Origin of the sequence: Collinsella ihumii (assembly GCF_900046475.1) — a bacterium.
GTDB lineage: Bacteria > Actinomycetota > Coriobacteriia > Coriobacteriales > Coriobacteriaceae > Collinsella > Collinsella ihumii.
Window position 1 is genome coordinate 1 of the sequence record NZ_FCOU01000010.1, and the last position, 57,354, is coordinate 57,354.

Genomic DNA, 57,354 nt, shown 5'->3' on the forward strand with positions numbered 1-57,354 from the left:
CCCGCGCGGGCCCCGTCCGGGCGCTCCGAGCTGGGGGGATGCCGACCCGCGGGGGTCGGGGGCGTTGCGATGACCTCGGGATATGCGGACCGTGAGGAGGGTGTTGCATTGGGGTTGGGAATCAACCCGTGTGGGTTGGCCTCCGCCGAACACGGCGGGACGGGACCCGCGCAGTGCGGGCCCCGTCCTTCGTGGCGAGGCGAGGGTCGCGCAGACGCCTCCGTCATGCGGCCGGTCAGTCGAGCCAGGTCTGCCCCTCGGCAAGCTCCGTGGCGAAGATGCGCCCCTGGTCCTCGTCCTTGCGCGCCTCGTGGTACTTGAACACGGCGCGTCCGTCCTCGAGGAAGCCGAGCATCTCGACCTTGCCCCAGCGGTGCGCCAAGATGAAGCGGAAGCTCTTGGACATGCCGCTCATGCGCTCCTTGGCGCTCTCGACGATTCGGATGCCGTCGGCGATCGGGACCTGCAGGTTGTCCTGCACGTAGAACGGGCGGCGGCACTGGTACAGGTAATACGGGTCGACGCCCGCCGCCACCAGGCCGTTCATCAGCTCGAGGATCGTGTCGGGGTCGTCGTTGACGCCCTTCATCAAGACGGCCTCGTTGCGGATCGTGCAGCCCGCCTCGCGCAGCATGCGCAGGGCGATGACCGCCTTGTCCGTGAGCTCGCGCGGATGGTCGAACTGGGTGACGATGACGATCGCCTTGGCCTTGGCATAGCGGGAAAGCAGGCCGAGCAGCTCACCGTCGTCTTCCGTTATGCGCTCGGGCAGCGTGGCGGGCGTACTCGTGGTGAAGCGGATATAGTCGATATTGGGCAGGAACGAGAACGCCTTGAGGTACTCGCCGATGCGCTGGTTCGAGTTCAGGAACGCGTCGCCGCCCGAGATGGATATGTTGTCGATCTCGGGATGATCGCCGATGTACTCGGCGAGCTTGGGGATGCGCGTGGTGACTTCATCGGGCGAGAGCGCCACGAAGTCCTTGCGGTAGCAGCGACGCGCGTAGGTCAGGCAGTCGAAGTTGGTCATGATGAGGACCGACTGATCGTACTTGTGCTGGCCGCCGTCGATGACCGTATCGGTGATGTGCTTCACATCGTCGGAGGGCTTGGTGGCCAGCGGGATGCACATGCGCTTGATGGGGTCGGCCGCATCCCATGGGCTTATGAGCCGCAGATAGCCCTCGGGGATCACGATCGGATAATGCTCCTCGACGAGCTGAAAGGCGGCGGCCTCCTCTTCGGTAAGGTTCAGGCGGTCCTTCAGATCCTCCAAGGTCCGCTTGCCGTCCTCAAGTAACTGTTCCCAGCGTTTCATGATGACCTCACTTCTGAACATCCGGACGTATCCCTTTTCCGGTATGTCCATATTGATACCAGCTTTCCGATTATTTGAGTCCCATGTGCCGATGTATGGTCGGATTTGCCTGCTTTTCGGTATGATAGCCGCTGCTATACCTGTGTTTTTCCGCTCGCAGCGACCGGCTGCCGCAAAAAACTGAAAGAAAGGTCTTGCGCGCGCGAGGGATTTGCCTATACTTAAATCCGTTGCTTGCGAGCGAGCACATATTCCTCGATAGCTCAATGGTAGAGCCCGCGGCTGTTAACCGCGTTGTTGTAGGTTCGAGTCCTACTCGAGGAGCCAGAATCCAACGCCCCGTCAGCCCAGCTGGCAGGACGTACCTGTTGGGAGTGCAAATTGGGGACGTACCTGTTGGGAGTGCAAATTGGGGACGTACCTGTTGGGAGTGCAAATTGGGGACGTACCTGTTGGGAGTGCAAATTGGGGACGTACCTGTTGCATGCATTTGTGCATGCAACAGGTACGTCCCCAATTTGCAAAAGTGCAAGCGGAAGGTACGTCCCCCTGTTTGCACTAAAGAAGCCCCCGGGTTGCGGGGGCTTTTTCAGTTAGCTTTCGATGTAGTCCTTGAGCTTGCTCGAACGGCTCGGGTGGCGAAGCTTGGCCAGCGTCTTGGACTCGATCTGGCGAATGCGCTCGCGCGTGACGCCGAACTCGCGACCGACCTCCTCGAGCGTGCGCGGATGGCCGTCGACGAGACCAAAGCGCAGCTCGATGACCTTGCGCTCGCGATCGGCAAGCGAGTCGAGCACCTGGGTGAGCTGCTCCTGAAGCATGGAGAAGCTCGCAGCATCGGGCGGAACCTCGGCGTTGGAGTCCTCGATGAAGTCGCCCAGCTGGGAATCCTCTTCCTCACCGATAGGCGTCTCGAGCGAGACGGGCTCCTGGGAGATCTTCTGGATCTCGCGCACGCGATCGGCGCTCATGTCCATCTCGGCGCCGATCTCCTCCGGCGTCGGGTCGCGGCCCAGATCCTGCAGCAGCTGGCGCTGCACGCGGACGAGCTTGTTGATGGTCTCGACCATATGGACCGGGATGCGGATCGTGCGGGCCTGGTCCGCGATGGCACGCGTGATCGCCTGACGGATCCACCACGTCGCGTAGGTAGAGAACTTGAAGCCCTTCTCGTAGTCGAACTTCTCTACCGCGCGGATCAGACCGAGGTTGCCCTCCTGGATGAGGTCGAGGAAGAGCATGCCGCGGCCCACGTAGCGCTTGGCGATGGAGACGACCAGGCGCAGGTTCGCCGAGATCAGCGCCTGCTTTGCCTCCAGGCCCACCTGCTCGACGCGGGTCAGGCGGCGCATCTCGGCGCGCGTCAGCTCGATCTCGCCCGCCTCGGCGGCCTCGAGCTTGTTGGTGGCGTCCAGGCCGGCCTCGATCTTCATGGCCAGGTCGACCTCGTCTGCGGCGGTCAGCAGGTCGACCTTGCCGATCTCCTTCAGGTACATGCGGACCGGGTCGCCGGTGAGCATGACGGTGGACGCGTCGATGCCGCGCGCGCGGGAGCGGGAACGCGAGGTGCGGACGCGCGACTTGCGCTTGGTCCGCGCCGAGGCCATCTCGGCGTCGGCGTTCTTGGCTACCTTGATCTCATGGTCCTCAATGCTCTCGTCGCCCAGCTCGTCGTCATCCAACACATCGGAGTCGCCGATATCGAGGGACGTATCGTCATCGTCCCCGCTGGCGGAAATGACTTCGATGCCATGGTCGCGCAGGCTACGGTAGACGGAGTTCAGCTGTGCATCGGACACATCGACATCTTTGAGCGCGATCTGGATATCGTCTTCGGTGACTGAGCCGGACCTTGAGCCTTGGTCCAGAAGCTTATCGAGGTACGAATTGAGATCGGCACTCGTGCTTTCGGTCTTCTTTGGCACAGATTCTCCCTTCATGACACAGGACTCTCAACTTTAGCACAACGTTCTATACCCGCCTAGCCGAATATCGTGCATCCGTCAAGTATTTTACGGATATACGGCATACGGCACGCAGGCTGAAGGCGGACGGGTTCATGCGATCACGACCCGAGGGTCCGGAACGGGTCGGCAACGCCCTCGACGGCGCGTTCGAGCTCGCGCACGCGCGCCGCGTCCTGCGTGGCCTTGATGGTCATGTCGCGACGCTCCTCCGCGCTCAAGGCGCGGTCGGTTCGCAGGCGGGCCTGGGCGGCGCGCATGCGGCGGCGAATCGTGTAGAGCTCGAGTGTGTCGAGCAGAAACTCGATGTTCGTCTCGGTGGGGTGAGCGCTCGTCGCGTCGATCGTGCCCGCGCTCACCAGCTTTGACGCCTCGGGACAGACGCTGCGCACCGAGTTCATCACCTCGGGAACCGGCGTCCCCTCGGGGGTCGCGAGCACCGCCCACGCGATCGTCTCGTTGCGCGGGTCGATCCACGAAATCTCGGTGATGCGGTCGGCAAACGCGCGAAAGCTGTCGGGGTAGCTCGCGAGCAGGCAGACGAGTTCGCGCTCGCCCGCAAGCGAGCGGCGCTCGAGCTCGGTCAGGGCCTGTCTCTTATCCCCAGCTGCCCCTGTTGGGAGCGCACATTGGGGACGTATCTGTTGACGGCGCCGCGGGCGCGAAGGACGCGGGCGCCGCCTGGGCCTCGACGGGCACGTAGTCGTAGGGCTCCTCCTCCACGGGAGCGCCCTCCCATGCGTCCATGGCCTCAGGCGCCGGCGCGACCGGACGCGCGTCTCCCCCGCGACGGTCCGATACCGCCCGCTGGGCGCGCTCGCGGTTGCGCTCGCGCGTCTTGGCGGTCTGCTCCTCCTGGGCGACCTGGCGGAACACCTTGGTCGCCGACTGGCGCACCATGTCCACGTCCGCCCCCAGGCGGTCTGCGATCTGCATGTAGTACGTGTCGATCATGTAGCTGTCGCGCAGCGGGTAGATGAGCCGGCACGCGTCCTCGAGCGCACGTGCCCGCCCGCCGGGCGTCGACACGTCGCTGCGGTCCTCGAGCTTGCGGAACACGAAGTCCATGAGCGGCTCGGCGGCGTCGAGAAGCGCGCGCAGTTCCTCCCCTCCCCGGTCGCGCAGGAAGTCAGCCGGATCCAGGTCGTCGGGCAAGATGACGCAGCGCAGGTCCACCGAACCGGTCTCGACGAACTGGATGGCGCGCTCGGCCGCTTTCTGGCCGGCCGCGTCGCCGTCGAACAGGTAGACGATGCGTTTGGCAAAGCGGGTCAGCGTCTTGACGTGGTGCTCGGTGAGCGCCGTGCCGAGCGTCGCGACGACGTTTTTGATCCCCGCCTCCCAGCACGCGATCGCATCGGTGTAGCCCTCAACCACGATCGCCTCGTTGGCCGCGACGATATGCTCCTTGGCCCAGTTGAAGCCGTAGAGGTTGCGCTTCTTATGGAAGACCGGGGTCTCCGCGGTGTTGAGGTATTTCGGCTCGCCTTTGCCCATGATGCGGCCGCCGAACGCGATGCAGCGCCCCTGCTCGTCGAAGATGGGGAACATCACGCGCTCGTAGAAGCGGTCCGCGAGATTGCCCCGGTCGCGCTTGATCGCCACGTTCGCGTCGACCATTTCGCGCGGGGTGAAGCCCTTGGACGAGAGGTGGGCGACGAGCGCCCCGCGCCCCGGGGCGAAGCCCAGCCGGTAGCGCTGGCAGATATCGGAGCCCAGGCCGCGCGAGGCGAAGTAGGTGCGGCCGCGCCCGTCTTTGCCGCGCATGAGCATGGTGTGGTAGAACGCGCACGTCTCCTCGCACACGTCGACGATGCGGGTGCGCTTGGTGCCGCGGCGCGCCGTGGGCGCGTCGTCGGCGATCTCGATGCCGGCTCGATCGGCAAGGTAGCGGATGGCATCGGGAAACGTGAGGTTCTCGCGCTTCATGACGTAGCTGAAGACGTCGCCGCCCTCGCCGCACCCGAAGCAGTGCCACACCTGCGTCGCGGGGATAATGTGGAACGACGGGGTCTTCTCGCCATGAAAGGGGCAGCAGCCCCAGAACTCCTGGCCGCGCGGGCGGAGCTCGACGGTCTCCTGGACCAGCTGCACCAGATCGGTCGCCGCGCGCACGCGCTCGCGGTCCTCATCGGAGATCATGCGATTCGCACCCCGCTTTCACCGTATTCGTCCCGGATATCTTGGATGTTACCCATCACGGTGTCGATCAGCTCGCGCTCGGAGCCAAAAACCCGCGAGTCGCGCAGGCGACGGCAGAAGGCGAGCGAGACGGCCGAGCCGCGCACGTCGCCCGAGAAGCCGATCAGGTTCGCCTCCAACTTCGAGGCGCCAGGGAGCCCGGCGAAGGTCGGCGGGATGCCGACGTTCACCGCGGCGGGCCACACGACGCCGTCGAGCTCGGCCAAACAGGCGTACACGCCGTCCTTGGGCCACACGAGCCCAGCGGGAACGGCGATGTTTGCCGTCGGGAACCCCATGCCGGTGCCCTGGCCGCGCCCCGAGCCGACCGTGCCGCGCATCATGAAGCGGCGCCCCAGCTCGGCGCGCGCGTCCTCGACGAGCCCCTCGGCCAGCAGCGCGCGGATGCGCGTCGCCGTGACCGCGGAGCCGTCGGCGAGCACCAGGCTGTGGCCGGTGACCTCGATGCCGCGCGCGGCGCCCCACGCCCGCATGACCTCCACCGTCGAGGCGCCCCCGCGCCCCAGGCGAAAGTCGCAGCCCACGTGCACAGCACGCACGTCCATGACGGGCGACAGCACGTCGGAGAAGAAAGCGGCGTGGTCGAGCGCCGCGAGCTCGCGCGTGAACGGCACCACGACGACGGCATCGACCCCGCTGGCGCGAAGTGCAGAGAGCCGGTCGTCTCGGAGCATGAGCTTCGGGGCCGGGCCCGGCCCCACGACGCAATCGGGATCGGGGTCGAAGGTGACCGCGCAGGCGCGCATCCCGCGCGCGCGGGCGTCGGCGACCGTGCGGGCGATGAGCTTCTGATGCCCGATGTGGAACCCGTCGAACGCCCCGATGGCGATGACGGCCTCGCCGAGCGGCTCCGCGGCGCCGTCATCGAGCCTGATGAGGGCCGCAGGCCCGTCCTCGCGCAGGAAGTCACGGCGCAGCTCGCGCACCTCCGGCATCATGGGCGCACCCCGCAGATGGGCTGCGGAAAGACGTCGGACATCGCGATGCGCCCCGCCTCGACGCGGCCGAGCGCCCGCAGGGCGCCCCCGTTCACGAGCGCGACCGTATCGCCCTCGCCCACCGCCCTGTCGGCCGTCGCCATCAGGGCGCCGGGCAGCTTCCTGCCGCAGGCGATGTCGTCGAGATGGCGCCCCTCCACCGCGATGGTGGGCACGCCGAGAACCTCCACGGGGTCGAGCATCTTCGCGCGCGCCGTCTCGGGCGACAGGTCGTCGAGCGACACGCACGAGGCGAGCGTGACTGAACCCGACGCCGTGCGGCGCAGCGACGAGACGTGGGCGGCGGCACCGAGCATGCGGCCCAGGTCGCGCGCCAGGGCGCGGATGTAGGTCCCCTTGCTGACGGTGTAGGCGACGGTCCACACGGGCGCGCCGTCGACCTCGCTCACCGAGATCAAGGTGGCGGCGCGCACCTCGATGGGCCGCGCCGGGAGCTCGACGGCGTCGCCCGCGCGCGCCCGCTTGTAGGAGCGCACCCCTCCCACCGAGATGGCGGAGAAGGCGGGGGGCACCTGCATCTGCGGACCGACGGTGGAGGCGAGCGCGCGTGCGGCCGCGGCGGCATCGAACAGCTCCGCGGCGGGCTCGACGGTCCGCGTCGGCTCCCCCTCGGCGTCGTCGGTATTGGTCTCGAAGCCGAACGTCACGTCGGCGATATAGCTTTTGGTGTCCTGCGTGATGCGGCCGAGCAGGCGCGTGCCCTGACCGAGCCCCAGCACCATCACGCCCGAGGCGAGCGGGTCGAGGGTGCCGGCATGCCCGATACGGCGCTCAGAAACGGCGCGCCTCGCACGCGCAACGACGTCGTGCGAGGTGCAGCCCTGAGGCTTGTCGACGGCAAGCAGCAGGTTCAAATCGGAAATTGTGCGTTTTGCCATAAACGTCCTGTCACAGCTCGACGTGAAGACCCGCGGCGCTCTCCCCCACCAGCTCGCAGAGCATGGGGAGCGCATCGTTCAGGGTCTCGACGATACTGCCCTCGTAGGTGAAGCCCGCCGCCGCCACGTGACCGCCGCCGCCGAAGCGGGCGGCGATGCCCGAGACGTCCAGATCGCATTTGGAGCGCAGGTTGCCGCGCACCTTGTGGCAGCACTCGGTCTCCTTCACGAACAGGCAGACCTCCACGCCGCGCACCGAGCGGACCACGTCAACCAGGCCGTCGCACTCGTCGGCCGTGACCCCGTAGGAGGTCAGGTCGGAGGCGTAGGCGTAGCTGTAGGCGACGCGTCCGTGCGCGACGGTGTGGATGCGGCTCATGACGAGCGATTCGAGCTTGAGGTACTCAAGCCGCTGGCTCTGGTAGACCTCGAGCGCGATCAGCGAGGGGTCGGCGCCCGCGTCGACCAGGCGCGCCGCGCAGGCGAATGCGGCGGGGTCGGCGTTCTGGTACTGGAACCGGCCCGTGTCGGTCATGAGGCCGCACAGCAGGCTGGTCGCGGTGGACTTGTTGCAGGGGATGCCCGCCCACGCGAGGAACTCCTCGATGAGCACGGCCGTCGCCGCGGCAGCCGGACGGCGCACGCAGACGTCGGCGAACTCCTCGCGCGCCGGATGGTGGTCAAAGCACACGACGTTGCGGGACCGCTCCACCACCTGGACGGAATCGGCCAGGCGCTCGAGCGTGGGGCTGTCGACGGAGATGAACAGGTCAGGCGCGCACGCCGTGTCGGCGGCGCACACGAACCGTTCCGATCCTGCCATGAACTGGTAGATGCGCGGCACGCAGCCGCGATCGGCCAGCAGGAAGACGACGTCCTTTTTGGGATAGCGCTCGACCAGGGCCATGCCTAAGCCGAGCACCGACCCCAGGGCATCGCCATCGGGCGAGGTGTGGCCCGAGATGGCGATGCACGACGCGTCCTCGATGAACTTGAGGATGCGCTGGTAGTCGTTCACAAGATCAGGCGAAAGCGCCTCCTTGCACATGCCCATCGAGACTCAGGCCTCCTCATCGCTCGCGGGCTGGATGGGATAGCCCTCCTCGTCCTTCTCGACCGCCATGGTGGCCGGGACGTTCTCGAGCGCGCGGGCGATGGCCTCCGCCTCGTCGGTGGACTGGTCGATGCGGAAATCGAGCTCGGGCACCGTGCGCCAGTCCAGCGAGCGGGCGAGCAGACTGCGGATGCGGCCGCGTGCGCTCTCCAGCGCCTCCATGACCTCGCCGTAGCGTTCCCGGTCGCACGACACGTAGACGCGCGCGTAGGTGCGGTCCACGCTGACCTCGGCGCCCGTGAGGGTCACGAGGTCCAGGCGCGGATCGGAGATCTCGAACAGCAGGATGTAGCCGAGCTTCTCGCGAAGCTGCTCTCCGGTGCGTCGGGTAGCGGCTGTCTGCTTCAACGTGCGCCTCCCTTACTCCGTACGGGCGACCTCGACGACCTTGTACGCCTCGAGGATGTCGCCCACCTTGATGTCCTGGAACTTCTCGATGCCCAGACCGCACTCGTAGCCGGCCTTGACGCTCTTGACGTCATCCTTGAAGCGGCGCATGGAGGCAAACGAGCCGTCGAACACCACGACGCCGTCGCGGACGACGCGCACGGAGTCGGTGCGCTCGATCTCGCCCTCGGTGACCATGCAGCCGGCGATGAGGCCGACCTTGGGCACGCGGAAGGTCTCGCGGACCTCAGCCTCGCCGGTGCGGACCTCTTCCTCGGTGGGCTTGAGCAGGCCGACGCGGGCGGCGTCGATGTCCTCGATCGCCTTGTAGATGATCGAGTAGGTCTTGATCTGCACGTTCTCCTTCTCGGCCAGGTCGCGCGCCTTGCCCTGCGGGCGGACGCCGAAGCCGATGATAATGGCGTTCGAGGCGGCCGCGAGCACGACGTCGGTCTCGGAGATGGCGCCGACGGCGGAGTGGATGATGTTGATGCGGACCTCGGACTGGTCCATCTTGCCCAGTGCGTCGGCGAGCGCCTCGATGGAGCCCTGAACGTCGGCCTTGACGACGAGGTTGAGCTCGGCGAGCTCGTTCTCGCTCATCTCGGAGAACAGGGTCTCGAGCGTGACGTGCTTGACCTTGTTCTGCTCCTCGATGCGCGCCTTGAGCGAGCGCTGCTCGGCGAGGTCGCGCGCGTCGCGCTCGTCCTCGAAGACGCGGAACTCGTCGCCGGCGGCGGGCACGGAGTTCAGGCCCAGGATCTCGACGGCGTCGGAGGGCTTGGCCTCCTTGACGTTGTTGCCGTGCTGGTCGAGCATGGCGCGCACGCGGCCGTAGCTCATGCCCGCGACGAGGGTGTCGCCCACGTGCAGGGTACCGCGGTTGACGAGCACCGTCGCGACGGGGCCGCGGCCGCGGTCGAGTTTGGCCTCGATGATGTAGCCGGAGGCGAAGGTGTCGGGGTTGGCCTTGAGCTCGAGGACGTCCGCCTGGAGCAGGATGGTCTCGAGCAGGTCGTCGATGCCGGTCTTCTGGCGCGCCGACACGTTCACGAACATGTTCTGGCCGCCCCACTCCTCGGGGATGACGCCGTACTCGACGAGCTCCTGGCGCACGCGGTCGGGGTTCGCATCGGGCTTATCGCACTTGTTGACGGCGACGACGATGGGGACGCCGGCGGCCTTGGAGTGGTTGATGGCCTCGACGGTCTGCGGCATAACGCCGTCGTCCGCGGCGACGACCAGCACGACGACGTCGGTGATCTTGGCGCCGCGGGCGCGCATGGCGGTGAACGCCTCGTGGCCCGGGGTGTCGACGAACGTGATCTGGCGACCGTTGATCATGACCTGGGACGCGCCGATGTGCTGTGTGATGCCGCCAGCCTCGTGGGTCGCGACGCCGGTGTGGCGGATGGCGTCGAGCAGGCTCGTCTTGCCGTGGTCGACGTGGCCCATGACGGTGACCACCGGCGGGCGGGGCTTCAGGTCCTTCGGGTCATCGTAGAAGCTGAAGGAGTTCTCCTCCTCCGGCGTGACGATCTTGATCTGGCGGCCCAGGTCGTCGGCGACGAGCTCGACGAGGTCGTCGGACATGGACTGCGTCATGGTGAGCGGCGTGCCCAGCAGGAACAGGCGCTTGATGATGTCGTTCGGGGAGACGTCCAGGGCCTCGGCGAGCTCCTGGACGGTGACGCCCTGGGAGACGCGCACGGCGTCGAGGTCCTCGGGGTTCACGCCCTGGGCGAGCGCCTCCTCGATCTTTTTCTCCTCGCGCATCTGGGCGGCCTCACGCTCGCGCTTCTCCTTGCGCTTCTTGCGGCGGCCGGTCGACTCGCGGCTGGCCTCCTCGACGGCGGCGCGGGCCTCCTCGAGGACGCGCTCGCGGCTGTACTCCTCGGCCTCGCGAGCCATGCGGGAGTAATGGTCGTTATGCTGATCGGCCTGCTGGCCGCCGCGGCGCTTCTTGCCGCCGCGACCGGCCTTCTCGGGAGCGGGGACGTCCATACCGGCGGGCACGACGGGCGCGCTGTTCGAGCGGCGGTTGCGCGGGGCGCTCGCGAGAGGTGTATAAGAGACACCCCTTACCTCGTACGGGCGACCTCGCTGCCCTTGTACCCCTCCAGGCTCTCCCCCCCCTTGATGTCCTGGAACTTCTCGCTGCCCCGTCGCCGCACTCTACATCCTCTTGCCCTTATACACCGCGGTTTGTGGACCCGGGCCAGGCGCCCGGCCTCGAGGCGTCCGCCCTCGGCTGCGGCGGCCTTCTCGGCCTCCTCGCGCTCAGCGGCCTCCTTCTCGGCCTGCTTCTGCGCCTCGATCTCGGCGGCGCGGGCCTCAAGCACCGGCGCGAGCTTCTTTTTCACCATGGAGACATACGCGTCCTCAAGGGCGCTCGACGCGGACTTCGCGGGAATCTTCATCTCCGCGAGATGGTCGAGCAGCTCCTTGGACGTCATTCCAAATTCCTTGGCAAGGCTAGATACGCGAACTTTTGCCATATGCCAAATCACCTACCTCTCGGGCGCCTGGCGCCCTCACAGCAATCCAACGGGTCGATCTCGGGTGCGCCCCGCGACGCGGGCGGGACGCGCTACCCGTTAGATGAGGTCCTCGGCATCCTCGATGGCGTCCTCTCCGAATCCTTCCGGATCATGGACGCCGCAGAAGCGAGAACCGGGACGCGCCTGGTTGCGGCAGCGCACGCCGTCGGAGCTCACGTACGCGCAGCGCTCGGGCTCCTCGTCGGAGAGCAGGTCCTCCGCCGGCTCGGGAGCGACCGGGACGTTGCGCAGGATGTCGGCGGCGAGCGACTCGCTCTTGATGTCGATGTGCCAGCCCGTGAGGCGGGCGGCGAGACGGGCGTTTTGGCCCTCCTTGCCGATCGCGAGCGAGAGCTGGTCGTCGGGCACGATGACGCCGGCGTAGTTCTTCTCCTCGTCGATGAGCACGCGCGTCACCTTCGCGGGCGACAGGGCGTTGCCGACGTAGACGGCGGGATCCTCGTCCCACAGGATGACGTCGACGCGCTCGCCGCGCAGCTCGGACACGACGGTGCGCACGCGGCTGCCCTTGGGGCCGACGCAGGCGCCCACCGGGTCCAGGCGGTCGTCGAGCGAGCGGACCGCGACCTTGGAGCGCTGGCCCGGCTCACGCGCGATGGACATGACCTCGACGGTGCCCTCGTAGATCTCGGGGACCTCGAGCTCGAACAGGCGACGGATGAGCGCCGGGTGCGTGCGGGAGATGACGATCGGCGGACGGGAGTGCTCGCCACGCACGGGCTGCACGGTCGAGTTCGGGTCGCGCACGTCGATGATGACGGCCTTGATGCGCTGGTTGTGCATGTAGCGCTCGCCCATGGGACGCTCGTTGCGCTCGTTCTCGTAGCGGCGCTGGTCGAAGTGCGGCAGCTCGGCCTCGACGCCCTCGCGGATCTTCACGATGGTGAAGTCGGGGGTGGACTGCAGCACGGTGCCGGTGATGATATCGCCGATGCGCGACGAGAACTCCTCGTAGATCTGCTCGCGGGCGGAGTTGCGCACGATGGCGTTGATCTCGGCCTTGGCGTGCTGCGCCGCAATGCGCGAGGTGTCCTTGGGCGTGACGTCGATCTCCTCGAACTCGGTGTAGTTGCCCTCTTCGTCCATGGAGTCGTCGATGGGGATGAGCTTGTAGACGTAGATCTTGCCCGTGGAGCGGTCGATGGTGACCTTGGCGCCCCAGTCGAGGTGGAGGATCTCGGCGTAGCTCTTGGCCAGCGACTGCTCCAAGCGGTCGATGAGGTAGAGCTGATCGATATGCTTCTCCTGGCACAGCGCCATGAGCGCTTCCATCATCTCCGATGCCATTACTTATCACCCTTTCCGCCCTTGAAGTCATACACCGGCTTCAAGGCACACTTCTTCACGTCTCCATGGGGAATCGAAACCTGTTCGCCATCCTCGAGCTCGAGCGTCACCGCCTGCTCGTCGGTCGCCGCGATGGTCCCCTTGAACTTGCGGCGGCCCTCCGTGGCCGTGGTCACGAGCTCGACCGCGCTTCCGATGTAGCGCTCGAAATCGGACGGTCGACGCAGCGGGCGCGCCATACCGGGGCTCGAGACCTCCAGGGTGTAGGAACCCGAGATGGGATCGAGCTTCTCCACGGCATCGCTCACCCATGCGTTCTGCGCAGTGACCTCATCGAGCGAAATGCCCTCGCCGTCCAGGCGGTCGATGCGAACGCGCACGCACGGCGCCTTGGTGGCCCCGACGATCTCGACGTCGACGATGTCGATGCCGTGCTCGGGCGCGACCGCCTCGAGCGCGTCGATGATGTCCTGCTCCAGCTTGCTCTTGACCATGCAACACCTCCCCATACAGAAAAAAGAAGCGCGGGCGAACCCGCACTCCTTTTCATTACAGCTTCAATTGCCGCCCAAGCATATCATAAGCTGGCCAAATGTGCGCAAATGCCCGCTGAGCGGCAGTTTTTGCGGCGATTTCCTCCGCAAATTGCACACATAACGACTCGGCGAACGGCGGTTTTCCAGCGTGCAGGTGACGAAAAAAGCCCCGCTCTGATGAGCGGGGCTCGAGGGGAGTCATCTGCACGATGACGGTCTTCTACTCCTCCAGGTAGGCGGACGGGGCCGCGGGCACGCCGCGCTTCCACTCGATGGCGTTCACGACGAAGAACACCACGACGGAGACGAAGCAGCCGAACACGACGGGCAGGATGCCGAACAGGAAGTCGCCGCCGGACAGGAACTGCCAGAACAGGAAGCCGATGGTGCCGCCGACCAGCGAGATGATGCCGGAGTTCTTCGTGGCGTTCTTGACCACGAGGCCCAGGCCGTAGGCCGCAAACGGGCCGGCGCAGCGGATGCCGAAGGCGAACGTGTTCATCGTCACGATCGGGACGCCGAACATCGAGATGCCGATAGCGATGAGGGCGAACACGACATTGCACGCGCGGGTGTAGAACACCTTCTGCTTATCGGTGAGCTCGCGGCCGCCGAACTTGAGGTACAGGTCGTTCATGATGATGGTCGACATGCACAGCAGGTTGGAGTCAGCAGACGACATCGTGGCGCAGATGATGGCGGCACAGACGATGCCCGCCACGAACTCGGGCGCATGCGAGGTCGTGACCTCGAGCATGGCGTTGGCGCCATCGTTCGGAAGACCGGGCATGGTGGCCGCGGCGCACAGGCCGAGCAGCGTCGGGAAGAAGGCCATGGCGGCCATCAGGACGGCGGACAGCCAAGCGGCGTGCGTGGCGGTCTTCTCGTCCTTGGCGGACTCGAAGCGGGAGACCATCTCGGGACCGGCGAGGAACGTGCAGAAGTAGTTGAATATGTATCCGATGATCGTCACGACGCCGATGGTCGTGAAGTCGAGCTGTGCCGGAGGCAGCGCTGAGGAGACGGCCTCCCAGCCGCCGCAGCCCTCGATGACGAACGGCGTCGCGATGGCGAGGCCGACGAGGATGACGCAGAACTGGATGAGGTCCGCCACCTGGTCGGCGACCATGCCGCCGAACGTGGTGTAGAAGATCACGACGAAACCGGCGGCGACAAGCGCCACGTTCGTGGGGATGCCGAGCAGCGTGGACACGACGCTGCCGGCGGCGGCGATCTGCGAGGAGGTCAGGCAGAACAGCGAGAGCACGGACAGCACGGCGGTGATGGAGCTCGACACGTTGCCGAAGCGACGACCGACGACCTCGGGGATGGTGACGGCCATGGTCTTGCGGATCTTCGGCGCGAAGTACGCGAGCGGGATCATCGCGATCGACGCAGCGAGCACGTACCAGACGGCGCTGATGCCCCACTCACCGTACGCGCGCTGCGCGAGACCGGTCGTCGAGCCACCGCCGATGTTGTTCGCGGACAGCGAGAACGCGACGAAGAACAGGCCCATTCGACGGCCTGCGACCATGTAGTCCTCGCTGTTCTTGATGTTGAGCTTGCCGACGATGAAGCCGATGCCCAACATGACAACCAGGTACACCACCACAATTACCAGTGCTTGTGTTTGCAGGTGCATGTTTGTCCCTTCTCTCCCCTTTTCCAAATCGGACAACTTCTGGAGCAATAAAAGTTTATTGGTCCAGATGAGAAAAGAATATCACGCACGCTTTGCAGCCCTTGAGCTGGACCGAGAATTTAACCGTTAACTTATGCGAACGGTAGGAAATGGCAGGCGAACAGTCTGGAAGGCTAACGGAATTTCCGTTTTGGTCGTATGAGACAAAACCGGCCCGCCCCATGCAAACTGGGGACGTACCTTCCGCGTGCACTTTTGCAAATTGGGGGACGTACCTTCCGCATGCACTTTTGCAAATTGGGGACGTACCTTCGGCGTGCACAAGTGCATGCGGAAGGTACGTCCCCAATTTGCATGGGGCGGGCCGAGCCGGCATAAAAAAGCGCCCCGCCGATGGCAGGGCGCTCAGCTGGAGGTGCTATTTCACCACGAGGTTCACGAGCTTGCCGGGCACGCAGATCGCCTTGACGATCTGTTTGCCTTCGAGCCACTTGCCGGCGACGGCGACGGCGGCCTCCTGCATCTGCTCGGTCGTGGCGTTCGTCGGGACCATGGCGTGGGCGCGCATCTTGCCGAGCACCTGGACCGCGATTTCGACCTCGTCCTCGACCGACTCGGCGAGGTCGAACTCCGGCCAGCTCGCCGTGTACGCGTAGCTGTCGTGGCCGAGCGCCGCGTGCCACAGCTCGTCTGCCCAGAACGGGCAGATCGGCGCCATGACCGACACGATGTCGGTCGCGACCAGCTGGCTCAACGCCCCGTCGAGCTCCTCGCCCGCGTTGATGTAGGCGCTGGCGGCGTTCACGAGCTCCATGATCGCGGAGATGGCGGTGTTGAACTGCTGGCGGTCGAAGTCCTCCGTGCACTTGGCGATCGTGCGGTGGCGCTCACGGTAGAGCTTCATAGCAACGGGGCTGAGCGCGCCCTTGTCCAACTTCGCCGAGGCGTCCGCGGCGTTGGCGAGGGTCCACACGATGCGCCACGCGCGCTTGAGGAAGCGGTTCGCGCCGGCGACGGCATCGGGATCCCAGTCGAAATCCTTCTCGGGCGGGGCGATGAACAGGATGGCGAGGCGCATGGTGTCGGCGCCGTAGGGCTCGATGACGCTCGAGGGAGGCACCACGTTGCCCTTGGACTTGGACATGGTCTCGCCGTTCTCGTCTTTCACCATGCCCTGGCACAGCAGGTTGGTGAACGGCTCGTCCACGTCGAGCATGCCCATATCGCGCAGCGCCTTGGTGAAGAAGCGCGAGTAGAGCAGGTGCAGGATCGCATGCTCGATGCCGCCGATGTAGTTGTCGACCGGCATCCAGCGGTCCGCCGCATCCTTGGAGAACGGCAGCTCCTCGTTATGCGGGTCGCAATAGCGCAGGTAATACCAGCTGGAGCACGTGAAGGTGTCCATGGTGTCGGTCTCGCGGCGCGCGGGGCGTCCGCAAACCGGGCAGGTGGTCTCGTAGAACTCGGCGCACTCGGCAAGGGTCTCGCCCGCACCGAGGTCGAGGTTGTCCGGCAGCATGACGGGCAGTTGGTCCTCGGGAACCGGAACGATGCCGCAGTGCTCGCAGTGGATGGCCGGGATGGGGTTGCCCCAGTAGCGCTGGCGGGAGATCAGCCAGTCGCGCAGGCGGAACTCGACCTTGCGGCGGCCGGTGCCGGCGGCCTCGAGGTCGGCCACGATCGCGGCCTCGCCCTCGGAGTGCTTGCCGCCACGCATGCCGGTGTACTTTCCGGACTGGACGAGCGTGCCCTCGGCGGCGTGCGCGCAGTCCCAGTCGACGGTCTCGGCATGATAGGTGTCGATGGACTCGCCGGACTCCTCGAGCGCAGCGAGCTCGTCGTCCATGAGGATAATCGGCACGATGGGCAGGTCGTATTTGCGGGCGAACTCGAAGTCGCGCTGGTCGCCGCAGGGCACCGCCATGACGGCGCCGGTGCCGTAGTCGGCAACCACGTAGTCGGCCACCCACACGGGGACCTTGGCGCCCGACACGGGGTTCACCACGTAGCGGCCCGTGAAGGCGCCGTGCTTCTCGAGGGTACCCTGGGCGCGCTCGACCGCGGAGATCTTCTTCGCGCCCTCGACGATCGCCATGACGTCGTGCTCGTACTCGGTGCCCGCGACCAGGTCGTGCAGGCCCTCGTACTCGGGAGCGAGCAGGAAGAACGTGCAGCCGAACAGCGTGTCGGCACGCGTCGTGAAGACGGTGATCTTGCCCTCGTCGCCGCAGATGGGCTCGCCGTCGGCGTCGCACAGGGTGAAATCGACCTCGGCGCCCTCGGAGCGACCGATCCAGTTGGCCTGCATCTGCTTGACGCGCTCGGGCCAGCCGGGCAGCTTCTCGAGGTCGTCGAGCAGCTCCTGCGCGTAGTCGGTGATCTTGAAGTACCACTGCTCGAGGTCGCGCTTCTCGGGCTCGGAGCCGCAGCGCCAGCACTTGCCCTCGGTCACCTGCTCGTTGGCGAGAACCGTCTTGCAGGTGGGGCACCAGTTGACCGGGCTCTTCTTGCGGTAGACGAGGCCGCGCTCCCACATCTTCTCGAAGATCCACTGACCCCAGCGGTAGTAATCGGGACTGCACGTCTTAACCAGACGATCCATATCGTAGGAGAAGCCCATGCGCTTCATCGTGGCGAGCGCCTGGTCCATGTTCTTGTAGGTCCATGCGCCGGCCTGCGTGTTGTGCTTGATGGCGGCGTTCTCGGCGGGCAGGCCGAACGCGTCGAAGCCGATGGGATGCAGCACGTCGAAGCCGCGCATGCGGGCCTGGCGCGCCATGGCGTCGCCGATGGTGTAGTTGCGCGCGTGTCCCATGTGCAGGTCGCCCGACGGATACGGAAACATCTCCAGCACGTACTTTTTCGGCTTGTCGGGGTCGGTGTCCACCGCGAAGACGTTGTCGCGGTCCCACGCCTCGATCCATTTGGTCTCGATCGCCGCGGCGTCGTACGCGGGGATCTCCTTATGGTCGGTGCAGTCGCACATATACGGGCTCCTTTACGGCTTGGCGAATCTTCTAAAAAATAGAGGGGTCGGCACGATGCCGGCCGCCCATATGGCTAACTCGACAATTCTAGCAAATCGGCCGCATGATGGAGCGTGATCATCGAGGCCACTGATTCACAACGCCACGTGGCGCACCCGCAGCATCTCGCGCGATGCCTTGGAGGCCGCTCCCCTGCAGCATCTTGCGCACGTCACATGGTTCAGCGGGACTGGGTTTTATCAAGTTCGGAAGACGAAAGGGGTACACAGACGGCTTCCTATCTCTGAAAAACCGAAGTTTTGAGCGACCGCACACTCAAGTTGACTAAAACGGCACAAACGGACATGGCATTTTTGCAGGTAGACTGCATGCCGCTTCGGATGGTCGATGCGCTTTCAGGGCCTTTGAAACTGTAGCCACTCAAAACCTCGTTTTTTCAGCGACTCTTTCGATTCAAACTACCGGACGCAAGCGCACCCCGGTTGATACACCCCTGCGATTGCCAGAAAGGAATGCGCTGCCGCCGAAGCAATCGAGTCGGCCCATACAGCAAGCCGAGATGATTGGTGCCCGTATTTTGGAAGGCCTCGCTCAGTAACCTGGACCCTTGAACACAAACCGCTTCCATAAGTCATCCTGACGAGAGCGAAATCGAGCGAGCTGCATCCTTCCCTCCTCGCTCTCGCGAGATACGCGCAAGGTTGGACGTGCAGCGAGCTTCAGCACACGACGAGCCCGCTCCCCCATGAGTACCAGATAATCGAAATCTTCGAGATCCGATGTGGTAATCGAATAATGGACGATCGAATCGACCGTGGCAATCGCATTCGCTCGACGACGGTCATCAAGCAGCTTGGCGTCCCCTTCGTGAACCGAGACGCTATCGTAATCAAATGCAACGTCCCGCCGAGCACCGGACTTACTCACCGAGGTCAGCAGGATATCGGGATAGCGCTCTTCGCTCTGAGGTTTACCGAATAGATCGCGTCCCGTAAATACTTTGATACAGGGATTTAGTCTAACAGTTCCCAGCTTCAACCCACCGAGGGCTGGGGGAAGCCCGTAGAACATGGCAAGCCCTGATTCCTTGGGCGATCGGGAATGCTCAAGCACGTAGGGCAATGCGATTCGTGCTTTTCGCGCCCCGTATAACGAACCCGCGCGCTCGAGAAATCGTTCGATGCGGGAAACCGATGTCAGTGGTACGTCAGGACAAGATCTGGCAACGATGCCGCCGGCTCCCAACGGCTCGATTCGATAATCGGAGCACAATGCCATGCCCGCATAGATAGCACCAAGCTTGTCTGATGTGGCAGCCATGTGCACGAACGTAAGCTCAGGGTTTGTGATATAGAGGGAAAGGTCGTCTATGCCACTAGGTATCCCGATGAGCGAACCCTGAGGTAACGAATCGCGACATAGATGGGCGCATACCCTCTTGCCCCTCCTGCGCAGCAGCGGATCATCGGTCAAGAAATCCAAAGGGATATCCTCAAGATCGAGGAACCATTGCAGTTTGCGAATGACCTCATCGCTCGGAATGCTGGCATAGGCCAGGGATGCGCGCAGCGATCGAGAGCCGATTTCTCTCGGATTCTTATGGCGCATGTACCATATTGTAGCCGCAGTATGTCCAAGTACGCATTTCATGCTGCGAGCATATCATATTGGCACAGTACATACAATATATATCTCAGAATATTAGCTACGGCAGGAACTCATTCGGAAGAAAGGTGCTTGCAGCCATGAGAGTCACTGAAAAAACGGGGATTTGAGTGCCCGCGCATTCAAGTGGATCAAAACGGCACAAACGGACATGACCTTTTTGCAGGTAGACTGCATGTCGCCCCCGGTGGTCGATGTGCTTTCGGGTCCCTTGAATCTATAGGCACTCATACCCTCGTTTTTTCAGTGATCCTCTTGTCCGCAGCTACCCCTGAAGACAACGACGCGCCCTTGCGCGACTTTCCGCACAAGGGCGCGTCGTAAGAAACGACCTATCCGTGAAAACGAACCCCGAAGGAAAGGCCCACCGAGGCTTAGTTGTAGCTCACCGTCTGCTGGGAGTCCTTCACGACGACGTCGTGCGCGCCGCCCTCGACGATGGAGGTGGAGGAGACGAGTGTGAGGCGCGCCTTGTCCTGGAGCTCCTTGATGGTGAGCGCACCGCAGTTGCACATGGTGGACTTGATCTTGTACAGCGTGGCGTTCACTCCGTCCTTGAGGGAGCCGGCGTAGGGCACGTAGGAGTCGACGCCCTCGACGAACGCAAGCTTCTGCGCGCCGCCCAGATCGTAGCGCTGCCAGTTGCGGGCACGCGCGGAGCCCTCGCCCCAGTACTCCTTCATGTACTGGCCGTTGACGTTGACGCGCTCGGTCGGGCTCTCATCGAAGCGGGCAAAGTAGCGGCCGAGCATCATGAAGTCGGCACCCATGGCGAGCGCGAGCGTCATGTGGTAGTCGTAGACGATGCCGCCGTCGGAGCACACCGGGACGTAGATGCCCGTCTCCTCGAAGTACTCGTCGCGCGCGCGGCACACGTCGATGAGCGCGGTGGCCTGGCCGCGGCCGATGCCCTTGGTCTCGCGGGTGATGCAGATGGAGCCGCCGCCGATACCGACCTTCACGAAGTCTGCGCCGCAGTCGGCCAGGAAACGGAAGCCGTCGGCGTCGACGACGTTGCCGGCACCCACGCGCACGGACTCACCGTAGTTGGCGCGGATCCACTCGATGGTGCGCTTCTGCCACTCGGAGAAGCCCTCGGAGGAGTCGATGCACAGCACGTCGGCACCGGCCTCGACCAGCAGCGGCACGCGGGTGGCGTAGTCGCGCGTGTTGATGCCCGCGCCGACCATGTAGCGCTTGTTGGCGTCGAGCATCTCGTTGGGGTTGGACTTGTGGCTGTCGTAGTCCTTGCGGAACACGATGCCGACCAGGTGGTCGTTGTCGTCGACGACGGGCAGGGCGTTCAGCTTGTTGTCCCAGATCACGTCGTTTGCCTTCTTGAGGGTGATGTCCTTGTCGCCCACGATGAGCTTCTCGCGCGGGGTCATGAACTCGGAGACCTTCTTGGAGTGGTCGTCGCGGCTGGGACGGTAGTCGCGGCTCGTGACGATGCCGAGCAGGCGGCCGCGGGAGCTGCCGTCATCGGTCACGGGCATGGTGGAGTGACCGGTGCGCTCCTTCAGCGCCATGACCTGCTCCATGGTCATGTCGGGCGTGAGGGTGGAGTCGGACTCGACGAAGCCGGCCTTGTGGTCCTTGACCGCCTTGACCATCGCGGCCTCCTGCTCGGGGGTCTGAGAACCGTAGATGAAGCTCAGACCGCCCTCGGTCGCCAGGGCGACGGCCATGTCGGGGCCGGAAACGGACTGCATGATGGCGGAGACCATCGGGATGTTCAGATTGATCGCAGACTCCTCGCCGCGCTTGAAGCGCACGAGCGGGGTCTTGAGCGAAACGTTTGCAGGGATGCACTCGGAAGACGAGTAACCCGGGACCAACAGATACTCGGAAAATGTATGGGACTCACCGGGGAAGAACATTGCCATAGATACTCCTTCTTTCGAGTAGGGTGCGATCGAGCCTCGCGCACAGCGGCGCGAAAGCCCATGCCGCACGGTTTCGCCGATGAACCGGATGGCGGCCGGTTCGCGGCTATTGTAGAGCAATCTACGCTGCTACAATGCAATTTGTAGCATCTTCACGCGGATTGTGCTCCGCGAAGAGCAAAATCGCAGCAGGGGCTTTACCCGAGGGGAGCGAGCGATATGGCGATCAAGGCACGGGCGCGTCTCACGTTCGTAAGCGACGACAATCTACCGGGCGCGTTCGGACAGGGCATCGCCCTTCTGATGGACGGCGTCGAGGAGGAGCACTCACTCAACCGCGCCGCCAAGCGCATGGGCATGGCGTATTCCAAGGCGTGGCGCATCATCAAGGAGGCTGAAGGCCAGCTCGGCTACGAACTGCTCGCCCGCGACGGCGCGCGCGGATCGACCCTGACGCCTGAGGGCAAGCGCGCGCTCGAGGTCTACTGGAGCATCAAGCAGGAAGTGACCGAGATCCTCGAGCGTCGCGTACACGAGCTCGAGCTCGGATAGCGCGACAGCTACACGACGCAAACGTCACCCCCGGCGAGGCACGCCTTGCCGGGGGTGACGTTTGCGTCGTGTAGCTGTCGCGCGGGACGGCTCTCCCCTATCCCAAGAACGCCTTGATGCCGATCAGGATGAGCACGACGCCGCCCGCAACCTGGGCACGCGCGCCAAAATGCTCACCCAGCTTGCGCCCGATGAACAGCACGGCGAGGCAGCACGCGAACGTCGTCAGCCCGATGGCACCGCCGTACAGCACGATATCCTTGCCTCTCGCGGCGAACGAGACGCCGACGATGAAGGCGTCGATGGAGGTCGCGATGGCCTCCATGCCGATGGTGGGCCACGTCAAGCGCGAAGAGCTGCAGCTCTCGGGCTCGCGCATCTCGTGCACGGCCTCCCAGACCATCTTGCCGCCGACGAAGCCCAGAATCACCAGCGAGACGATGCCCGCATAGGCTTCGATGAGCGGGGCGACGAGCGTGCCGCCGAAAAAGCCCGCGATGGGCATGCCCATCTGAAACAGCGCGAACGCGACGGGCATAGCGAATTTCTTCGAGCGCGGCATGTCCGGCTCGCACAGAGAGTTTGACAACGTGACGGCCATGGCGTCCATGGCAAGCGCGACGCCCAAAACGAGCGCCTCGACCAGATTGGCGGCAGAAAAGGAATCGACCATGACATCCTCCCCCGATGTTGTGGTCTTGTTGGTTCAGCTATGGAGTTGTGGAGCGGCTCGACCGCGCGCGCATCAGGCGTGGGGAGGATTGCAGTACAAGCGCATGGCCCGCTCGAGGCTGTCGACGATATCGATAGGATCGTCAAGGCCAGCGAACAGGCGGATATAGTGCGATTCGTCTCCGCACAGCGGGGACAGGCGCGTGGCGCTGCCGCCTGCGGGATGGTCGCGATGGGACGCCGCGCACCGCTTGATGAACGTGCCGGCGCACATCCGCTCGGCCAGCTCGAAATCGACCGCCGGGCCGAATCCGTGCATGAGCGTACGCGCCGCGACGTCGTGGTCGGGATGGGACTTGAGCCCCGGATAGCATGTCTGCGGCACCAAGGGATGGGCCGCGAGGTACTCGGCGATGACGCGCGCATGGTCCGTGTGACGCTGCATGCGCTCGCCGAGCGTCTGCAGGCCCTCGCTGATGATGGCGAGGTCGGCATCGTCCACATTGAACACGAGCTGGGAGAACTCCCCTCCCAGGCGCTGCGCGAGCAGGCAGTACGCGCGATGGGCGAGCTCGTCCGTGCGGCGCTTCCTCCCCTTGCCGGAAACGGAGCGCGCGACGGCGATGGCGACCGCCTTGGCATGCAGGGCGCCGCCGGCGACGCGGTCGAGCGCCTCGAGCACGATGTGGGCGCCGAGGGAAAGCGGCTGGCAACCCCATGCGGAGGCCACGGTGTTGTCGACGATGAGGATGGCGCCAGCCTCGCGCGCTGCCTCGGCGAGCACGCGGATGTCGGGGACGCGAAGGCCGCGGCAGCCGATGGAGTTCACGAGCCAGAACAACCGGTCATAGCGGGCGCCCGCGCCGTCGGCGTAGGACGCGTGCCCCTCCTTGGGGCCTCCGGCAGCGGGATGGGCGGACGAGCGGGTCGCGTCGAGGAACGCCTCGGGCGTCTGGTCCATCGCAAACGTCAGGACGCCGTTTCCGAAATGGTGAAGGTACGCATCCGTGAAATCGTTCGCACGGACCACGAGCCGGTCGGACGGGCCGATCAACCCGAGCTTCGCGATAGTCTCGGGGACATGGCGAGCGCGAACGAACCAAGCGGAGCGCGCCCCCTGCAGCGATGCATAGGCCTCGGCGAGCCCCTTGAATGCCTCGGACACGTTCGACCAACCCCCTCCTTACGACGTGTGTCAAGTATACCTGTGGCGATGCGGCCACCCGGTTCAAAACGGCAGATTAATCTTCCGCTACAAGCATTTTTCTTAGCACGAAGGAGGGGCGCCAAGTCCGCCGACCTGCCCGCGGAAAAGATAAAGCCGCCGCGAGGCTTCCCCGCGACGGCTGTCTTTGCGCACTTAGCTGCGGCGCTCGGCGATCTCGGCGCTCACCTGCGCGATGAAGTCCTCGACCGTGGAGGCGTGCGTCTCGTTCGTGCGGTCGCGCACGGAGATGTTGCCCGCCTCGGCCTCCTTCTCGCCCAGGATCAGCATGTAGGGCACGCGGTCGACACCGCGGGCCTCGCGGATCTTGTAGCCGATCTTCTCGTCGCGATCATCCACGACCACGCGGATGCCGGCGGCATCGAGCTTCTCAGCGACCGTGCGCGCGTACGCACGGCTCTTCTCGGACACCGGCAGGACCTTGACCTGGACGGGCGCGAGCCACGTCGGGAACTTGCCCGCATAGTGCTCGATCAGGATGCCGATGAAGCGCTCGATGGAACCGAAGGCCACGCGATGCAGCATGATCGGGCGCTTCTTGGCGCCGTCGGCGTCGGTGTACTCCAGGTCGAAGTTGATGGGCATCTGGAAGTCGAGCTGCACGGTGCCGCACTGCCAGGTGCGGCCGAGCGAATCCTCCAGATGGAAGTCGATCTTGGGGCCGTAGAACGCGCCATCGCCCTCGTTGATCACGTAGTCTTTGCCCAGACGCTCTAACGCCTCGCGCAGGCCGGCCTCGGCGCGCTCCCAATCCTCGTCGGAGCCCATGGAGTCCTCGGGGCGCGTGGAGAGCTCGAGGTGGTAGGTGAAGCCGAACTTCTGGTACACGGAGTCGATGAGGTTCACCACGCCCACGATCTCGTCGGTCAGCTGGTCGGGGCGCACGAACAGATGCGCATCGTCCTGGTTGAAGCAGCGCACGCGGAACAGGCCGTGCAGCGCGCCCTTGAGCTCATGGCGGTGAACCAGGCCGATCTCGCCGGCGCGGATGGGCAGCTCGCGATAGCTGTGCGGATGCGACTTGTACACGAGCACGCCGCCGGGGCAGTTCATCGGCTTGATGCAGTACTCCTCGTCATCGATGATGGTGGAGTACATGTTGTCCTTGTAGTGGTCCCAGTGGCCGGAGGTCTTCCACAGCTGCTTGTTCATGATGAGCGGCGTGGAGATCTCGACGTAGCCGGCCTTGTGGTGGATCTCGCGCCAGTAGTCGAGCAGCTGGTTTTTCAAGATCATGCCGTTGGGCAGGAAGAACGGGAAGCCGGGGGCCTCGTCGCGCATCATGAAGAGGTCCATCTCGCGGCCGATCTTGCGATGGTCGCGCTTCTTGGCCTCCTCGAGCATGCGCAGGTGCTCGTCGAGCTCCTCCTTGGTGGCGAACGCGGTGCCGTTCACGCGGGTGAGCATCTTGTTGTTCTTGTCGGCCTTCCAGTAGGCGCCGGACACGCCGGTGAGCTTGAACGCCTTGAGGGCCTTCGTGTAGGTGATGTGCGGGCCGACGCACATGTCGATGTACTCGCCCTGCTGGAAGAACGTGATGCGGGCGTCGGCGTCCAGGTCGCCGATGTGCTCGACCTTGTACTTCTCGCCGCGCTCCTCCATGAGCTTGATGGCCTCTTCGCGGGGCAGCTCGAAGGTCGTGAACTTGAGGTTCTCCTTCACGATCTTGCGCATCTCGTCCTCGATGGCGGGCAGATCGTCCTCGGACAGCGTCTTGTCGCCCAGGTCGACGTCGTAGTAGAACCCGTTGTCGGTCGCGGGGCCGTAGGCGAAATCGGCCTCGGGGTACAGGCGCTTGATGGCCTGCGCCATGATGTGGGCGGCGGAGTGGCGGACGACGTGCGTGACCTCGTCTGCAGGCAGCTCGGCTACAGACCCGTCGTTATACAGTGCTTTCATGGGAATCCCCTTTTCGGTTGGTTGGAGCCAAGAAAAAAGCCCGTGCGTCAGACGGTGACGACGAGCGTTATGCGGCGCCTGTCCGTGGCCTGCCGGCCATGCGATGAGACAGACGCCTAGATAGTCTGAGTTCGGGCTATGTGAGCGAAGATTCGCTGCATGGTTTCAAACCTCTCCGTATCTTGGGTGAGACAGTTGTACCACTTGAAGGCCCTCGGGTCTACCGGAGCGGACGCCAGAACCCGAAGCGTTACATAAAATAAGAAAAAGTCCCCCGCCCCCGGCGCTTCTGCGGGACGGCAGTCCGGCGCGCCGCGCATGAAAAAGCCCCCTGCGGGCAGAGGGCTTCACGCTCTACTGGATGTGGGTGCGGCAGTACGGGCAGACCTTCCAATGCGCATCGAGCGGACGATGGCAGCTGGGGCAGACGTTGCGCACCTGCGTGTTGCAGACGGGGCACACCACGAAGTCCTTCTCGATGGGCGCGCCGCACTGCGGGCAGGTCCCGTACTGGGCGAGCTGGCGCTCGCGCAGGGCCATGTCGAGCTCCTGCTCCTCGCGGTCGGCGAGGTAGGAGTTCGGACGCAGCACGAGATACGCGATGAGACCGACGAAGGGGATGATCGAGACGATGCCCCATGCCCAGAACGCCTTCACGCCGCGGCGCTTGGCATCGATGAACACGTAGACGATGGAGAGCACCCAAAGCGCGGCGATGAAGCCAACGAACAGGTAGATGGCGCCCATCAGCTGGGGCGACATGAGCTCCTGGATATACTCAGACATGACCGGACAACCTTTCTGTCCCGAACGCGGTTCACACAAACATGCCGACATTCTATACCGCGCTATGCGCATTATGCGACACGTCACGCTTTCGACATACCCACGGCCCCCGTGGGCGCCGGCCGCCTGCCCTCGACCGGTGCTCAACACCGCTGTTGGCAAAGCGACGGATTCTGCGGGAAGCGCGCAAGTGATATGCATATCTCATCGAGCAGAAGACGAACTGCCGAGGTATATGGGTATGCCGATTTGGCCGTTATGCAAAGCAGCCCTGCCATTTCCGCAGAATCCGTCGCGACGATTTCTGCGGAAAGGCACTGCGGGGTTCAATGGGGACGGGTTCGTTCCAACCTATCGACGACGGCAGCCGAGCGGGCCCGAACCGCTGCGCGCTCAGATCCGCGTCGGCTCCTTGGTGTAGGAGTTCAGGATCTCGGCCCCGTCCTCCGTCACGAGCACCAGGTCCTCGATGCGCACGCCGGTACGCCCCGGCAGATAGATGCCGGGCTCGATGGAAAACGTCATGCCCGGCTCGACGACATCCTCGTTGACGGCGGAGACGTCGCCCGGCTCGTGATCCTGGAGGCCGATCGAATGGCCCAGGCGATGGGTGAAGTACGGGCCGTACCCGGCGTCCTCGATCACGCGGCGCGCGGCACGGTCGAGATCGCAGAAGCGAACGCCCGGACGAACCAGGGCCTCCGCCGCCTCGTTCGCGCGGCGCACGATATCGTAGATGCGCACCGACTCCTCATCGGGCTCGCCGAAGAAGAACGTCCGCGTCATGTCGGAGCAATAGCCCTCGTGCTGGCCGCCGATGTCGAACAGCACGACCTCTCCCGCGCGCAGCACAGTGTCGTCCGGCTCATGATGGGGGTTCGCCGCATTCGCGCCGAAGCTCACAATTGGCGGGAACGAGAAGCCCTGCGCGCCGCTGGCCCGATACAGCGCGAGCATCTGCGCGGCGATCTCGTGCTCGGTAACCCCCTCGTGCACGAGCGAGGGCAGCTCGGCCATGACCGCGTCGTTGATGGCGCTCGACGCGCGCATGAGCTCGCGCTCGCGCTCGTCCTTGCGCGCACGGGTCTGCGCGACCGCGTACGAACCGAGGAAAAACGACGCGGCGGCGCGGCGCTCCTGCAGCGGGAGCAGAAACCCCGAGCGCATCTGGGCATCGACGCCCAAAGGGAGCTCGGGATCGATATGCTCCATGAGCACGCTCGCGATGTCGTCGGTGTCGTTGAACACCACCACGTCCGCGTTGTCGTACGAATCGATGGGATACAGCGCGTTGTCGAAGATCACCGGGCGCTTGCCCGGTGCGAGCAGCACGCCGGAGAAGCGCTCGAACATCTCGGCATAGAAGCCCGTGAGATAGAAGATCGACCAGGGATCGGTCACGAGCAGCTGCGAGGAGGGATGCCCCTGCTCGAGCCGCTCCAGCACGCGCCCGACGCGCGCCTCGTCCACATGCGCCATAGGCGCCACCTCCCAATGAAAAAGGGGGACGAATCCCCCATAGCGTTACAGGATGCGGTATTCCACGGTGCCGACGCCCACGGAGATGAAATCGAGGGCGCGGGCGACGGCGGGCTGCATGTCGATCACGCGCCCGTGCGCATACGGGCCCCGATCGTTCACGCAGGCGACCACGGTCTTTCCGCCATAGCGGATCTCGACCTTCGTGCCCAGCGGCACATCGAGCATGGCGATGCACATCGACGTCTCCGTCACCGGTTCGCCGCTTGCCGTGAGGCTGCCCATGAGGCCGTCGCCGGTGCCGTAATGGGAGGCGACGCCGGTCATCCAGCCGCTCTCGGAGTCCGAGGACGAGTCCTGCGGGGTTTCGGGGGCGGGCTCGGATTCCTGCGGCGTCTCGGATTCGGATGCATCCTGCGCGGGATTCTGCTCAGGCTGCTGGGAGATCGCGTCGTCGGCCGACTCGGTCGCAGCGGACGTCTGCTCGTTTTGCTGCTGCATCTGAGCCTGGATGGCAGCGGCCTCGTCCGCCGCCTTTCGCGCCGCCTCCGCCTCTGCGGCGTCTTCGCTCGCGGCGCGATCCTCGAGGGCAGCCTGCGCGGCGGAGACCTGGCCCAGCGCATCGGCGGCTTTCTGCCCTTCCGACAGCGCGTCGTCTTTCGCCTGGGTCAGCTCGGCCATCTTGGCGTTGAGCTCAGCCGAGGCCTCCTCGAGGTCCGCGAGCACGCTCGCGTTGTCATCCTGGATGGCGTTGAGGTACTTCATCTGCGTGATGAAGTCGGAGAACGAGGAAGCCGAGAAGAGCAGCGAGATGATGTTGCCCGACGTCTCGTGCATCTTGTAGAGACGCGAGGCCGCCTCGGCGGCGCGCTCGCGGTAGACGGGCATGACGTCCTGTTCGAGATGCAGGATCTCGTCGGCCTGCTGGGCGATCTGGTCGTTCAGCTCTGTCGCCCGCGCGATGGCGTCGCTATGTGTCGCCTGCGCCTGCGCGACCTGCTCGGTCAGGCGGTCGAGCTCAGCGGTCGTCTCCGCCGTAGCCGCATGGGCGGCCGACACGAAGGGGCCAAACGCACCGGTAAGCCCGAGCACCGCCGCAAGCCCGGCCGTGCACGCGATGCGCGACCAGGGACGAGACGGGCGCGAAGATACTGAGGACATGGGACTCATACGAAAAAGCTGCTCCTTACTCTTGGTTCAAGCATCAGTATAGGGCAAGCCTTAACCTTGAAGTTGAAGTTGAAGAATTTTCACATGAGTGGCATGGGGTGTTACGTGGGGGTGGGGTTGGGGGTCTTAGGGCGTGGGACCACGGAGGACAGAGGTGGGATGGCACTCCCCTCTTCATGGGGTGTGCCTTGTTGGGGTTTGGGGTTGAGGGTGGGCGGGGGATCGAGCAGGACTAGGGCAACGAGGAAAGCATGCGCGAGATCACGTATGGGCCCGACCCCTCATCGTTCCGTCAGCCACCAATGGTACGCGACAGCGCGGAACATGCGGTAGCGTCTGAACTCCCCCACGTGCAAGGGAACCTGACCCTTATCAGCACCTACGCGCTGACCGGTGCCTCGATCGCGCCGGCTGAGTTCACCGCGTCGATGAGCGCCGTCCAGCAGCCCGCGTCGGTACTCCGGTGCGCGTCTCAGCACTCTCGCCGCGCTCGCTCGAACTGCACGTACCGAACCTTTTTCGACTCGCTGCGCTCGGCGTCGGGGGTGTCGGCCCACACCAACCTGTTGTTGGGAAGCAGTCTACTCGGTATCTGCGCCAGGCACCTCATCGCGCGCCCCCGAATAGGAACCCCGTACCGGCAAGCTCCTTGTATGCGGCCCCGTCGCCATCTCCGCGTCGGCCGTCAAGCGGTTGCCGTAGTGGGTAACCGAGAACTACCCGATCTGGAACCTGCCGCGGGCGGGGTGGGCGGCAGGAACCTTCTTCTCTGCGACGACGATGCGCGCGGCGGTTGCCCCTGCTGTGTACAGCTGCCTGCATGGCGGCATGGGACGGTCGCCGCTCTCTTTGACGGTTCCGATTCGGAATCGACTGTGGTCATCTCTGCGCGCAGCGGGTGTTCGCCGGTGTGTCCTGCTTGCGACGCGGTCGGTCATGTGACGGGCCAGGATGATGCTCAGAAGTGATCTGCTGCTGGGACGGAAAGCATGCGATGGCGGACGTCATGGACAACAAGTACTGAGTGTCGGAGAACTTGAGGGAGCACCTTCGGGCGCTGGGGGTTCGCGCTGCCTCTGGAGGCGATGGAGCCGTACATCAGGAGCTGGCACGAGTGGATGCAGGCCTCGGGATCGTTCTGCGACTACCAGGACACGGACGGCATGGGGCGGCTGTACGAGGTGCGCTGCAGGTCGATACACCGGGCAATGAGGGTCTGTCGTGAGTGGGGGTCGCTGCTGCTGAACGACAAGACGCAGGTGGTGTGCGACGCGCAAGAATGTACGGATTGGCTGGCGACGTACCTGGCGGAGACGGGGCTCATGCCGGCGGCACAGGCGACGGTGGTGTGCGCGTTCGGCATGGGCACAGAGGCGTGGGCGCCTGGGCGGACGCGGGCGTTCTGCCGGGGCAAGGCCGTGGATCAATTACAGATGCACCTGCGGGGCGAGTCGGAATACCGCATCGAGACGGTGCGCTTCGATGAGCAAGGGAACGAGGTTGAGCCTGTTGGCGTGTGCCCGGAGTACGAGACGGGCAGCGAGTGGCCGACGTTCGCCATCGTGAAGCCTGCGATCGACAACACGCGGGTGGACATGAGCCCCTACGGGCAGTGAGTACTGCACTTAATTAGTACCAGCGTTCTACAAAAGCGGTACCGGCGTTCCGCGCAGACGGTACCGGCCCAGGATCCAATAGCCTTTCAACAGGAGGGCCGCCAACCGGGCGGCCCGGCCCGTTGGAAGGAGGCCGGCATGGCCACTAAGAAAGAAATAATGCTCCAGCTGCTGAAGGGGGTGGGCTGGAACGACACCGCCCGGTCCCTCCGGTGCAGCAAGGCGACTGTCGCGAAGTGCACCGCGAAGATTGAGGGGGAGGGGATCGACCCCGCCAGGCTCGAGGCGATGACCGACGCGGAGGTCTCGGGCCTCTTTGCCGATGGCCGTGGGAAGCGCGGCGAAGAGTACCTCGAGCCCGACTACGCGCGCGTCTGCGACCAGCTCGCAAGGGTGCCGAAGATGACGCTCGCGCTGCAGTGGGCGCGCTACACCGATTGCAGCCCGGGCAGCAAGAGGCTCTACGGCTACTCGGGCTTCTGAATCTACCCCGATTTCGTTTACACCCCTACGCCGCCTTCAGGCGGCGATCGTCCTCGGGCCGGTTGGCCCGCTCGAACTCCTCGGGGCTGAGGTATCCCAGCGCCGAGTGGGTCCTTACCCTGTTGTAGAAGCACTCGATGTACTCGAAGATCTCGAGCGCCGCCCGCTCTCGGCTCTCGAAGGTGCGCGCGTACACGCACTCGGCCTTGATGACGCCCATGAGCGACTCCATCGCCGCGTTGTCCCAGGGCGACGATATCGAGCCCGTCGACGGCTCGGTCCCGGCCTCGCGCATGGTCTTCCCGAGCAGCAGCGAGGCGTACTGCGACCCGTGATCGCTGTGGCGCGCGCAGCCCTTGCCGGGCCTCCTGCGCGCTATGGCCATCTTGAGCGCGTCGTCGGCGAGCTCGGCCGCCATGCTCGCCGACATCGACCAGCCGACGATCATCCTCGACCACACGTCCATCACGACGGCCAGGTAGAGCCATCCCTGGTGAGTCCTCACGTAGGTGATGTCCGCGAACCACAGCCTGTCCGGCCCGTCCGCGCTGAAGTCGCGCTTCACCAGGTCGGGGGCGGCGCACGGCTGCGGATAAGAGACAGTCGCGCACTAGCTGGGCGCATACCGCTCGGCCCATCCGGCGCGACAGAGGATCGCTGGCGCGGGCCGCACGGGCAGCCGCCACGACAACGCCGTCGCCGAGTCGTTCTTCGCCACGCTCAAGAACGAGATGTACTCGCTCAGGAGCTAGGCGACCCGCGACGAGGCGAGGCGCGCCGTCCTCGAGTACATCGAGGGCTGCTACAACGGGCAGCGCCCCCACTCGACGATCGGCTACCAGATCCCGGCCGAGCGCATGGACGCCTTCATGGGGCGCATCGAGGCCGCCCTAGCGGGCGACGGGGAGACCGGAGGGGAGGTGCCGCTGGCCGCCTAGAACCGACCGCTCCCTGTCCGATATGTTGAGACAGATCAGTTTCTGGCGTCTGGCAAATTCGGGCGCTTCAACAACGGGCACAGACTCATCGAGACGGCGGAGTGATGGGTTGCAGCCGGAACTGTACGTAGCGAACCTTAGCACAAGCGGAACGGTTGCTCGCGATTATCCTGGTTTCCGAAGAGCCTCGGGCGGTTTTTTTCGAGTCCCGCTAAAAAGTAATAATGTGTCAGAAAGCTCTACCGTAATCCTCAAGCGGGCACGCTGAGCAGTGCTCCGCCGACTTCCCGAGCGCCCTCTCGAAGATCACCTGTACGCGCCGCTCAGCCCAACCGCCTCCGTCGCAACGGTCCTCAGACTCAACCTGAACGCCCATCAAGACAGATGCGTCTCATGTCACAGCGACAGCTGAATCACACCGCATCGTTCCAAACGCACTCGATTGTTCGAAGCACCTTTGTAGCCCACCATTGGAAGCCAGCAATGAGCATTCCCAGATATGTCGTTTTGACAAAGTCGAGCACATACTTCGGCCAACGCCAGTTGTTGTACAGCAGCTGCGGGATCGCCTGCCCCAGCACGAGACCCCATGCGCCAAGCCCGAATGACCCACACAGCACGCAGCTCAGGGCGATACCCGCTGCCGTTGAAATGAGGTACGCTTTGAAATAGGGGATTTTGTTCATGCTGACAATGATGTTGCAGAACAGTGAGTGCTGGTTGAGCAGAAAGTAGTAGACTGCAATCCCGAAGAACAACATCCTGTCACAGACAAAACCCCTCTTGAAGAACGTAAGAATCGGTAGGGCAGCGAAGGCGGCGAGAAGCACCCCGATTAAGTACATCACCACGTAGCAAGACATTCCTCGGTCGAGCAGCTTTCGCTGCGAGCTGCGATCTCCACTCACGTATGCAGCTTGGAAGGTGGGGAAACAGGAACGCATGTACGTACTCGAGAGATTGTAGATCGCCGAAGCAAACTGAATCATCACGGAATAGGTAGCCGTCTGTTCAAGGCCCAAGAACATCGAGCTCAGAAGCGAGGTGGCCTGGGTCGCCCCGTACCAAGCGAGGGAGACGACGCCATCGCGCCACGCGACGAACGACACGGTACCGAGCACGGAGCGCATCTCCGCTCCCGTAACCGCTCCTACGTCAGAGCGCAACCCCTCCTGGACGTCACGATGCTTATGAAACTCGGAGTTAGCAATTGCTCTTAGAAGAATGCTGTAGAAAAGAACCCCGAGGGCTGCAGCCAAAAGCCCAAACCCCATAAAAAGCAACAATGCCGTAAGGAGTAGCTGGATCAGGCGCGCAAGCGTTTTCGCCTTGTTCTCCCCAGCGACGTCACCCACGCCCCTGAGGAATGTCAGACAGTAGAGGAAGTAGAGGTTCGTGAAGATCGCAACGACGAATATGCACCACGAGGGCAGCGAGCCGTTGATTGAAAAGCCTCTAGTAACGCCCGACACGTAAGCCGTCCCAACCGTAACGGACAGCGCCAGTGCGACGACGCCCATGACCGCGTAGATGGTCTTAGACGTTCGCAGCACCGCCCTCATGAGGTGCCAGTCAACTCCATCCTCCACAGAAGAGCAATCGCAGCCTTCCTTCGTCAATCGTCGGGCTCCGCTTAGGACGTAAAGGATGTTCCTCGAAAGCGTCGCCGTAAACCCAAACTCTAAAAGACTGGAGAAGCCGGAGACGGCGATGAAAACGTACCAGAGACCTATCTGCTCGGTCGATAGAAAGATGAGCAGCAGCGGCATAAGGAGGAAATTGCTGACCATCGACATAATCGTACCGATGTAATTCCAGATTACATCTCTTTTACCCACACTGATTTTATTTGAATTCATGTGCTCATCATCCTTTAGAAGAATAATCTGCCGTATACGCAATGCGTCCATTATATATAATATTCTGTAACTACTAAATAGTATAGTTTGTTATTTGTTTTAGTGATTAGAATTCCCATTCAGCCAGCCGTTGTCTTTTGCTGATTGATGGCGTAGTAATCAGACAATGGCAAGAGAAGATATAGGTAGCAATAATATGTAGCACTATCAAATATCATCAGTATTAGATAAACAGTCAGTGCGCATGTAATCCAGTAGCGTGCATGAAGATCAGTAATTATTCTTATTTGTACAGCATATGTAATTATCATTGTAATAAACAGAATGAGTAGCACTATTCCCCCATCTAATAGTGTCTGCATCAACTGGTTATGCGCATAATTCATTATTCCACCCCAAAAGAGGGTCATTTGAACCCCTTGAACCCCATACCCCAAAACCGGCTCTTCTTGAATCAGCCCTATAGCTTCTCGCCAAACATAGTCTCTGCCGTTAAATCCCCAATCAAAGCCAAATAACGTGCTATTTCTAACCGACAGATCTACAACAAGAAGAGATGCAATAATGAGAACAGCGGCAAGCATTGGAGCGCTATTGCCAATCATCAACTTCACTTTCTTGTTTTTATTCAAGATGAGTGCTATAAAAAACAATATAAGAACAACTTTAGATGAATCTGTATCGACGCTCCAGAGCGCCAGCACGACAAGAGCGACAAGCAATATTATTCTTTTACAACTCTTTTTAGGAAGATGGCTAGAATATAAACTAACAGCGAGAAATGCAATTATCGCCTCTTGGGCAACCACTTGAATATGTCCAAAGAAACATGCTGTCTGCTGGCCACGATACACATCAAGATACGTAAAAATATTCTGAAATAAAAATAGAATAATCATTATATTTATTATTGCATTGAGGATGCTTTTATGGTCTTTCGCAAAAGCAAAAGTCAACCATAAGCATAGCAGAGGCCATGCAAATAGAGCCTGGAGTCCCTCAGCAAAACCTTGCTGATCATATAAAGTAATAAGAATAGAGGACATAAAGAAAAGAACCACGAAGATACTTCGTACTGTAATCTGAATAGTAATATTCATTAAATGTTTTGCCAAAAAACAAAGCATAATCAGCATTGCAAGATAAAGCCAAGCTGTAAAGAACTGCTTCGACAGAGGAACAAGCTGATCCAGCCCTTTTGGATACAAGAAGGGAATTAATATCAGATATATTGAAATATGAAACACTGTGACCTGGGATATTTTAGTTGTATGCGTTGCTCTCCGATTTGATATAAGTCGAAAGTCATCTTGAGAAACGCTCCTGCTGGTCAGATGATTTAGTATTTTATCCATGGAGCATCTCCTTAATTCTTGCAATGCGTTCGAGACCTAACAGCCCTATTATTTTTCTACGCATTTTCTGTCTCGACGTACCCCAAGAATTACTGTAGCGATGGATTGAAAACGTCTCATCACACAGGAGGTTTTCCGAGCTTCTGCTAGGTGCAATGGGATCAAAATATCTTGGTGGGTAAACCCTTATCCCGTTGATATCCACAACAGAGTCTATATGCTGATAGCCATGTTGGACGAGCACTTCGTTGTTGAGATATGGACAAGCGATTTCCTTAGTGCGGTTTTGGTCAAACGCAATAGTGTCGTAAAGGTCTAGCATGTCACCTACGACCCTGTTTCCCTTCTTCGCTCCAAAACCCAACCCCGTATTGCATAAAAGAACAACCTGCTCAATTCCGAAGTAGCAGTTGCAGTTCAATAAATCATCAAGATTCCGCAACACTTCGACATCCGTATCGAAGTAATTTCCCCCATTGTCATAGATGATCTTAAGTCGTGCGTAGTCAGATACAAACGCCCATGCTTTGGCTTCGTAAGCAGCCTTGCAGAATGGATGGCAACCCACATCAAAGTTGCTCTCATCCCATCTCACTATCTTGTAATCTGGACAATGTCTTTTCCAACTGTCTATGCATTTTCGCGCATCTCTTGGCAGCGGCTTGCCGCCGAACCAGCAGTAGTGAATAACTTTTGGAATCATGAATCAGAGGCCTCAATCTTGGTTGGCATTCGGACTATTTCCTTCAGTTGAAAGGCTGTTTATGTATGCCGTCACATTGAAGGCTCGGTTATGGCCGAACGGTTCGTAGGATGCACGGATATACTCGTGGTCCTTTGGGCAGCGCATCTTGACACAGGAGGACACTTTGGAATGATCCCGTGCGCTGAAAACCACCTTGTGCTCCAATGGCAATGCATCAAAGGCCAAGAGATCTTCCTCTGTAGCACCGTTCTGATCGTTGAGCTTATACAAGAGGCGATCGTAGTTGACGCGGCCGACGCGAGACTCCCACTTCCGCCGAGCAGCCTTCTCATCGTGGTAGTGCAGCATATGCAGCTCCACGTCGCCCACGCGCCCGATGAGATAGGTACCCCAGTTGTCATTAGTGCGGAGCACCGAAGCCCACTTTGACTCCTCCGGAGTAATAAACTCAAGGGGTTTAGCCAGATACCCAGGAAGATCGGCGCAGAGACGCACGAAGTCTGCCGGCATGATGAACATGCCTATAGTCGGACTCATCTTCCTGAGACCGTAGCTCTCGTAGACCATGCCGCCCCAGCAGTTGTTGGATATGATCGTGAAGTCGGTCACCAGGAGCTCACCCCTCAGCCTGTCCCGGAGCAGCGGGACGGCCACCTTGGAGCGCCACTTGAGCCTCACGGTCTCCCAGGTGAGGCGCGACAGCTTTTCCATCAGGCCCATCGCTCACGCCCCCGCCCGGCGCAGCAAGGCGCCTGACGAGCTTCGCGGGAGCGCCGGCGTAGACGCCAGGCTCCTCCAGGGAGCGCGTGACGACCGCCCCCCCCCCGACGCAAATCCGGTCGGCGATTCTCACGCCGCGCGTGACGAGGGAGTTTGCACCGATCCAGCAGCGCTCGCCAACCTCGACGGGGGACGCGACGAGGTCGCCCGAAACCCCGCCTTCCCCGAAAGCATGGTCGTGGTCGTACACGCACGCGTTGGGGCCGAGCATGGCGCGGTCGCCCACGCGCACCGACTCCGCGGCCACAACGCGGGCGTTTGCGTTCATGAAGACGCCATCGCCGAGGATGACGCGAGCGCCGGGGTTCACCTGGACGAGGCAGTTCTCGCTGAGGTAGAGGCCTGCGCCGACATCGAGCCGGCCGCCCCCGGCGACGCGGATCCTGGCCCCGCGCCCTATGTAGACGGGCTTGCCGCCGCGCGGCCAGGAGACCCTGAGGCCCAGCCCGGCCTTCAGGGCAGCGAGACGGACGGCGCTCGCCGACCACTTGATAATCTTGGAGAGATTCATCATGACACCCCCTTGACGTAGAATTCGCGGAGCATCGCCGCGTTCTTCTTGATGTCGTAGCCCGCTTCAGACACATCGCGGGTTGCTCGTCTGCTGTCGAGTCTGCGATTTGACTGGGAAAAGGCCTCCTCGACGTACGCCGCCCATGCGGAAGCCGGCTCTGAAAGCGAGACGAAACGTACGAGCGGAGTGACGGCGCATTCGCGCGTCACGGAGTCCGAAACGATACACGGCAATCCGTTTATCTGCCACTCGAGGACGACGTTTGGAAACCCTTCGTACAGCGAGGGAAGAATCATGCAGTCCAAGGCGTTCAACAAGAATGGGACGTCGGACCTTCTGCCCAGGAACAGCACAGACGAGCCGATACCCAACTTGCTAGCCAGTTCCCGAGTCTCAGGAAGCAAGCCGCCGTCGCCGATCAGGACAAGCTTGTATTTCGTCGAACGATTGCGGAGTTCTCGGAAGACCTCCAGCAGCTTCGCGTGGTTCTTCTGCTCGTTGAATCTTCCGACGTGTCCGATTGCTACTGCGTTCTGAGGTATGGCAAGCCTCTCCCTCGCCATTTTTCTAGCATTCGCGTCAAAAGTGAAATCGCAGACGTTCTTTCCGTTCGGTATGATAGCGAAGTTGTTGTCTCCAAACAGCCATTTGCCCGCATCCCTTCCGCAGGCGAGCCGGACGTTAGCAAGTTTTCTCATCAGTGGCCTTGCAACCTTATCAAGCACAATATGCTGACACGTCGTGTTGTGGGAGTGAGCAATCCTTATCGGAACTCCGCTGACTGCAGCCACCGCAAGCTCCAATGCAACAAGACCACTGCTGCCGCAGATATGGAAAACGTCATATTGCCGAGCCTCCGTCAGCCTGCGCAAAGCTCGAGCGTATCCGAATGGGTCATTTTGACGCGATGGCAGGATATGAACGTTCGTGACGTGCTTACGGACGGCTTCGATGACAGCCTGGTCGGTTCCCGACCAGGCCACAACGTCAATCTCGATTCCGTCAAGATTCATCGCTCCGATAATCGCCTTGATCCAAGAGGTGATCCCGTCGTTCTTGATACCCCCTGTGCTCGCCACAAGAATTCTTCTGTTACCCCGGTTGCTAATCATGCTTGCCCCTGCGTCTCCACTTCGACCTTATGTAACTTGCGGCGCTGCAGCATGGCCCAGGGAATGGCCCTCGGGCATACGCCCATGACGATCGCGCGAAGGCGATCCTTCGTCGAAATCGGAACTTTGAGGGCAATCTTCCACTGGCTGCGCGTGACGTCGAGAACCTTCCGGTAGAAGTCCCGGCACTCGCCCTCGGAGCGAGACAGCACGACGAGGTCGTACGCGTCAGAGTTCGTCCTCCACCAGGCGTATTGCCAGGAGGATTCGAACTCATCCGAATCAATCCTCGAATGTTGCCTTATCAGCTCGATAGCATGGATACCGTTCTCCCATTTGCGCACGTCGAACCTTGTGGTGACGCTGTTCGCGTTGTCCTTGCGATAATGGTAGAGTCTCCGGTTGCCAACCGCGACCCTGTCCACCGCCTGAAAGGCCAAACAGTTGAAGTTGAACCCCTCGCCGACAGCAAGTTCCTCGAAGAAGCGAATCCCGTTTTTTTCGAGGCTGCAACGCTCGAATATTCGAGCGTTGCAGCCTATGGGCAGGCGGTAACGCAGTGTGGCGAGCAACGCCTGCTCGCCCGTCCAGACCTCTCGGGTCTCCTTCCGAGGCCGGCCGCCCCCGAAGTCTGTCTCGAAGCTTCTCATGGTGGCGATGGGAGCGCCTGCCCACTGGGCGAGCCCCAGCAGGTACTCTACGTATTCCGGGTGAACCCAGTCGTCGCCGTCCGCGAAACAGACCCATTCGCCGCCGGCGGCATCGATTCCCGCGTTTCGGGCTGCGCTCACACCGGCGTTATCTCTGTGTAGAACACGCACGCGGAAATCGCCTGCGGCGATGGCATCGCAGATCTCCGAAGAGCCGTCCGTGGAGCCGTCATCAACAAGTAACAACTCAAGATCCCGATGCGTCTGGCCGAGAATGGACTCAGCGCACTTCGGGAGAAACGCCGCCACGTTGTAGACGGGAACTATCACGCTAACTTTAGGCATATCTGAAACTCCTGCACTTCACGTGGACCAGACCCCCTCGTCCAGGCGCCGGATGACGCGGCAAGGGACACCCCCCCCAAGCAGTTCTCCGGGAAGTCCTTCGTCACAACGGCGCCGGCGGCGATCACGCTGCCCGCGCCGATTCGCACGCCGGGGAGTATTGTCGCCCGCGTGCCGATCCAGCAGCCGTCGCCGATCTCGATCCCGTCGTTGTAGACCTCGCCCGCACGGCGCCGTGCATCGCCCGTCTCGTGGGTGATGCAGCAGAACATTACCTCGGGAGCGACCTTCGCCTCGTTACCGATCACAACCGTGCAGGGGTAGCGCACGCTGGAGTAGAAGCGACAACCGTTGCCGATGAAAGCCTCGCGACCGACATGGAGATCGGACACCTGGAAGAGCACCCCGCTGCGAACGAGAGCCGTACAGTCCACGTCGAGACCGGATAACCTGAGCAGGCGCACGCGGAAAGGAGCCGCGACGTGCGTGGCCTGAAGCGCCCTGAGCGCTCTGACGAAAAGCAATTTGAGTTTCAACGCAAACCATCTCCCGTACAGAGCGAGATTTGCTCGGTAAGGTAAGCGCGGGCGGCGGCGCGTCCCTCGCCGATCCGGGCGCGCACAGGAGTCCAGTCGGGGGCGGCGTCGAGCAGTCGGGGAAAGTCGGTTGGCGAGGATGCGGCGCGGGACTCGAGGCCCAAGCGCGCGAGCAGGTCGGCGAGCTTCTCGGCGTTGCCGTAGCCCCGCCTGCGCACGATGGTGGCGAACGGCCGCTCGGCGATGACGGACAGGATGGTGCCGTGGAAGGTGTCGGTGAGCACGCACTCGGCGCCCCGGAAGGCTGCCAGCACCTCGAGGGGGCCGAGGTCGAGGAACCCGTCGCAGCACCCCTGGACGCCGCCGACGTTGACGACCCTGAGGCCGCTCTCGTCGGCGTAGGAGCGCAGCGCGGCGCACTCCTCACTTGTGAGCCTGCCAGAGTAGGCGTAGGCGATCATGTAGCGCCCCTCGACGGGGCTCGCCGGGACGTCCTCCTCGCCGAAGAAGTCCCAGGCGAGCACGGGGTCGAGATTGCGTGCCGGGTCCGTCCCGGCGAGCTCCCGCACCACAGAGGCGGTGTTCTCGTCGCGCACCGACACGGCGTCGAGGCTCCGGAGCCAGCCGGCCACCTCGCCGGCAACGCCGTGCTCGCGCAGCTTCGCGACGGTCGTGTTCCCGCAGGATGCGGCGTAGGTGATAGTGCGATCCGCTTCGGAGCCCGCGCCGAACAGGTCGGGGCTGAATCCCACGTTGGCGTTGGCCTGCACGCAGTTGAACACCTCGTCCGACCCGATGACGAGCATGTCGAGGTCGTCTGTGCGGCAATCCGGCTCGGCGGGCAGCCCCAGCAGCGGCCAGGTGCGCTCGTCGTATCGCCGCTTGTAGTTGGCGTAGGCGAGCTTGGCCGCGAGCGGCCCCGGCCCCTCCAGGACCTCGGCGAGCTTGGCCGCGGGGCGCGGCAGGCGGCTCGGGCGTTCCGGCTCCACCAGGCAGGGACCCGGATGGTAGTCGACGAAGCGAACCTCGCACCCCAGCGACTCCAGCATCCTCCTCAGACCGTAGGCCTGCAGGAACGACCCATAGTTGCGTATCCTCTGCATTGACATGATGCCGACGCGCGGCTCATCCATAAAGCTACAGCCTCTCTATCCGCTCGCGAAGCTCACGGCAGAACTCCGCGTTGTGGCTCCTGAACCCGGCGCCCGACCTCGACAGCCGGCGCGCCCCCTCGATGGCGGCGGCCAGGTCGGCGACGTCGTAGACTGGCACGATCCCGCCCTGCCGCTCCGCCACTAGGCGCACGAACGCCTCCTGGTGGTCGTTCACGTGCTCGCCGAACCGCTCATAGCGGGGCACGACGACCGGCACCTTTCCAGCCGCCATCGCCTCGATGAAGGAGGACGGCCCGCCGTGGGTGACCACGACGTCGGCCTCCTCCATGCGCGAGCGCATCTCGGGGGCGGGCACGAACCTCGCCCATCCGCAGTGCTCGGGCTCGTACGTGCAGTAGCCCGTCTGGACGAAGGCCTCCTCCTCGAGCGTCCCGTCCGCGACGAGCCCGTCTATCGCCTTGACCAGCCTGTCGAAGGGCTGCTCGTGGGTTCCGACAGTAACGAACACCATCCGCACCGCCCCCTAGAAGACCGGCCCGAGGTTCACGGAGCCGGGGTAGACCGCCTCCATCTCGGGCCACTGGACGACGAACAGGTCGGTCATGCGTCGCACGAGCCTGCCGGTGAGCGTGGGCGCGTCGACGCGGTCGAAGACCTCCACGTAGACGGTCCTGGCGCCCAGGAGCTTGCCGACCAGGAAGAACGGCACCGCCACCGCAGCTCCGGACGACACGATGAGGTCGGGCCTCTCCTTCCGGAGAACCCTGATCGCGAGCAGCGTGTTCCTCACCGTGTTCCAGAGGTTGCGGTTCGTCGGGAAGAAGCAGTGGTAGACGCGCTCGCCCGCGAGTGCGGTGTTGGCGTCCTCCTTGTCGAAGGTCACCCAGAACCGGTCTGCCGCCTGGCAGATCACCGGCATGAGCATGCGCATGTGCGTGAGGTGCCCGCCCGAGGAGGTGGGGATGCACACCTTCGCTTTCGAAAGGTCCATCAGTACGCCCCCTTCCCGTCGAGCATGGAGCGCACGGTGTCGAAGACCAAGCCGAGGTCGTGGGAGAGCGAGCTCTTCTCGATGTACTCCAGGTCGGCGTCAACCATGCCGTCGAACGTCGAGTCGCTGCGCTCGCCTGCCTGCCACGCTCCCCCGCAGCCCGGTTTGACGCGCAGGCGCTGCATGGCGCGCTCGCCGTACTGGACGATCTCCCTGGGGAGCGCGGGGCGCGGGCCGATGAGGCTCATCTGCCCGACGAACACGTTGAGCAGCTGGGGCAGCTCGTCGATGGAGTGCCTGCGGATGAACGTGCCGATGCCGGGGATGACCCGCGGGTCGTCTTTGATCTTGAAGAGCGGGCCGTCGGCCTCGTTGGAGTCCTGGAGTTCTTTCAGCATCTCGTCGGCGTGGGGCACCATGCTCCGGAACTTCCACATACGGAAGAGGCGGTAGGTGCCGTCTCTGCGCACGCGCCCCACGCGCAGCTGGCTGTAGAGCGGGCCCGCGCCCGGGGACTTGGCACAGATGGCGGCAGAGAGGACGAGGCCGGGCATCAGCAGCACGGCGATGGCGAGGCCTGACGCCACAATGTCGAAGGCGCGTTTGGCCGTGCGGTAGCCGTGGCGGCTCAGCAGCGGGCGGACGCCCGAGTCCGCGCCGAGCAGCATGTGCGCCGCCTCGGCGTCGGTTACGCTCGCCTGGATCCAGCCGGCCTTTTCTTCGGTTATCGCTTTGGGCTCGGAGATCTCCGGCACCGCCTCCTCAGGGGTCACCGCGACAGCCCCCGCATGCCCATGCGTGGCATCGAGTGCCCGCCCCTCGATTGCTGGGGGCACGCCTTGTTCCATCAGTCCCATTGACAAAAGATCCCGACCCCGGTCCCGTGTTCCTGCAGTTGCGGTAGTGCTTGGTAATCAACCGTTCGCGTCAGCTCTTGAACGGCACGTCTATGGGAGCCTGCTCGGTGAAGGCGGTATCGTCCTCCCCCACGAGCACCTGGCAGCGCCTGCGGTGCCGGTCGACCTTGGAGATGCGCGACTCCTGGCCCACCAGGGGCCCGGACTGCACGTGCAGCGCCCCGTCCACGATGACGGCGGTGGAGCTGCGGATGACGTGCGACGCGTCCATGGCGGAGGCGTACCACGCCGCCGCCTCGTCGGCGAGCGGGGCCCAGGAGCGGGCCTCTGTCCCCACGAGCTCCACGGGAAGAGTCAGGCGGGCGAGCGATTTGGCGAGCCCCGCCGCGTCCGAGGAGATCGCGAACGCGTACCCCCGGTACATGTTCACCGGCTCCAGGAACCAGGTCCCGCCGCGCTTCATCCAGCGCTCCTTGCGCAGGACGAAGGCGTCTGAGAGGACCGATTCGGGGAGCAGACGTTTCAGCTCCGCGCAGAGGCTCGCCTCGCGCCCCTCCGGCATCCGCAGGAGGTACCAGCGCTCGCGGCCGCGCGGGGTGCGCCGCCCCATGGGGAGCCCCGCGGCCAGGCTGCCGCCGCGGGCTCCCGACCTCGCTGATGGCGCTGCTGCAACGGGCATCCCGGCCCCTCCTCCCCGGCCCCGCCGCGCCCCAGAGGGCGCGAAAAGGTACACGTTTTGAAGGGGTGCCTGATTATCAAAAGTCAAGAGTGGGACGCATGTGGAGAGCTGCGGTTTCTTTACACGCCGCAGCCCTTCGATGTGTATAATAGGGTCCGAAATATGATTCTAAAAAGGTGTACTTTTTGACGTCGTCTGCGCCGCCTTCTACCTGCGCATTCGTGCCCTTCCTCTTCACGTGCCGTCGCATTCTCCACCTGGTCCCCATGCGGCAGCCTTCCCGATGTGGGAAACGGATACCTTGATGCACCGTTCCGTCACCGACCTCGCGATATACTCCGCAAGGCGATCTTTCCTGGTGTTTTTGCAGAGGCCGGGCCGTCTCTTCTTGAGCCTGCCGAACCTCACGCCGCGCGCCCTGGCGGCGGCGATGCCTTCCGCCTGGCGCTGGTGGATGCTCTCGCGCTCCACCTGGGCCACGTAGGAGAGCAGCTGCAGCACGATGTCGGATATGAGCGCACCCGTCACGCCGCCCCTGTCCTCTCGGGTGTCCAGAAGCGGCATGTCCAGCACCACGACGTCGACGCGGACCTCCTTGGTGATGGCGCTCCACTGCTCGATAATCTCCTCACAGCCGCGGCCCAGCCGGTCTATCGACTTCACCACGAGCACGTCGCCCGCCCGCAGCGCTGCCGTCAGGCGAATCCACTCCGGCCGCTCGAAGTCCCTCCCGCTCGCCTTGTCCGCGAACACCTCGTCCACGCCGAACGCGACGAGCGCGTCCAGCTGCTTGCCCAGGTTCTGCTCCCGCGTTGACACCCGCGCGTACCCGTACGTCCTCCATGCTATGAAAACCTCCTCCTTGTCCGCGGCGCGCAACCGCCGCCACCGGCGGCAATCCCGCGCCTCCGCCCCGACAAGAAGGGAGGTAAAAAGCCGTCGCAGATCGAGACGCTGGCAGAATGTACAGGCAGGAAGCGAGATCGAAGGGAGCCGGCCATGAACCTCGGCAAGGAGAGCGAGACCGTCGAGCACAAGCGGTCGACGTCGGAGCTGCGCGAGGGCATGGAGTCGGCGGCCTCGATCCTGAACAAGCACGGACGGGGCACGCTGTACTTCGGCGTGAGGCCCTCCGACGGCGAGGTCGTGGGCCAGGACGTCTCCGAGAAGACGCTGCGCGACGTGTCGCAGGCGTTCACCAACCGGATCGAGCCGAGGGTGTACCCCACCGTCGAGCACCTGGTGACCGAGGACGGGTAATCCTGCATATGGGCGGCCTTCTCGGGAGACGAGCGCCCCTACGCCTGCGACGGGCGCTACCGGATCAGGAGCGCGGACGAGGACCTGCCGATGAGCGTAGCGGCGCTCGAGGGGATGATGCTGGAGCGCGCGGCGAAGCGGGACCCGTGGGACGGGAGGTCGTCGGGGCGGTCGCTGTCCGAGGTCGACGAGGAGACGTTGCGAGCCTACGTGGAGCGCGGCGTGGAGCGCCGCCGTATCCCCTTCGGCTACACGGACGCGCGCGACGTGCTGGCCCGCTTGGGGCTGCTCTGCGACGATGGTTGCCTCACCAACGCGGCCGCAGCGTGCTTCTGCCCGTCCAAGAACGTCATGCTGCGCATGGGGGTGCTTGCCGACAGCGAGCGGGTGCACATCCTTGACAACCGTCAGGAGACGGGCACGCTCTTTCAGCTGGTAGAGGCCGCCGAGCTTTACATCCTGAACAACATCCGGCGTGCCTTCGTCATTGACGGCTCGTCCCTGCACCGGGAGAAGGTGCCCGAAATCCCGCTCAGCGCGATCCGCGAGGCGCTGTTCAACGCGTTCTGCCACCGGCGCTACGAGGACGACGCGGCGATACAGATCGACATATTCTGGGACGCCGTGGACATCTACAGCCCCGGTTCCTTCCCCGCAGGGTACGCGCCGGAGGACTACCTGTCCGGCGCGGTAACGGCCTCCAAGCCGCGCAACCAGCTGATCGCTCGCACCCTCTACCGCTCCGACGACATCGAGACCTACGGCACGGGACTGAGGCGCATCAAGGCCGCATGCGACGCGCAGGGCGTGCCCGTGGAAGTATTCGAGTGTGTGGGCAGTGTGCACGTGCGGTTCACGCGCGCGGAGGCCGTCGCGGGGGGCGACCCCGCGACCGGGGGCCCGCTTAGGGATGGCGCGTCCGACGCCACCGAGAGCAGGAAGACGGCCGTGCTGCGCCGCGCGCGCGAACGCGGCGGCATCACGACCGCAGAAGCAGCCGAGCTGCTCGACGTCAAGGACTACACCGCCCGGAGGATCCTCAACGCCATGGCGGATAACGGCTTCCTTGAGAAGACCGGGGGCCGCAGGGGGCGGGTCTACAAACCTGCCCAGGGTTCTTATTAACAGTGCTGTTAATAAGGCTGTTAAAAGGGGCATGCAGGTAAAAGCGCTTGTTTCGAGCTGATTGACAGCCTAATTAACACGGCAGGCGATTGCGCCTGACGGAACGCGCAGATGCGTGCGAGGCGGGCGCGGTATGAGGCGCCGTTCCGCGCCCGCCCTGCGCGCGGGTCATCGCGACGGTGCGCCGTGTCGCGATGTCGCAAAAGCGGCGGCTTGTGACGCTTCCATAGCCTGAACCCATCTGATGTGCGCGCAGGTTCGTCGAGCGCGGGCGAGAAAGGGGGCCCATCTCCTTCGAGCGCCGCTCCGTGGAGGGGACGCTCTCAAGCCTGCACCTCCTCGCAGGCGGGAGGCTCACCAACGCCGCCGCCGTGCTGTTCTGCCCGTCGGTGGGCGTGCAGCTCAAGATGGGCGTGTTCAAGACGCGCGAGCGGACCGAGGCGCTCGACGTGCGACTGAAGTCGAAAACGCTGTTCCGCTTGGTGGACGAGGCGGAGTTCTTCATCGCCAACAACATCCGCAGGCGCTTCGTGGTTGCCGGCAAGCGCACGCGAGACGAAATCCCCGAGATACCCTTCGAGGCGATCCGCGAGGCGCTCATGAACGCCTACGCCCACCGGATCTGGTACCGTCCCGGCTACGTGCAGGTGGACGTCTACAGCGACGCCGTGGACATCATCAGCCCCGGCTGGTTCATCGACGGGCAAGACCCCGACGATCACTTGGCGGGCGTGAGCAGCGACTCGACCACCCGCAACGAGCTCCTCGCGACGACGCTGTGCCGCTCCGGCGACATCGAGTCGTCTGGCATGGGTATCAGGAAGATCCGCGACCTGTGCGACAGGGCTGGCGTCCGAGTGAGCTACGAGGAGGTCCCGTTCGGAACCAAGCTCACCTTCCATCGCCCCGACCCCTTTGCAGGTGCGGACGGCAGCGAAGAGGGCCGAGAATGTTCCGGCAAAGTTCCGGCACGTATCATCTTCGAACCACTCAGACAGCGCGGTGCCAGATAGAGGATATCCCCTCGTCATTACACAAAATCGCAAACAGGCAGCCCGCTCATGGTGGCGGCCGGTACAAAGCAACGGTCCCAATGTGCCGATCCCTCTCTGGGACAGTCAAAAAAACCATGTATACGAGTTTGGTGCGATTTTTGAGTGCCCTTTCACCCTATGCGCCGCACCCTTCGACAAAGCCGCAGGATTCAACTGGGCTTTTGTCGAGGGGCTCGGCGCATATGGACGGAAGGCACTCAAAAATCGCACCAAACTCAACCTATGTCCTTTGTGGGTTTTAATTTGGACTGATTTTTATGCAAGCAGATTCTCGCTACCTGCTGGTTTATCAGCGCAATATACATGCTAAAAACCGGGCATGGTAGCGCGTCCGGCAGACCCGTCGCCAGGCTCAGCGTAACCTGAGACCGCTTGAGGCCGAGGGGCTTGTCGTGCGAAACGGCGAGGGGCGGGGCACGAGCTGGAGCAAGAGCAATGGGAAGCAAGCAGACTGATAGCAATCGCGACATCGCGTCATGTCGCGATGCCACGAAAGAAGCGGCGGCCTGTGACGCGCCTCTAGCCCTCTTCCGACCGTGCGGTCTTCCAGGCCCCCGACAACATGCTGCGCTCCATGAACGCCTTGGGGCTCAAGAACACGAAGTCGCGCCGCGCCAAGATGCGCAACCTCCGAGTCACCCACATAGCGGCGACACTCTACAGGTCCCATGAGCTCCGCTCGCGCGAGTCCACCCGTGCCGGCACGCCGAGGCGATGGACTCGGTTCGCCGCGCGTTCGACGCCGCGCGCCGCCGCGCTGGTAGAATGGACACCCGAGCCAACAAGGAGCCGCCCATGACTGAACAGACCCAAAACATCACCCAGTCCCAGCCGGCGCCAGAGCGCCCCACTCAAGACCAGACCGAATCGTTCCAAGCAAAGCGTCACTCCAAGCCTCTGCTCACCATCGGGCAGCAGATCGCCCACATGAAGGCAAAGGGTATCGCCTTCGAGCTCTGCTCCGAGGAGGAGGCCGCCTCCCACCTACGCACCAAATGCCAGTTCTTCCGCGTATACGCCTACCGCAAGCTCTTCCCCAAGCACGTCGGCGGCCCGCGCGATGGCCAGTACGTCAACTTGGACTTCGGGCACCTCAAGACCCTCTCCAACCTCGACCGCATGCTGCGCGACGTCCTGCTCCCCATGACCCTCGACGTCGAGCATTTCGCCAAGGTGCGCCTGCTCGCCGCCGCCGAGGACCATGGCGAGGACGGCTACGCCCTCATGCTCGACTACTACGAAAGCCGCTCGGAGGAGCAGCGGTCCTACATTGAGTCGGAGCTCGACCGTCGGATGAAGGACCCCTACGTCGGCGCCGTCGTACGCAAGTACCGGTACGACATGCCGGTATGGGCGTTCTGCGAGGTCGTTCCCTTCGGGATGTTCTCCGGCCTCGTCAAGTTCTGTGCCGACAGATGGGAAGATGAGGACCTCCAGGACGTTCACTACTTGCTCAAGTACACGCGCTCCGTCCGTAACGCGACTGCACACGGCGCATGTGGAGTCAACGGGCTCACCGATGCCGACCCGCGCATGCGCCCACCGGCATCCCTCGTGAACGCGCTTACGTCGACGGAAGTCCCCAAGCGCCTGCGTGCCAAATGGCTGCGCGGCACGAGAATGGTGCAGATGTGCGCGATGCTGCACCTGTACGCGCAGATCGTTCCTGCAGGAGAGGCCCGAGCGGAAAGGGAGCGGCATCTCACCTCGCTGTTCGCCGCCGTCCGCTCAAGTGACGTACCCGTGGAAAACCCGGCAGTCGCCGCCCTGCTGTTCATCGAGCGCTTGACGAAGGCGGTAGGCCTGCTACAATGACCTCATCTAGCAAAGCCTTCGGGCTTATCGGGGCGGGACTGCGAAAGCGGTTCTGCCCCGTTTTCGTTTCGGACGGCTTCCCCGCGACCGGATAAGCGGAACTGTTGTCTTCCTGCACTCGACCTGCAACTGCCGACGCCATGTCCTACCCCCAAGCGAAATCGTCGGCACAGCACTCCGATTAACAATGTTGCTGATCAAGCTGTAAGAAAAATCATGCGGGAAATGAACCTGCTTTGGGTTAATCGAGACGCCCCATCAAACCCAGCACCATCAGAGCGCCCCAAGGCGACCCGCCCCCGCACAACACGGCCGCAGGTCACCTCGAGACGTCTCAGCCTATCAACTCCGCAACAACCCGGCAACCTCACCGGCAAGCGTGATGGTCCCGGCAGCAACAACGGGCTCTCCCGCCTCGGTGAGCGCGTCCAGCGCGTCGGCGACCGTGTCGTAGACGGAAAGCAGGCCGTCAGGCGCCCTCCCCTCTCGCTCGAGCTCCTCGGCGACAAGCTGCGCAAGCTCACCGGGAGCAAGCGCGCGGTCGGATGCCGTCGCCGTCACCGCGAAGCGCGGGAACGCCGGGACGAGCGTGCGCACGATGCCGGACACGTCCTTATCGGAAAGCGCCGCGATGAGCAGCAGCGGCCGCTTCGAGACGTCCTCGTCGACCTCATCGAGCGCGCTGACGAAGTTCTCGCAGCTCTGAGGGTTGTGGCAGGCATCGATGAGGACAAGGGGCCGACGCCGCACGATATCGAACCGCCCGGGCGTGGGGCAGGTCTCCAAGCTGAGCTGGAGCGAGGCGGGGCTCAGCTGGCGGCCGAGATACGCCTCGACCAGATGGATGGCGCAGGCGGCGTTTTGAGGCTGGTAGCTCGGCTTGGGAAAGCGTACCTCGTAAGTTGTCCGCTCAGTTGCCGTGGCGAAGGCGAGCATGTCTCCCACATGGCGCGGAAGCTCGCGCACCTCATGGGTCACGACGAGCGGCGTCACCCCGCAAGCTTCGCAGCGCTCGTCCATCACGCGCTGCACCTCCGGCTCGTGCGTCCCCTCGCCGAGCACGACGATGCGCCCCGGCTTGATGACAGCAGCCTTCTCGGCCGCAATCTCGCCCAAGGTATCGCCCAGGATGCGCATGTGGTCGAGCCCGATGCCCGTGATGGCGACCGCCACCGGATCGGCCGCGCTCGTGGCGTCCCAGCGGCCGCCCATACCCACCTCGAGCACCGCGACATCGACCCTCGCCTCGGCGAAGACGACGAACGCGGCAACGGTCAGCAGGTCGAACGGCGTGATCGTGTAAGCGCGCTGCCCCGCCGCCGTGCGCGCCGCCTTGACGAAGCCGGAGCCGAAGCCGGCATCGACGTGCCAGTCCTCGAAGATGGGGATCTCGCGGTTGACGATGGGCAGCATCACGGTCATGCGGCTGTCTCTTATACACATCTAGATGTGTATAAGAGACAGGACGTGTAGAGCGCGGTACGAAGGCCCTCGCCGACAAGGATCGCGGCGGCAAAACGGGTCGTCGAGGTCTTGCCGTTCGTGCCCGCGATCTGCAGGCAGTCGTAGTGCTCGTCGGGACGCCCGAGCTCGTCGAGCATGTCGACGACCGTCTCGAGCAGCGGGCCGGCGTCGCCCGAGATGCGGCCCGTGTCGGCGGCAAGCGACACCGCCTCGTCAAAGGAAAGCTCGGGCACCTCGAAGCGCACCGCGTACGCATCGGTTCGTTTAGGCATATGGGTCAGCTCCTACGTTTCATGTGATCCAGAGCGCCGCGCCACCTGCGGGCGCGGCGCTCTAGATACTACCACGCATCCGCCCCCGCGCGGGCGGATGCGGGCACGGCGGATGAAGGCGCTTGGCGCCGCCGCGAGCACCGCATGTGGAGGGAGCGTCAAGATTGCGGGTACCGGTACCTCATTGTTGGCTCGCCTGCCTACCCGCAGCTGGCACCTAGAACAAAACCACGCAAAGTGCAGGCCATTTCATATAAACGGGCCGCACCAGGCGATATGCTAGAGCACAACCGCACGCTGAAACGAACTCAGCTGGGACCACGACGCGAACGATGGGAGAAGAGCATGGCGATTCATGTTGTCGAGGAGGCAAACAGGTGCCTCGGGTGCAAGCGGGCGATGTGCCAGATCAAGGGATGCCCCGTCCACACGCCCATCCCCGAGGTGATCAACCTATTCAAAGAGCGCAAGATGGACGAGGCGGGCACGCTGCTGTTCGAGAACAACCCCATGAGCGCCGTCTGCTCGCTTATCTGCAACCATTCCAACCAGTGCGAGGGCAACTGCATCCAGGGGCGCAAGGGCAACCCCGTGCATTTCTCCAGCATCGAGAGCTACATCTCCCGCACCTACCTCGACCGCTACACGCCCAAGCGCGCAGAACCCAACGGCAAGTCCGTCGCCGTGATCGGTTCGGGTCCCGCGGGCATCACCGTCGCCATCAAGATGGCGGAGGCGGGCTGCGACGTCACCGTGTTCGAGCAGAAGGCGGAGATCGGCGGCGTGCTGCGCTACGGCATCCCGGAGTTCCGCCTGTCCAAGGAGCTCGTGGGCCGCTATCGCGACATCATGGTCTCGCTCGGCGTGCGCCTGCGCCCCTCCACCACCATCGGCGGCGCGCTGAACATCGACGACCTGTTCCGCGACGGCTACGACAGCGTCTTCGTGGGCACGGGCACCTGGCGCGCCCGCAAGCTCGACATCCGCGGACAGGGGCGCGGCAACGTCTTCTTCGGCATCGACTACCTTGTGGATCCCGATTCCGTCGACTTGGGCCGCGACGTGGCGATCATCGGCGTGGGCAACGTCGCCATGGACGTGGCGCGCACCGCGCTGCGCCACGGCGCGCACCGCGTGACGCTGTACTCCAACACCAACAACGTCACGGCGAGCTCGGAGGAGGTCGAGTACGCCGAGCTCGAGGGCTGCGAGATCGTGCGCGGCAAGGACGTCATCGCCATCGAGAAGGAGGGCCCCGTCTTCCGCACGGCGATCTTCGATGAGGACGGCAAGGTGACAGGGTACGAGGACGAGCTCGACCACGTGACCTGCGACACCGTCGTGATCGCCGTGTCGCAGCTGCCGAAGGACAAGCTCGTGCTCACGACCGACGGCCTTGCCACCAACGACCGAGGCCTGCTCGAGGTGGACGAGAAGAACATGTGCACCGTGCCCGGCGTCTTCGCCGCCGGCGACGTGGCGACCGGCCCCCGCACCGTCGTGCACGCGGTCGCCGGCGCCAAGGTGGCCATCGAGGGCATGAAGGAGTACATGGGCATCGCGTAGCCGATGCGCTGAGACTCCCTGTAACAGAAACGGGGCCCGTTGCCGCATACGGCAACGGGCCCCGTTTCTCTTAGCGAGGGGGCCGCAGCTTTTGGGACGGATCCTCAAAAGCAGCAGCCCCTCCGGCTTGGCTACGCGAAATCGGCCAGCTGGGCCTTGAGCGCGGCAATCTCGGCCTCGAGCTCAGCGGCGCGCTCGCGCTTCTTTGCCACGACCTCGGGCGCGGCCTTGGCCACGAAGCCCTCGTTGGCGAGGGTCTTGTTGGCGCTCGCCAGCTCCTTCTCGTCCTTGGCGATGGTCTTCTCGATGCGGGCGCGCTCGGCATCGAAGTCCACCAGGTCGCCCACGACCACGTAGGCGTTGAAGTCCGGGCCGGCCAGGGCGATGGAGCCCTCGGGCTTGGCAAAGCCCTCCTCGTCCACGACGTTCAGCGTCTTCACGCTCGCAAAGCCGCGGATGAACTCGGCCATGCCCTCGATCGCCTCGGCGACCTCGGCGCTGTGAGCGCACACGTGCACATCCAGCTGCTCCTTGGGGCTGATGCGGTAGCGGGCACGCGTGGAGCGCACGTCGGTCACCACGGCGCGGGTGAGCTCGAAGGCGCGCTCGGCCGGCTCGTTCACCCAGCGCTCGAAGTCAGCGGGCTCGGGCCACGCGGCGACCATGAGAGCCTCGGCGCGCTCGCCGTCCATATCGAGGCAGCTCGCGGGCATGACGTCCCAGATCGCCTCGGTCACGAACGGCATGAGCGGGTGCATGAGGCGCAGGCTCGTATCGAGCACGAAGATGAGGTTGCGCTGCGCCTGCAGGCGGGCGCCCTCGTCCTTCAGACGGCTCTTGGTCACCTCGACGTACCAGTCGCAGACCTCGTTCCAGAAGAAGCTCTGGATGCTGCGCGCGACGTCGCCAAACGTGTAGCCCTCGATGCCCTCGGTTACCGAGGCGACCGTCTTGGCAAGGCGGCTGAACATCCAGGCGTCGGCCGGCGTCTCGGCCACCGGCTCGCCCGGCGTATAGCCTTCCATGTTCATGAGGAGGAAGCGACTCGCGTTCCAGATCTTGGTCACGAACGACTTGGCCTGCTCGGTGCGCGGGCTGCCCTTGAACTCATGCGTCTTCTTATCGATGTCCGCATCGAACTTGACGTCCTGGTTGTTGGTGAACAGGGAGAGCAGGTTGAAGCGCATGGCGTCGGCGCCGTACTTGTCCATCAGGACCATGGGGTCCACGCCGTTGCCCTTGGACTTGGACATGCGGCTGCCGTCCTTGGCGAGGATCGTCGGGTAGATGACGACGTCGTGGAACGGCTCCTCGCCCAGGAAGTACTCGGAGCTCATGATCATACGGGCGACCCACAGCGCGATGATGTCGCGCGCGGTGACGAGCGCCGTCGTGGGATGATGGCCCTCGAGCGCCTCGGGCTTCTGCGGCCAGCCCTGCGTGGCGAAGGTCCACAGCTGCGAGCTGAACCAGGTGTCGAGCACGTTCTCGTCCTGATGCACGTGGTGGCCGCCGCACTTGGGGCACACGTCGGTGTCCTCCATGAGGGCGTCCTCCCAGCCGCAGTCCTCGCAGTAGAACACGGGGATGCGATGGCCCCACCACAGCTGACGGCTGATGCACCAGTCCTTGAGGTTCTCCATCCAGGTGAGGTAGGACTGCTTCCAGCGCTCCGCGTTGAAGCGGACGCGACCAGACTCCACGGCCTCGATCGCAGGCCCCTTGAGCTTGTCGACGGCAACGAACCACTGCTCGGACAGCCAGGGCTCGAGCGTGGTGTCGCAGCGGTAGCAGTGCATGACCGAGTGGTCATGGTCCTCGATGTGGTCGAGCAGGCCGTGCTCCTCGAACCACGCCACGACGGCCTCGCGGCACTCGTCGCGCGTCATGCCGGAGAACTCGCCGTAGCCGTCCACGACGACCGCGTGCTCGTCGAAGATGTTGATCTGCGGAAGGTCGTGCGCGGCGCCCATGGCGTAGTCGTTGGGGTCGTGCGCAGGCGTGACCTTGACGAAGCCGGAGCCGAAGCCGGCATCGACGTGCCAGTCCTCGAAGATGGGGATCTCGCGGTTGACGATGGGCAGCATCACGGTCTTGCCCACGAAGGCGGCCTTCTCGGGATCCTTGGGGCTGACGGCGACGCCGGTGTCGCCGAGCATGGTCTCGGGACGCGTCGTGGCGACGACGATGTAGTCCTGCCCGTTCACCGGCTCGGTCAGCGGGTAGCGCAGGTGCCACAGGTGGCCGGACTCGTCTTTGTACTCCGCCTCGTCGTCCGAGATGGCCGTGGTGCAGGAGGGGCACCAGTTAACGATGCGCTTTCCGCGGTAGATGAGCCCGTCGTGGTACCAGTCGCAGAACACCTTGCGCACGGCCTCGGCGTAGTCATCGTCCATCGTGAAGCGCTCGTGCTCGAAGTCGACCGAGCAGCCCATGCGCTTGATCTGCTCCTTGATGGTGCCGCCGTACTCATGCGTCCAGTCCCAGCAGGCGTCGATGAAGGCCTCGCGGCCCATCTCGAGGCGGTTTTTACCCTCCTCTTTCAGCTTCTTGTCGACCTTGGTCTGCGTGGCGATGCCCGCGTGGTCGGTGCCCAGGATCCACTGGGTGGAGCGGCCGCGCATGCGCGCCTCGCGGACGATGGCGTCCTGGATGGAGTCATCGAGCGCATGGCCCATATGCAGCACGCCGGTCACGTTGGGAGGCGGGATGGTCACGGTGCAGTCGCCCACGCCGGGACGACGCTGGTAGTAGCCGCCGTCGAGCCACTTCTGAAGGATCTTGGGCTCGTTTTCAGACGGATCGTATGTCTTGGGCATCTCTTCCATGCGAAATTCCCTTTCTGTTGCGATACACAAGTCTTGAGGTTACCACGAATGTCCCCGCGGTTGCGCCATACCTACGGGAAATCGTCACTTGACCCCATTGTCGGGAGAAGGCGGAGCGCCGCGCCTGTCCCCCCGCCGTCGTCGAGCAACCTATGATTTCCGGATCGTGGTCAATTTGCCCATCGAACCGGGAGCCAGGCGCGCCGCACCCCGTCCGCGGGCCTACTGCACAAGTGAAACACACAATATTTGATGTTAATGTTCTTGATCCGATGGCGGCATCGAAGCCTCCACCGATGCGATATCCCGGAAAACGCCCGGCTTTCAGGCCGCCAGAACCCCTCGCAGCTCGGGAAAAACCCGGTTCGATGGGCAAATTGACCACGATTCGGAATTTATACCGCAACAACCCCGCTCCGCACGCCCATCCCGGCCCGGCGCGGCAGCTGCAAGCCGGTTCACAGCCGCCAAACAGAACAAGGGCGCGTCCGGGACGAACCCGGACGCGCCCTTGCGCGGAAGTGAGCCGGAACTTAGTCCAGGTCGACCTCGTACACGCGACGGGGCTCCTCCTCGCCGCGCACGCAGGCGCCGGTCACGACTACCTTGGCGACGTCCTGCTCGCTCGGCAGGTCGAACATCGTCTTTTGGAGCAGGTCCTCGCAGATGCTGCGCAGGCCGCGCGCGCCGGTCTTGCGGGCGAGCGCGAGCTTGGCGATCTCGTGCAGGGCCTCGTCCTCGAACTCCAGCTCGCAGTCCTCGAGCTCGAACATCTTGCGGTACTGGCGCACGATGGCGTTTTTGGGCTCGGTCAGAATCGACACAAGGTCGTCTTCGGACAGCGCGTTGGTCTGCGTGATCACCGGCGTGCGGCCGATGAACTCGGGAATCATGCCGAATGCGTTCAGATCCTGCGGGAGCACCTGCTTGAGCAGGTCGTTCTCGTCGGCCGACGTGGGGCCGGCGATCTCGGAGTTGAAGCCCACGCCCTTGTTGCCCACGCGGTCGGACACGATCTTGTCGAGCCCCACGAAGGCGCCGCCGCAGATGAACAGGATGTTCGTCGTGTCAATCTGAAGCAGCTCCTGCTGCGGATGCTTGCGTCCGCCGGTGGGCGGCACGCTCGCGACCGTGCCTTCGAGGATCTTGAGCAGCGCCTGCTGCACGCCCTCGCCGGAGACGTCGCGCGTGATCGACAGGTTCTCCGCCTTGCGCGCGATCTTGTCGATCTCGTCGACATAGATGATGCCGATCTGCGCGCGGGCGATATCGCCGTCGGCCGCGTTGATGAGCTTGAGCAGGATGTTCTCGACGTCCTCGCCCACATAGCCGGCCTCGGTGAGCGCCGTCGCGTCGGCGATGGCGAACGGAACCTCGAGGATGCGCGCGAGCGTCTGGGCGAGCAGCGTCTTGCCCGTACCCGTGGGGCCGAGCAGCAAGATGTTGCTCTTGGCGAGCTCGACATCGTCAAGGTCGCCGCCGACAGCGTGCTTGCCGAGCGTCTTGCCCTTCTCGGAGGCCTCGGCGTCCGCCCCGCGCTCGAGCACGCGCTTGTAGTGGTTGTACACCGCCACGGACATGGCGCGCTTGGCTTCCTCCTGGCCCATGACGTAGGCGGAGAGCTGATCGTAGATCTCATGGGGCGTCGGCACGCGCTTGATGAGCTGCGAGGCCACGTGCTTGGTGTCGGGCTCCGGCTCGGGCTCAGGTTCGGAGGCCGCAAATCCCATCCCCTCGGGCGGGAACGGCATCTGCTGCTGCGCCGCCAGGAAATCCTGGGCGAGCGATTCCTCGAGGATCTCGGAGCACGCGGCTACGCACTCGTCGCAGATGAAGATGTTGGAGGGACCCTTGACGAGCTTACGCACCTGATCTTGGGTCTTGCCGCAAAACGAGCAGTGGATGGGGCCGAACCCCACCTCGCCGGGCGTCATGTCGTTGGCCATTACTCAGCACTCCCCTGCGTGGCGGCGCGGGACGTGACGATGCGGTCGACAAGGCCGTACTCGAGGGCGGCGTTCGCACGCATGTAGTGATCGCGCTCGGTGTCGGCCTCGACCTTCTCGAAGGGCTGGCCCGTCGCGTCGGACAGGATCTGGTTGAGGTTGCGGCGCGTCTCCTTGATCTCGCGCGCCGCGATCTCGATCTCGGTCTGCTGGCCCTGGGCGCCACCGCTCGGCTGATGGATCATGATCATGGAGTTGGGCAGGCAGAAGCGCTTG

The 57,354-nt window shown here is 63.5% G+C and carries 50 protein-coding genes, 1 tRNA gene and 1 pseudogene (1 of these 52 only partly in view); 10 read left to right on the forward strand and 42 right to left on the reverse strand.

Annotated elements, in window-relative coordinates:
* Positions 1–235 precede the first annotated feature (235 nt).
* Positions 236–1,318 carry a KamA family radical SAM protein gene (locus BN3789_RS08020; protein WP_066833071.1) on the reverse strand — a complete coding sequence of 361 codons (1,083 nt, stop codon included), beginning with the start codon at positions 1,316–1,318 and terminating at the stop codon, positions 236–238.
* Between the two features lie 252 nt (positions 1,319–1,570).
* Here BN3789_RS08020 and BN3789_RS08025 point away from each other — a divergent pair.
* Positions 1,571–1,645 (forward strand) — tRNA-Asn (locus tag BN3789_RS08025).
* Between the two features lie 266 nt (positions 1,646–1,911).
* Here the strand turns inward: BN3789_RS08025 and rpoD are convergent.
* The 15 genes from rpoD to BN3789_RS08095 form a co-directional block, all read right to left on the reverse strand.
* Positions 1,912–3,243 (reverse strand): RNA polymerase sigma factor RpoD, encoded by a 1,332-nt coding sequence (gene rpoD, locus BN3789_RS08030; RefSeq protein ID WP_066832650.1) that lies wholly within the window; start codon positions 3,241–3,243, stop codon positions 1,912–1,914.
* A 140-nt stretch (positions 3,244–3,383) separates the two neighbouring features.
* Positions 3,384–3,722, reverse strand: a complete 339-nt coding sequence (locus tag BN3789_RS13260; protein WP_229254278.1) for a hypothetical protein — start codon at positions 3,720–3,722, stop codon at positions 3,384–3,386.
* A 157-nt stretch (positions 3,723–3,879) separates the two neighbouring features.
* Positions 3,880–5,424, reverse strand: a complete 1,545-nt coding sequence (gene dnaG, locus BN3789_RS08035; protein WP_229254279.1) for a DNA primase — start codon at positions 5,422–5,424, stop codon at positions 3,880–3,882.
* Positions 5,421–6,422 (reverse strand): bifunctional riboflavin kinase/FMN adenylyltransferase, encoded by a 1,002-nt coding sequence (gene ribF / locus BN3789_RS08040; protein WP_066832652.1) that lies wholly within the window; start codon positions 6,420–6,422, stop codon positions 5,421–5,423. Before ribF ends, dnaG begins: the two co-directional genes overlap by 4 nt.
* The gene (gene truB, locus BN3789_RS08045) at positions 6,419–7,360 is read right to left on the reverse strand and encodes a tRNA pseudouridine(55) synthase TruB (RefSeq protein WP_066832655.1); all 942 of its coding nucleotides are present in this window, start codon (positions 7,358–7,360) and stop codon (positions 6,419–6,421) included. Before truB ends, ribF begins: the two co-directional genes overlap by 4 nt.
* A 10-nt stretch (positions 7,361–7,370) precedes the next feature.
* Entirely contained in the window at positions 7,371–8,414 is a 1,044-nt protein-coding gene (locus tag BN3789_RS08050) for a DHH family phosphoesterase (protein WP_079989198.1), read from the reverse strand.
* Positions 8,415–8,420: 6 nt separating this feature from the next.
* Entirely contained in the window at positions 8,421–8,822 is a 402-nt protein-coding gene (rbfA, locus tag BN3789_RS08055; protein WP_066832658.1) for a 30S ribosome-binding factor RbfA, read from the reverse strand.
* Positions 8,823–8,834: 12 nt separating this feature from the next.
* On the reverse strand, positions 8,835–10,865 hold the full coding sequence (gene infB, locus BN3789_RS08060; RefSeq protein WP_066832661.1) for a translation initiation factor IF-2: 2,031 nt from the start codon (positions 10,863–10,865) through the stop codon (positions 8,835–8,837).
* Positions 10,866–10,942: 77 nt separating this feature from the next.
* A complete protein-coding gene (locus BN3789_RS13500) occupies positions 10,943–11,317 on the reverse strand; it encodes a hypothetical protein (protein ID WP_066832665.1) in 375 nt (124 codons plus the stop codon).
* 141 nt (positions 11,318–11,458) lie between these two features.
* Positions 11,459–12,709, reverse strand: coding sequence for a transcription termination factor NusA (gene nusA, locus BN3789_RS08070; protein ID WP_066832668.1), 1,251 nt, complete (start codon positions 12,707–12,709; stop codon positions 11,459–11,461).
* Positions 12,709–13,203 carry a ribosome maturation factor RimP gene (locus BN3789_RS08075; protein WP_066832671.1) on the reverse strand — a complete coding sequence of 165 codons (495 nt, stop codon included), beginning with the start codon at positions 13,201–13,203 and terminating at the stop codon, positions 12,709–12,711. Before BN3789_RS08075 ends, nusA begins: the two co-directional genes overlap by 1 nt.
* A gap of 262 nt (positions 13,204–13,465) precedes the next feature.
* The gene (locus BN3789_RS08080; protein WP_066832674.1) at positions 13,466–14,890 is read right to left on the reverse strand and encodes a sodium:solute symporter family protein; all 1,425 of its coding nucleotides are present in this window, start codon (positions 14,888–14,890) and stop codon (positions 13,466–13,468) included.
* Positions 14,891–15,308: 418 nt separating this feature from the next.
* Positions 15,309–17,876 (reverse strand): leucine--tRNA ligase, encoded by a 2,568-nt coding sequence (gene leuS, locus BN3789_RS08085; RefSeq protein ID WP_066832678.1) that lies wholly within the window; start codon positions 17,874–17,876, stop codon positions 15,309–15,311.
* Positions 17,877–18,468: 592 nt separating this feature from the next.
* Positions 18,469–19,485 (reverse strand): hypothetical protein, encoded by a 1,017-nt coding sequence (locus tag BN3789_RS12745; RefSeq protein ID WP_147569625.1) that lies wholly within the window; start codon positions 19,483–19,485, stop codon positions 18,469–18,471.
* A gap of 431 nt (positions 19,486–19,916) precedes the next feature.
* Entirely contained in the window at positions 19,917–21,428 is a 1,512-nt protein-coding gene (locus tag BN3789_RS08095; protein ID WP_066832687.1) for an IMP dehydrogenase, read from the reverse strand.
* A 219-nt stretch (positions 21,429–21,647) separates the two neighbouring features.
* Here BN3789_RS08095 and BN3789_RS08100 point away from each other — a divergent pair, with 219 nt between their 5' ends.
* Entirely contained in the window at positions 21,648–21,980 is a 333-nt protein-coding gene (locus BN3789_RS08100) for a winged helix-turn-helix domain-containing protein (protein WP_066832689.1), read from the forward strand.
* A 97-nt stretch (positions 21,981–22,077) separates the two neighbouring features.
* On the opposite strand, the gene BN3789_RS08105 is transcribed toward BN3789_RS08100, so the two are convergent.
* The 6 genes from BN3789_RS08105 to BN3789_RS08135 form a co-directional block, all read right to left on the reverse strand.
* The gene (locus BN3789_RS08105) at positions 22,078–22,653 is read right to left on the reverse strand and encodes a manganese efflux pump MntP (RefSeq protein ID WP_066832692.1); all 576 of its coding nucleotides are present in this window, start codon (positions 22,651–22,653) and stop codon (positions 22,078–22,080) included.
* A gap of 72 nt (positions 22,654–22,725) precedes the next feature.
* Entirely contained in the window at positions 22,726–23,817 is a 1,092-nt protein-coding gene (locus BN3789_RS08110) for a PLP-dependent transferase (RefSeq protein WP_066832695.1), read from the reverse strand.
* 195 nt (positions 23,818–24,012) lie between these two features.
* Positions 24,013–25,776: a threonine--tRNA ligase gene (gene thrS / locus BN3789_RS08115; protein WP_066832698.1), complete on the reverse strand. Its 1,764-nt coding sequence runs from the start codon at positions 25,774–25,776 to the stop codon at positions 24,013–24,015.
* Between the two features lie 354 nt (positions 25,777–26,130).
* Positions 26,131–26,562, reverse strand: coding sequence for a double zinc ribbon domain-containing protein (locus BN3789_RS08125; protein WP_066832716.1), 432 nt, complete (start codon positions 26,560–26,562; stop codon positions 26,131–26,133).
* A 393-nt stretch (positions 26,563–26,955) separates the two neighbouring features.
* Positions 26,956–28,041, reverse strand: coding sequence for a M24 family metallopeptidase (locus tag BN3789_RS08130; protein WP_079989200.1), 1,086 nt, complete (start codon positions 28,039–28,041; stop codon positions 26,956–26,958).
* Positions 28,042–28,086: 45 nt separating this feature from the next.
* Positions 28,087–29,211, reverse strand: coding sequence for a septal ring lytic transglycosylase RlpA family protein (locus tag BN3789_RS08135; protein WP_229254280.1), 1,125 nt, complete (start codon positions 29,209–29,211; stop codon positions 28,087–28,089).
* Between the two features lie 1,085 nt (positions 29,212–30,296).
* Between BN3789_RS08135 and BN3789_RS08140 the strand changes: the two genes are divergently transcribed.
* Both BN3789_RS08140 and BN3789_RS08145 read left to right on the forward strand, forming a co-directional pair.
* Positions 30,297–30,827, forward strand: a complete 531-nt coding sequence (locus BN3789_RS08140) for a hypothetical protein (RefSeq protein ID WP_066832722.1) — start codon at positions 30,297–30,299, stop codon at positions 30,825–30,827.
* Between the two features lie 138 nt (positions 30,828–30,965).
* Positions 30,966–31,310, forward strand: a complete 345-nt coding sequence (locus tag BN3789_RS08145) for a helix-turn-helix domain-containing protein (RefSeq protein ID WP_066832725.1) — start codon at positions 30,966–30,968, stop codon at positions 31,308–31,310.
* A 25-nt stretch (positions 31,311–31,335) separates the two neighbouring features.
* Here the strand turns inward: BN3789_RS08145 and BN3789_RS08150 are convergent, their stop codons facing one another.
* A complete protein-coding gene (locus BN3789_RS08150) occupies positions 31,336–31,878 on the reverse strand; it encodes an IS3 family transposase (protein ID WP_079989201.1) in 543 nt (180 codons plus the stop codon).
* Between the two features lie 97 nt (positions 31,879–31,975).
* Between BN3789_RS08150 and BN3789_RS13265 the strand changes: the two are divergent.
* A pseudogene (locus BN3789_RS13265) lies at positions 31,976–32,248 on the forward strand (integrase core domain-containing protein); the annotation flags it as partial.
* 413 nt (positions 32,249–32,661) lie between these two features.
* Here BN3789_RS13265 and wzx read toward each other — a convergent pair.
* From wzx to BN3789_RS08215, 14 genes are all read right to left on the reverse strand, one after another.
* Positions 32,662–34,107, reverse strand: a complete 1,446-nt coding sequence (wzx, locus tag BN3789_RS08155) for an O-unit flippase-like protein (RefSeq protein WP_066832727.1) — start codon at positions 34,105–34,107, stop codon at positions 32,662–32,664.
* Positions 34,108–34,226: 119 nt separating this feature from the next.
* Positions 34,227–35,462, reverse strand: a complete 1,236-nt coding sequence (locus tag BN3789_RS12750) for an O-antigen ligase family protein (RefSeq protein WP_147569626.1) — start codon at positions 35,460–35,462, stop codon at positions 34,227–34,229.
* Positions 35,455–36,165: a glycosyltransferase family 32 protein gene (locus BN3789_RS12410; RefSeq protein WP_079989202.1), complete on the reverse strand. Its 711-nt coding sequence runs from the start codon at positions 36,163–36,165 to the stop codon at positions 35,455–35,457. Before BN3789_RS12410 ends, BN3789_RS12750 begins: the two co-directional genes overlap by 8 nt.
* Positions 36,166–36,177: 12 nt before the next feature.
* Complete coding sequence (locus BN3789_RS08165; protein WP_161938991.1) at positions 36,178–36,879, reverse strand: DUF1919 domain-containing protein; 702 nt, start codon at positions 36,877–36,879, stop codon at positions 36,178–36,180.
* A complete protein-coding gene (locus BN3789_RS08170; protein WP_066832735.1) occupies positions 36,785–37,462 on the reverse strand; it encodes an acyltransferase in 678 nt (225 codons plus the stop codon). The genes BN3789_RS08165 and BN3789_RS08170 overlap by 95 nt, the downstream gene beginning before the upstream one ends.
* Positions 37,459–38,574: a glycosyltransferase family 1 protein gene (locus tag BN3789_RS08175; RefSeq protein WP_066832737.1), complete on the reverse strand. Its 1,116-nt coding sequence runs from the start codon at positions 38,572–38,574 to the stop codon at positions 37,459–37,461. The genes BN3789_RS08170 and BN3789_RS08175 overlap by 4 nt, the downstream gene beginning before the upstream one ends.
* Positions 38,571–39,569, reverse strand: a complete 999-nt coding sequence (locus BN3789_RS08180; protein ID WP_066832740.1) for a glycosyltransferase family 2 protein — start codon at positions 39,567–39,569, stop codon at positions 38,571–38,573. Before BN3789_RS08180 ends, BN3789_RS08175 begins: the two co-directional genes overlap by 4 nt.
* Positions 39,551–40,105, reverse strand: a complete 555-nt coding sequence (locus BN3789_RS13435) for an acyltransferase (RefSeq protein ID WP_066832743.1) — start codon at positions 40,103–40,105, stop codon at positions 39,551–39,553. Before BN3789_RS13435 ends, BN3789_RS08180 begins: the two co-directional genes overlap by 19 nt.
* Positions 40,102–41,214 carry a polysaccharide pyruvyl transferase family protein gene (locus BN3789_RS08190; protein ID WP_161938992.1) on the reverse strand — a complete coding sequence of 371 codons (1,113 nt, stop codon included), beginning with the start codon at positions 41,212–41,214 and terminating at the stop codon, positions 40,102–40,104. The genes BN3789_RS13435 and BN3789_RS08190 overlap by 4 nt, the downstream gene beginning before the upstream one ends.
* Before the next feature lie 28 nt (positions 41,215–41,242).
* Positions 41,243–41,731 (reverse strand): glycosyltransferase, encoded by a 489-nt coding sequence (locus BN3789_RS08195; RefSeq protein ID WP_066832753.1) that lies wholly within the window; start codon positions 41,729–41,731, stop codon positions 41,243–41,245.
* Between the two features lie 12 nt (positions 41,732–41,743).
* Entirely contained in the window at positions 41,744–42,211 is a 468-nt protein-coding gene (pssD, locus tag BN3789_RS08200) for a PssD/Cps14F family polysaccharide biosynthesis glycosyltransferase (protein ID WP_066832756.1), read from the reverse strand.
* On the reverse strand, positions 42,211–43,047 hold the full coding sequence (locus BN3789_RS08205) for a sugar transferase (RefSeq protein ID WP_202615102.1): 837 nt from the start codon (positions 43,045–43,047) through the stop codon (positions 42,211–42,213). Before BN3789_RS08205 ends, pssD begins: the two co-directional genes overlap by 1 nt.
* A 91-nt stretch (positions 43,048–43,138) precedes the next feature.
* Complete coding sequence (locus BN3789_RS08210) at positions 43,139–43,747, reverse strand: hypothetical protein (protein ID WP_147569629.1); 609 nt, start codon at positions 43,745–43,747, stop codon at positions 43,139–43,141.
* Positions 43,748–43,981: 234 nt separating this feature from the next.
* A complete protein-coding gene (locus tag BN3789_RS08215) occupies positions 43,982–44,626 on the reverse strand; it encodes a recombinase family protein (protein ID WP_066832762.1) in 645 nt (214 codons plus the stop codon).
* A gap of 120 nt (positions 44,627–44,746) precedes the next feature.
* On the opposite strand from BN3789_RS08215, the gene BN3789_RS08220 reads away from it, so the two are divergent.
* From BN3789_RS08220 to BN3789_RS08235, 4 genes are all read left to right on the forward strand, one after another.
* Positions 44,747–45,007, forward strand: a complete 261-nt coding sequence (locus BN3789_RS08220; RefSeq protein WP_066832765.1) for an AlbA family DNA-binding domain-containing protein — start codon at positions 44,747–44,749, stop codon at positions 45,005–45,007.
* Positions 45,008–45,097: 90 nt separating this feature from the next.
* Positions 45,098–46,132, forward strand: a complete 1,035-nt coding sequence (locus tag BN3789_RS08225; RefSeq protein WP_066832768.1) for an ATP-binding protein — start codon at positions 45,098–45,100, stop codon at positions 46,130–46,132.
* 308 nt (positions 46,133–46,440) lie between these two features.
* A complete protein-coding gene (locus BN3789_RS08230) occupies positions 46,441–47,145 on the forward strand; it encodes an ATP-binding protein (protein ID WP_066832772.1) in 705 nt (234 codons plus the stop codon).
* Between the two features lie 837 nt (positions 47,146–47,982).
* Positions 47,983–49,002, forward strand: coding sequence for an Abi family protein (locus tag BN3789_RS08235; RefSeq protein ID WP_066832775.1), 1,020 nt, complete (start codon positions 47,983–47,985; stop codon positions 49,000–49,002).
* A 342-nt stretch (positions 49,003–49,344) separates the two neighbouring features.
* On the opposite strand, the gene BN3789_RS08240 is transcribed toward BN3789_RS08235, so the two are convergent.
* Positions 49,345–50,298 carry a bifunctional folylpolyglutamate synthase/dihydrofolate synthase gene (locus BN3789_RS08240; RefSeq protein WP_411431534.1) on the reverse strand — a complete coding sequence of 318 codons (954 nt, stop codon included), beginning with the start codon at positions 50,296–50,298 and terminating at the stop codon, positions 49,345–49,347.
* Between the two features lie 137 nt (positions 50,299–50,435).
* Positions 50,436–50,738, reverse strand: a complete 303-nt coding sequence (locus BN3789_RS13505; RefSeq protein WP_411431533.1) for a hypothetical protein — start codon at positions 50,736–50,738, stop codon at positions 50,436–50,438.
* Between the two features lie 345 nt (positions 50,739–51,083).
* On the opposite strand from BN3789_RS13505, the gene BN3789_RS08245 reads away from it, so the two are divergent.
* The gene (locus tag BN3789_RS08245; RefSeq protein WP_066832778.1) at positions 51,084–52,304 is read left to right on the forward strand and encodes an FAD-dependent oxidoreductase; all 1,221 of its coding nucleotides are present in this window, start codon (positions 51,084–51,086) and stop codon (positions 52,302–52,304) included.
* Positions 52,305–52,435: 131 nt separating this feature from the next.
* Here BN3789_RS08245 and BN3789_RS08250 read toward each other — a convergent pair whose 3' ends face one another.
* The 3 genes from BN3789_RS08250 to BN3789_RS08260 all read right to left on the reverse strand — a co-directional run.
* Entirely contained in the window at positions 52,436–55,132 is a 2,697-nt protein-coding gene (locus BN3789_RS08250; protein WP_066832781.1) for a valine--tRNA ligase, read from the reverse strand.
* Between the two features lie 533 nt (positions 55,133–55,665).
* Positions 55,666–57,078 carry an ATP-dependent Clp protease ATP-binding subunit ClpX gene (gene clpX, locus BN3789_RS08255; RefSeq protein WP_066832783.1) on the reverse strand — a complete coding sequence of 471 codons (1,413 nt, stop codon included), beginning with the start codon at positions 57,076–57,078 and terminating at the stop codon, positions 55,666–55,668.
* Positions 57,078–57,354 carry the final stretch of an ATP-dependent Clp protease proteolytic subunit gene (locus BN3789_RS08260; RefSeq protein ID WP_066832786.1) on the reverse strand. It continues 344 nt past the right edge of the window, so the window shows 277 of its 621 coding nt (coding positions 345–621); the start codon falls outside the window, past its right edge — the gene reads right to left on this strand; the stop codon is at positions 57,078–57,080. Before BN3789_RS08260 ends, clpX begins: the two co-directional genes overlap by 1 nt.

What these genes read in the sequence shown, in the direction of transcription:
- BN3789_RS08020 (WP_066833071.1), bottom strand. Translation starts at nt 1,318, where the DNA reads ATGAAACGCTGGGAACAGTTACTTGAGGACGGCAAGCGGACCTTGGAG.
- dnaG (WP_229254279.1), bottom strand. Translation starts at nt 5,424, where the DNA reads ATGATCTCCGATGAGGACCGCGAGCGCGTGCGCGCGGCGACCGATCTG.
- ribF (WP_066832652.1), bottom strand. Translation starts at nt 6,422, where the DNA reads ATGATGCCGGAGGTGCGCGAGCTGCGCCGTGACTTCCTGCGCGAGGAC.
- truB (WP_066832655.1), bottom strand. Translation starts at nt 7,360, where the DNA reads ATGGCAAAACGCACAATTTCCGATTTGAACCTGCTGCTTGCCGTCGAC.
- BN3789_RS08050 (WP_079989198.1), bottom strand. Translation starts at nt 8,414, where the DNA reads ATGGGCATGTGCAAGGAGGCGCTTTCGCCTGATCTTGTGAACGACTAC.
- infB (WP_066832661.1), bottom strand. Translation starts at nt 10,865, where the DNA reads ATGGACGTCCCCGCTCCCGAGAAGGCCGGTCGCGGCGGCAAGAAGCGC.
- BN3789_RS13500 (WP_066832665.1), bottom strand. Translation starts at nt 11,317, where the DNA reads ATGACGTCCAAGGAGCTGCTCGACCATCTCGCGGAGATGAAGATTCCC.
- nusA (WP_066832668.1), bottom strand. Translation starts at nt 12,709, where the DNA reads ATGGCATCGGAGATGATGGAAGCGCTCATGGCGCTGTGCCAGGAGAAG.
- BN3789_RS08075 (WP_066832671.1), bottom strand. Translation starts at nt 13,203, where the DNA reads ATGGTCAAGAGCAAGCTGGAGCAGGACATCATCGACGCGCTCGAGGCG.
- BN3789_RS08080 (WP_066832674.1), bottom strand. Translation starts at nt 14,890, where the DNA reads ATGCACCTGCAAACACAAGCACTGGTAATTGTGGTGGTGTACCTGGTT.
- leuS (WP_066832678.1), bottom strand. Translation starts at nt 17,876, where the DNA reads ATGTGCGACTGCACCGACCATAAGGAGATCCCCGCGTACGACGCCGCG.
- BN3789_RS12745 (WP_147569625.1), bottom strand. Translation starts at nt 19,485, where the DNA reads ATGCGCCATAAGAATCCGAGAGAAATCGGCTCTCGATCGCTGCGCGCA.
- BN3789_RS08095 (WP_066832687.1), bottom strand. Translation starts at nt 21,428, where the DNA reads ATGGCAATGTTCTTCCCCGGTGAGTCCCATACATTTTCCGAGTATCTG.
- BN3789_RS08100 (WP_066832689.1), top strand. Translation starts at nt 21,648, where the DNA reads ATGGCGATCAAGGCACGGGCGCGTCTCACGTTCGTAAGCGACGACAAT.
- BN3789_RS08105 (WP_066832692.1), bottom strand. Translation starts at nt 22,653, where the DNA reads ATGGTCGATTCCTTTTCTGCCGCCAATCTGGTCGAGGCGCTCGTTTTG.
- thrS (WP_066832698.1), bottom strand. Translation starts at nt 25,776, where the DNA reads ATGAAAGCACTGTATAACGACGGGTCTGTAGCCGAGCTGCCTGCAGAC.
- BN3789_RS08125 (WP_066832716.1), bottom strand. Translation starts at nt 26,562, where the DNA reads ATGTCTGAGTATATCCAGGAGCTCATGTCGCCCCAGCTGATGGGCGCC.
- BN3789_RS08130 (WP_079989200.1), bottom strand. Translation starts at nt 28,041, where the DNA reads ATGGCGCATGTGGACGAGGCGCGCGTCGGGCGCGTGCTGGAGCGGCTC.
- BN3789_RS08135 (WP_229254280.1), bottom strand. Translation starts at nt 29,211, where the DNA reads ATGAGTCCCATGTCCTCAGTATCTTCGCGCCCGTCTCGTCCCTGGTCG.
- BN3789_RS08140 (WP_066832722.1), top strand. Translation starts at nt 30,297, where the DNA reads ATGGAGCCGTACATCAGGAGCTGGCACGAGTGGATGCAGGCCTCGGGA.
- BN3789_RS08145 (WP_066832725.1), top strand. Translation starts at nt 30,966, where the DNA reads ATGGCCACTAAGAAAGAAATAATGCTCCAGCTGCTGAAGGGGGTGGGC.
- wzx (WP_066832727.1), bottom strand. Translation starts at nt 34,107, where the DNA reads ATGAATTCAAATAAAATCAGTGTGGGTAAAAGAGATGTAATCTGGAAT.
- BN3789_RS12750 (WP_147569626.1), bottom strand. Translation starts at nt 35,462, where the DNA reads ATGGATAAAATACTAAATCATCTGACCAGCAGGAGCGTTTCTCAAGAT.
- BN3789_RS12410 (WP_079989202.1), bottom strand. Translation starts at nt 36,165, where the DNA reads ATGATTCCAAAAGTTATTCACTACTGCTGGTTCGGCGGCAAGCCGCTG.
- BN3789_RS08165 (WP_161938991.1), bottom strand. Translation starts at nt 36,879, where the DNA reads ATGGAAAAGCTGTCGCGCCTCACCTGGGAGACCGTGAGGCTCAAGTGG.
- BN3789_RS08170 (WP_066832735.1), bottom strand. Translation starts at nt 37,462, where the DNA reads ATGATGAATCTCTCCAAGATTATCAAGTGGTCGGCGAGCGCCGTCCGT.
- BN3789_RS08175 (WP_066832737.1), bottom strand. Translation starts at nt 38,574, where the DNA reads ATGATTAGCAACCGGGGTAACAGAAGAATTCTTGTGGCGAGCACAGGG.
- BN3789_RS08180 (WP_066832740.1), bottom strand. Translation starts at nt 39,569, where the DNA reads ATGCCTAAAGTTAGCGTGATAGTTCCCGTCTACAACGTGGCGGCGTTT.
- BN3789_RS08190 (WP_161938992.1), bottom strand. Translation starts at nt 41,214, where the DNA reads ATGTCAATGCAGAGGATACGCAACTATGGGTCGTTCCTGCAGGCCTAC.
- BN3789_RS08195 (WP_066832753.1), bottom strand. Translation starts at nt 41,731, where the DNA reads ATGGTGTTCGTTACTGTCGGAACCCACGAGCAGCCCTTCGACAGGCTG.
- pssD (WP_066832756.1), bottom strand. Translation starts at nt 42,211, where the DNA reads ATGGACCTTTCGAAAGCGAAGGTGTGCATCCCCACCTCCTCGGGCGGG.
- BN3789_RS08210 (WP_147569629.1), bottom strand. Translation starts at nt 43,747, where the DNA reads ATGCCCGTTGCAGCAGCGCCATCAGCGAGGTCGGGAGCCCGCGGCGGC.
- BN3789_RS08220 (WP_066832765.1), top strand. Translation starts at nt 44,747, where the DNA reads ATGAACCTCGGCAAGGAGAGCGAGACCGTCGAGCACAAGCGGTCGACG.
- BN3789_RS08225 (WP_066832768.1), top strand. Translation starts at nt 45,098, where the DNA reads ATGAGCGTAGCGGCGCTCGAGGGGATGATGCTGGAGCGCGCGGCGAAG.
- BN3789_RS08235 (WP_066832775.1), top strand. Translation starts at nt 47,983, where the DNA reads ATGACTGAACAGACCCAAAACATCACCCAGTCCCAGCCGGCGCCAGAG.
- BN3789_RS13505 (WP_411431533.1), bottom strand. Translation starts at nt 50,738, where the DNA reads ATGCCTAAACGAACCGATGCGTACGCGGTGCGCTTCGAGGTGCCCGAG.
- BN3789_RS08245 (WP_066832778.1), top strand. Translation starts at nt 51,084, where the DNA reads ATGGCGATTCATGTTGTCGAGGAGGCAAACAGGTGCCTCGGGTGCAAG.
- BN3789_RS08250 (WP_066832781.1), bottom strand. Translation starts at nt 55,132, where the DNA reads ATGGAAGAGATGCCCAAGACATACGATCCGTCTGAAAACGAGCCCAAG.
- clpX (WP_066832783.1), bottom strand. Translation starts at nt 57,078, where the DNA reads ATGGCCAACGACATGACGCCCGGCGAGGTGGGGTTCGGCCCCATCCAC.